Annotated in this window: 45 protein-coding genes, 3 tRNA genes and 4 pseudogenes; 34 read left to right on the forward strand and 18 right to left on the reverse strand. The window is 65.4% G+C overall.

Annotated elements, in window-relative coordinates; translation table 11 throughout:
- Nucleotides 1-719, forward strand: a 719-nt coding sequence (locus M8J71_RS19360) for an HNH endonuclease signature motif containing protein (RefSeq protein WP_256249426.1), incomplete at its 5' end; no start/stop codon positions are given.
- 44 nt (nucleotides 720-763) lie between these two features.
- On the opposite strand, the pseudogene M8J71_RS23705 reads toward M8J71_RS19360, so the two are convergent.
- Nucleotides 764-1,241, reverse strand: a pseudogene (locus M8J71_RS23705) (DinB family protein).
- Nucleotides 1,242-1,475: 234 nt separating this feature from the next.
- Between M8J71_RS23705 and M8J71_RS19370 the strand changes: the two are divergent.
- From M8J71_RS19370 to M8J71_RS19385, 4 genes are all read left to right on the forward strand, one after another.
- Entirely contained in the window at nucleotides 1,476-2,306 is an 831-nt protein-coding gene (locus tag M8J71_RS19370; protein WP_256249427.1) for an IclR family transcriptional regulator, read from the forward strand.
- A 207-nt stretch (nucleotides 2,307-2,513) separates the two neighbouring features.
- Nucleotides 2,514-4,232 carry a urocanate hydratase gene (locus M8J71_RS19375; RefSeq protein ID WP_256249428.1) on the forward strand — a complete coding sequence of 573 codons (1,719 nt, stop codon included), beginning with the start codon at nucleotides 2,514-2,516 and terminating at the stop codon, nucleotides 4,230-4,232.
- A 9-nt stretch (nucleotides 4,233-4,241) separates the two neighbouring features.
- Nucleotides 4,242-5,834, forward strand: coding sequence for a histidine ammonia-lyase (gene hutH / locus M8J71_RS19380; protein WP_256249429.1), 1,593 nt, complete (start codon nucleotides 4,242-4,244; stop codon nucleotides 5,832-5,834).
- A gap of 162 nt (nucleotides 5,835-5,996) precedes the next feature.
- Complete coding sequence (locus tag M8J71_RS19385; protein WP_102976692.1) at nucleotides 5,997-6,233, forward strand: hypothetical protein; 237 nt, start codon at nucleotides 5,997-5,999, stop codon at nucleotides 6,231-6,233.
- 89 nt (nucleotides 6,234-6,322) lie between these two features.
- Here the strand turns inward: M8J71_RS19385 and M8J71_RS19390 are convergent, their stop codons facing one another.
- On the reverse strand, nucleotides 6,323-6,583 hold the full coding sequence (locus tag M8J71_RS19390) for a hypothetical protein (RefSeq protein ID WP_256249431.1): 261 nt from the start codon (nucleotides 6,581-6,583) through the stop codon (nucleotides 6,323-6,325).
- Nucleotides 6,584-6,807: 224 nt separating this feature from the next.
- Between M8J71_RS19390 and M8J71_RS19395 the strand changes: the two genes are divergently transcribed.
- Nucleotides 6,808-7,752 (forward strand): fumarylacetoacetate hydrolase family protein, encoded by a 945-nt coding sequence (locus tag M8J71_RS19395; protein WP_256249432.1) that lies wholly within the window; start codon nucleotides 6,808-6,810, stop codon nucleotides 7,750-7,752.
- Here M8J71_RS19395 and M8J71_RS19400 read toward each other — a convergent pair.
- The 4 genes from M8J71_RS19400 to M8J71_RS19415 form a co-directional block, all read right to left on the reverse strand.
- Complete coding sequence (locus M8J71_RS19400; protein ID WP_142043255.1) at nucleotides 7,749-8,141, reverse strand: universal stress protein; 393 nt, start codon at nucleotides 8,139-8,141, stop codon at nucleotides 7,749-7,751. The two genes, M8J71_RS19395 and M8J71_RS19400, sit on opposite strands and share 4 nt — an antisense overlap.
- A 113-nt stretch (nucleotides 8,142-8,254) precedes the next feature.
- Nucleotides 8,255-9,853 (reverse strand): tripartite tricarboxylate transporter permease, encoded by a 1,599-nt coding sequence (locus M8J71_RS19405; protein ID WP_256249433.1) that lies wholly within the window; start codon nucleotides 9,851-9,853, stop codon nucleotides 8,255-8,257.
- Nucleotides 9,853-10,356: a tripartite tricarboxylate transporter TctB family protein gene (locus tag M8J71_RS19410; protein ID WP_256249434.1), complete on the reverse strand. Its 504-nt coding sequence runs from the start codon at nucleotides 10,354-10,356 to the stop codon at nucleotides 9,853-9,855. The genes M8J71_RS19405 and M8J71_RS19410 overlap by 1 nt, the downstream gene beginning before the upstream one ends.
- On the reverse strand, nucleotides 10,353-11,363 hold the full coding sequence (locus M8J71_RS19415) for a Bug family tripartite tricarboxylate transporter substrate binding protein (protein WP_256249435.1): 1,011 nt from the start codon (nucleotides 11,361-11,363) through the stop codon (nucleotides 10,353-10,355). Before M8J71_RS19415 ends, M8J71_RS19410 begins: the two co-directional genes overlap by 4 nt.
- A gap of 83 nt (nucleotides 11,364-11,446) precedes the next feature.
- Here M8J71_RS19415 and M8J71_RS19420 point away from each other — a divergent pair, with 83 nt between their 5' ends.
- Genes M8J71_RS19420 through M8J71_RS19430 form a run of 3 tightly spaced genes read left to right on the forward strand, consistent with a single transcriptional unit; the run spans nucleotide 11,447 to nucleotide 13,949 of the window.
- Nucleotides 11,447-11,680, forward strand: a complete 234-nt coding sequence (locus tag M8J71_RS19420) for a hypothetical protein (protein WP_256249438.1) — start codon at nucleotides 11,447-11,449, stop codon at nucleotides 11,678-11,680.
- Between the two features lie 14 nt (nucleotides 11,681-11,694).
- On the forward strand, nucleotides 11,695-13,272 hold the full coding sequence (locus M8J71_RS19425) for a sensor histidine kinase (RefSeq protein ID WP_256249623.1): 1,578 nt from the start codon (nucleotides 11,695-11,697) through the stop codon (nucleotides 13,270-13,272).
- Complete coding sequence (locus M8J71_RS19430) at nucleotides 13,269-13,949, forward strand: response regulator (protein WP_256249439.1); 681 nt, start codon at nucleotides 13,269-13,271, stop codon at nucleotides 13,947-13,949. The genes M8J71_RS19425 and M8J71_RS19430 overlap by 4 nt, the downstream gene beginning before the upstream one ends.
- A gap of 15 nt (nucleotides 13,950-13,964) precedes the next feature.
- On the opposite strand, the gene M8J71_RS19435 is transcribed toward M8J71_RS19430, so the two are convergent.
- The 3 genes from M8J71_RS19435 to hutG form a co-directional block, all read right to left on the reverse strand.
- Entirely contained in the window at nucleotides 13,965-14,975 is a 1,011-nt protein-coding gene (locus tag M8J71_RS19435; RefSeq protein WP_256249440.1) for a cation transporter, read from the reverse strand.
- Nucleotides 14,972-15,475 (reverse strand): transporter substrate-binding domain-containing protein, encoded by a 504-nt coding sequence (locus M8J71_RS19440; RefSeq protein WP_256249441.1) that lies wholly within the window; start codon nucleotides 15,473-15,475, stop codon nucleotides 14,972-14,974. Before M8J71_RS19440 ends, M8J71_RS19435 begins: the two co-directional genes overlap by 4 nt.
- 98 nt (nucleotides 15,476-15,573) lie before the next feature.
- The gene (hutG, locus tag M8J71_RS19445) at nucleotides 15,574-16,527 is read right to left on the reverse strand and encodes a formimidoylglutamase (protein ID WP_256249442.1); all 954 of its coding nucleotides are present in this window, start codon (nucleotides 16,525-16,527) and stop codon (nucleotides 15,574-15,576) included.
- Nucleotides 16,528-16,753: 226 nt separating this feature from the next.
- Between hutG and M8J71_RS19450 the strand changes: the two genes are divergently transcribed.
- Nucleotides 16,754-18,058: a cation:proton antiporter gene (locus M8J71_RS19450; protein WP_256249443.1), complete on the forward strand. Its 1,305-nt coding sequence runs from the start codon at nucleotides 16,754-16,756 to the stop codon at nucleotides 18,056-18,058.
- 69 nt (nucleotides 18,059-18,127) lie between these two features.
- On the opposite strand, the gene M8J71_RS19455 is transcribed toward M8J71_RS19450, so the two are convergent.
- A complete protein-coding gene (locus M8J71_RS19455) occupies nucleotides 18,128-19,570 on the reverse strand; it encodes an NCS2 family permease (protein WP_256249444.1) in 1,443 nt (480 codons plus the stop codon).
- A 113-nt stretch (nucleotides 19,571-19,683) separates the two neighbouring features.
- On the opposite strand from M8J71_RS19455, the gene M8J71_RS19460 reads away from it, so the two are divergent.
- Entirely contained in the window at nucleotides 19,684-20,298 is a 615-nt protein-coding gene (locus M8J71_RS19460; protein WP_256249446.1) for a copper resistance CopC family protein, read from the forward strand.
- A gap of 6 nt (nucleotides 20,299-20,304) precedes the next feature.
- Here the strand turns inward: M8J71_RS19460 and M8J71_RS19465 are convergent, their stop codons facing one another.
- Nucleotides 20,305-20,928, reverse strand: a complete 624-nt coding sequence (locus M8J71_RS19465; RefSeq protein ID WP_256249624.1) for an NAD(P)-binding protein — start codon at nucleotides 20,926-20,928, stop codon at nucleotides 20,305-20,307.
- A 423-nt stretch (nucleotides 20,929-21,351) separates the two neighbouring features.
- Between M8J71_RS19465 and M8J71_RS19470 the strand changes: the two genes are divergently transcribed.
- The 5 genes from M8J71_RS19470 (at nucleotide 21,352) to M8J71_RS19490 (ending at nucleotide 28,376) form a co-directional block, all read left to right on the forward strand.
- Nucleotides 21,352-22,389: a universal stress protein gene (locus tag M8J71_RS19470; protein ID WP_256249447.1), complete on the forward strand. Its 1,038-nt coding sequence runs from the start codon at nucleotides 21,352-21,354 to the stop codon at nucleotides 22,387-22,389.
- Between the two features lie 25 nt (nucleotides 22,390-22,414).
- Nucleotides 22,415-25,189 (forward strand): PEP/pyruvate-binding domain-containing protein, encoded by a 2,775-nt coding sequence (locus M8J71_RS19475; RefSeq protein WP_374114870.1) that lies wholly within the window; start codon nucleotides 22,415-22,417, stop codon nucleotides 25,187-25,189.
- A 130-nt stretch (nucleotides 25,190-25,319) separates the two neighbouring features.
- Complete coding sequence (locus M8J71_RS19480) at nucleotides 25,320-26,528, forward strand: hypothetical protein (RefSeq protein ID WP_256249626.1); 1,209 nt, start codon at nucleotides 25,320-25,322, stop codon at nucleotides 26,526-26,528.
- Entirely contained in the window at nucleotides 26,525-27,505 is a 981-nt protein-coding gene (locus M8J71_RS19485) for an ABC transporter ATP-binding protein (RefSeq protein ID WP_256249448.1), read from the forward strand. The genes M8J71_RS19480 and M8J71_RS19485 overlap by 4 nt, the downstream gene beginning before the upstream one ends.
- A complete protein-coding gene (locus tag M8J71_RS19490; RefSeq protein WP_256249449.1) occupies nucleotides 27,492-28,376 on the forward strand; it encodes an ABC transporter permease in 885 nt (294 codons plus the stop codon). The genes M8J71_RS19485 and M8J71_RS19490 overlap by 14 nt, the downstream gene beginning before the upstream one ends.
- Nucleotides 28,377-28,521: 145 nt before the next feature.
- Here M8J71_RS19490 and M8J71_RS19495 read toward each other — a convergent pair.
- The 3 genes and pseudogenes from M8J71_RS19495 to M8J71_RS19505 form a co-directional block, all read right to left on the reverse strand.
- Nucleotides 28,522-28,733, reverse strand: a pseudogene (locus M8J71_RS19495) (cation transporter); the annotation flags it as partial.
- A gap of 10 nt (nucleotides 28,734-28,743) precedes the next feature.
- The gene (locus M8J71_RS19500; protein ID WP_256249450.1) at nucleotides 28,744-29,190 is read right to left on the reverse strand and encodes a metallopeptidase family protein; all 447 of its coding nucleotides are present in this window, start codon (nucleotides 29,188-29,190) and stop codon (nucleotides 28,744-28,746) included.
- 9 nt (nucleotides 29,191-29,199) lie between these two features.
- Nucleotides 29,200-30,177 carry a DMT family transporter gene (locus tag M8J71_RS19505; protein ID WP_256249451.1) on the reverse strand — a complete coding sequence of 326 codons (978 nt, stop codon included), beginning with the start codon at nucleotides 30,175-30,177 and terminating at the stop codon, nucleotides 29,200-29,202.
- Between the two features lie 228 nt (nucleotides 30,178-30,405).
- Between M8J71_RS19505 and M8J71_RS19510 the strand changes: the two are divergent.
- Nucleotides 30,406-30,519: pseudogene (locus M8J71_RS19510) on the forward strand (IS5-like element ISMt1 family transposase); the annotation flags it as partial.
- 9 nt (nucleotides 30,520-30,528) lie between these two features.
- Here M8J71_RS19510 and M8J71_RS19515 read toward each other — a convergent pair.
- On the reverse strand, nucleotides 30,529-31,572 hold the full coding sequence (locus tag M8J71_RS19515; protein ID WP_256249452.1) for a PHP domain-containing protein: 1,044 nt from the start codon (nucleotides 31,570-31,572) through the stop codon (nucleotides 30,529-30,531).
- A 165-nt stretch (nucleotides 31,573-31,737) separates the two neighbouring features.
- Between M8J71_RS19515 and M8J71_RS19520 the strand changes: the two genes are divergently transcribed.
- The 13 genes from M8J71_RS19520 to M8J71_RS19580 all read left to right on the forward strand — a co-directional run bounded on the left by M8J71_RS19520 (nucleotide 31,738) and on the right by M8J71_RS19580 (nucleotide 41,131).
- Nucleotides 31,738-31,810, forward strand: a tRNA-Glu gene (locus tag M8J71_RS19520).
- A gap of 91 nt (nucleotides 31,811-31,901) precedes the next feature.
- Nucleotides 31,902-31,975 (forward strand) — tRNA-Asp (locus tag M8J71_RS19525).
- A 48-nt stretch (nucleotides 31,976-32,023) separates the two neighbouring features.
- Nucleotides 32,024-32,099, forward strand: a tRNA-Phe gene (locus tag M8J71_RS19530).
- Between the two features lie 255 nt (nucleotides 32,100-32,354).
- The gene (locus M8J71_RS19535; RefSeq protein ID WP_256249627.1) at nucleotides 32,355-34,124 is read left to right on the forward strand and encodes a BCCT family transporter; all 1,770 of its coding nucleotides are present in this window, start codon (nucleotides 32,355-32,357) and stop codon (nucleotides 34,122-34,124) included.
- A 95-nt stretch (nucleotides 34,125-34,219) separates the two neighbouring features.
- A complete protein-coding gene (locus M8J71_RS19540; RefSeq protein ID WP_256249453.1) occupies nucleotides 34,220-34,681 on the forward strand; it encodes an Asp23/Gls24 family envelope stress response protein in 462 nt (153 codons plus the stop codon).
- Entirely contained in the window at nucleotides 34,678-34,869 is a 192-nt protein-coding gene (locus M8J71_RS19545) for a hypothetical protein (RefSeq protein WP_163164777.1), read from the forward strand. The genes M8J71_RS19540 and M8J71_RS19545 overlap by 4 nt, the downstream gene beginning before the upstream one ends.
- Complete coding sequence (locus M8J71_RS19550; RefSeq protein ID WP_256249455.1) at nucleotides 34,866-35,246, forward strand: hypothetical protein; 381 nt, start codon at nucleotides 34,866-34,868, stop codon at nucleotides 35,244-35,246. Before M8J71_RS19545 ends, M8J71_RS19550 begins: the two co-directional genes overlap by 4 nt.
- Nucleotides 35,243-35,851, forward strand: coding sequence for a DUF6286 domain-containing protein (locus tag M8J71_RS19555; RefSeq protein WP_256249456.1), 609 nt, complete (start codon nucleotides 35,243-35,245; stop codon nucleotides 35,849-35,851). Before M8J71_RS19550 ends, M8J71_RS19555 begins: the two co-directional genes overlap by 4 nt.
- Nucleotides 35,848-36,459 carry a hypothetical protein gene (locus M8J71_RS19560; protein WP_256249457.1) on the forward strand — a complete coding sequence of 204 codons (612 nt, stop codon included), beginning with the start codon at nucleotides 35,848-35,850 and terminating at the stop codon, nucleotides 36,457-36,459. The genes M8J71_RS19555 and M8J71_RS19560 overlap by 4 nt, the downstream gene beginning before the upstream one ends.
- Nucleotides 36,460-36,593: 134 nt before the next feature.
- A complete protein-coding gene (locus M8J71_RS19565) occupies nucleotides 36,594-37,934 on the forward strand; it encodes an ABC transporter substrate-binding protein (RefSeq protein ID WP_256249458.1) in 1,341 nt (446 codons plus the stop codon).
- An 89-nt stretch (nucleotides 37,935-38,023) separates the two neighbouring features.
- Nucleotides 38,024-38,989 (forward strand): carbohydrate ABC transporter permease, encoded by a 966-nt coding sequence (locus M8J71_RS19570; protein ID WP_256249459.1) that lies wholly within the window; start codon nucleotides 38,024-38,026, stop codon nucleotides 38,987-38,989.
- Nucleotides 38,986-39,960, forward strand: coding sequence for a carbohydrate ABC transporter permease (locus tag M8J71_RS19575; RefSeq protein WP_256249460.1), 975 nt, complete (start codon nucleotides 38,986-38,988; stop codon nucleotides 39,958-39,960). Before M8J71_RS19570 ends, M8J71_RS19575 begins: the two co-directional genes overlap by 4 nt.
- 118 nt (nucleotides 39,961-40,078) lie before the next feature.
- The gene (locus tag M8J71_RS19580; protein ID WP_163164763.1) at nucleotides 40,079-41,131 is read left to right on the forward strand and encodes a LacI family DNA-binding transcriptional regulator; all 1,053 of its coding nucleotides are present in this window, start codon (nucleotides 40,079-40,081) and stop codon (nucleotides 41,129-41,131) included.
- 36 nt (nucleotides 41,132-41,167) lie between these two features.
- Here M8J71_RS19580 and M8J71_RS19585 read toward each other — a convergent pair whose 3' ends face one another.
- Both M8J71_RS19585 and M8J71_RS19590 read right to left on the reverse strand, forming a co-directional pair.
- A complete protein-coding gene (locus M8J71_RS19585; protein ID WP_256249461.1) occupies nucleotides 41,168-42,052 on the reverse strand; it encodes a hypothetical protein in 885 nt (294 codons plus the stop codon).
- Between the two features lie 34 nt (nucleotides 42,053-42,086).
- Nucleotides 42,087-42,893 (reverse strand): exodeoxyribonuclease III, encoded by an 807-nt coding sequence (locus M8J71_RS19590; RefSeq protein WP_163164759.1) that lies wholly within the window; start codon nucleotides 42,891-42,893, stop codon nucleotides 42,087-42,089.
- Between the two features lie 181 nt (nucleotides 42,894-43,074).
- Here M8J71_RS19590 and M8J71_RS19595 point away from each other — a divergent pair, with 181 nt between their 5' ends.
- From M8J71_RS19595 to M8J71_RS19610, 4 genes are read left to right on the forward strand one after another with little or no spacing between them, the layout of a single operon-like run.
- The gene (locus M8J71_RS19595) at nucleotides 43,075-44,574 is read left to right on the forward strand and encodes a CoA-acylating methylmalonate-semialdehyde dehydrogenase (protein ID WP_256249463.1); all 1,500 of its coding nucleotides are present in this window, start codon (nucleotides 43,075-43,077) and stop codon (nucleotides 44,572-44,574) included.
- Nucleotides 44,574-45,665, forward strand: coding sequence for an enoyl-CoA hydratase/isomerase family protein (locus M8J71_RS19600; protein ID WP_256249464.1), 1,092 nt, complete (start codon nucleotides 44,574-44,576; stop codon nucleotides 45,663-45,665). The genes M8J71_RS19595 and M8J71_RS19600 overlap by 1 nt, the downstream gene beginning before the upstream one ends.
- Nucleotides 45,658-46,704, forward strand: a complete 1,047-nt coding sequence (mmsB, locus tag M8J71_RS19605; RefSeq protein WP_256249465.1) for a 3-hydroxyisobutyrate dehydrogenase — start codon at nucleotides 45,658-45,660, stop codon at nucleotides 46,702-46,704. Before M8J71_RS19600 ends, mmsB begins: the two co-directional genes overlap by 8 nt.
- The gene (locus M8J71_RS19610) at nucleotides 46,701-47,477 is read left to right on the forward strand and encodes an enoyl-CoA hydratase (protein WP_256249467.1); all 777 of its coding nucleotides are present in this window, start codon (nucleotides 46,701-46,703) and stop codon (nucleotides 47,475-47,477) included. The genes mmsB and M8J71_RS19610 overlap by 4 nt, the downstream gene beginning before the upstream one ends.
- Before the next feature lie 20 nt (nucleotides 47,478-47,497).
- Here M8J71_RS19610 and M8J71_RS19615 read toward each other — a convergent pair.
- Nucleotides 47,498-47,599, reverse strand: a pseudogene (locus M8J71_RS19615) (IS982 family transposase); the annotation flags it as partial.

Genomic DNA, 47,599 nt, shown 5'->3' on the forward strand with positions numbered 1-47,599 from the left:
TGCTGGACGGGTCCGGACCTATCCCGGCGTCGATGGCACGGAACCTCGTCGGTGACGGGGCGGGCTCGTTTTACCGGGTGCTGGTGGATCCGCGGGACGGGGCTCCGCTGGAGATCGGCCGCACCAGATACCGGCTGACCAAAGCGATGCGGAACTGGCTGCGGCTGCGGGACGGCAAATGCCCGTTCCCCGGCTGCAGCAACAACGCCCTGGACAACGAAGCGGACCACCTCCTCGCCTGGCACAAAGGCGGCACCACCGGCATATCAAACCTGGGACAGCCCTGCCCCAAACACCACAAACTCCGGCACATCAGCGGCTGGAAACCAACACCAGCCACCACAACCGAACCACCCGGCTGGACCTCACCCACCGGGCGGCACTACAAAAGCGAACACCAGGACTGGGAACCACCACTCTGGCCCACTGAGGTGGGAGTATCGTTGCCACGGGCAGTTGCCGCCGCGGACCTTGCGGAACTTCAAACTGCGGCATTAATCAGTGCGGGATTTCAGGCTGCGGAACTCCGGGCAGAGGATTCGGCGCTTACATATGATCCCTGGGTCGATATAGCACCGGAAGACTTCATAACTTCCGACGACCTTTCACCTGAAGAACCCCGCTGGGAGGACCTCCATGACGTGCCCGAGGTCCTGCCGCACGACCCGTTCCCGGATTGGGAGCTGTTCCTGACGTCGGAATCAGTCCTCCACGTTTGAAGCCCCGCGTGTATTCCAGCGTGCATGTTCTGGTCCAAAGGAAGCTATTCATTGCTGGACGCAGCTCGCGCGGCAGCCTCGATCGAGGCGCGGTGGGCCGCCCATTCTTCCGCGCTCCGAACGGTCAGGTTCGGATCTCCGGGCCGCTGGCCGGCGCTGCCGTCGATGAGTTCGCGCAGGATGTCGGCGTGACCAAGGTGCTGCGCCCGCTCTGCAACCATATGGACCAAAATCTGGTGCAGGGTGACGTGGCGCCGCTCCTCCGGCCACCACGGCACTACACCCGGAGCATCCAACGGCAGTGCCTCGATGGTTGCATCACTGCGGGCAGCGGCAAACCGGTGCAGTTCCACGATGAAGTCCGTGGATTCATCGGCCGACGCCCACATGTCGGCGTCGGGGCTTGGTGCCGGTAGGCGTCAGCGGGCGGCGGATGTCGTATTCGCTCAGGCCATCCAGCTTGCCCAGGAGATTGTCCCGCCTGACGCGCAGATAGTGATGCAGTCTCTCCTTTTCGTCCATAGCGGGAGCATACCTAACGCAAGTTTTGTCAATGGCCGGGCATCCAGGAGCAGCCCCTAACAGTGGTCGACGCGCCAACACGGCCACCCGTTCGTCGAACCCCCGTCGTTGTCTGCTATTCCAGACAGGAGGCGTGCGCTGAAGGACATTAGAGAACCATAGGAGGCGCATGCTTAAGTACGGGATCCCGGATAGCAGTCGGAGCTCCCGCAAGGAACGAAGGAGAGTCCGGTGTTGGCTACAGAAGCTAGGCCGCAGGCGGTCAGCGAACCGAAGGCGGCAACAAAGGTGGCGTCGAAGGTTCCGGCTGCCGAGAACACGCTGCGCATCCTGAAACTGCTGGCTTCCCGGCGGGGGCCGATGGCAGCGTCGCAAATTGCGTCTTCCCTTGGCCTGCCCCGGTCCAGTGTTTACCACCTGCTGGGCGTCATGGAGGCAAATGGTTTTGTGCTCCATCTCCATGAGGAGCAACGGTACGGGCTCGGCATCAGCGCCTTCGAGCTCAGTTCCGCGTACTCCCGGCAGGAGCCACTGTCCCGGCTCGGCCGGCCACTGCTGGCTTCCCTCGTGGATGCCCTTGGCGAAAGTGCGCACCTGGCGGTGCTGCACGGCCGGGATGTGCTCTACATCGTGGAGGAGCGGGCCAAGAACCGCCCGTCCCTGGTGACCGACGTCGGCGTCCGGCTCCCCAGCCACCTCACCGCCAGCGGGCGGGCCATCCTCGCGGCTCTGCCAAAGTCCCAAGTGCGCGCGCTGTACCCGAACGCCGCAGCCTTTACTGCCCGCCACGAGGTGGAGGGCGCCATCATGAAGTACTCGGCATTGTCCTCGCACCTGGACCAGGTGAGGCAGCGCGGCTACGCCACCGAACACGGCGAGGTCACACCCGGCTTTGGCTCCATCGCCGCCGCCGTCACCGACCACCTGGGATGGCCGACGGCGGCAGTCGCCGTGACGTTCCTCGAGGACAAATTGCCCCCGCAGGAATGGCCGGTGCTGGCTGGCCGGGTCCAAAAGGTAGCGGACGAACTGTCCGTCCGGCTTCACGGCCGCCCCGTCAAGTAGCCGCCCCCGCTCCCCACTTTGCCCTATCACCCATGGTCCCCAACCGGGGCTTTTGGCAACCAAAAGTGATGGCGCAACCGGAGGGCTGGGATCGTCTGGAATGCCGGACAGCGCCCCGTCAAAACCCCTGTAAAGCCCGCCCGCCAAGGGCTTTAGTTGATACAGAACCTCTTTCACACCACAGACACAAGACGAAAAGGAGCCACCATGGCACCCGCCGATTTCACCACCGGTGCCCGCCCGGTCAAAGCAGCCCGCGGCACCGAGCTCACCGCCAAGTCCTGGCAGACGGAAGCCCCGCTGCGCATGCTGATGAACAACCTGGACCCCGAGGTGGCCGAGCGCCCGGATGACCTGGTGGTCTACGGGGGCACCGGCCGCGCCGTCCGCTCCTGGGCAGCGTTCGATGCCATTACCCGCACCCTGGAGACCATGGAAAAGGACGAGACCCTGCTGGTCCAGTCCGGCAAGCCGGTGGGCGTGTTCCGCACCAATGAGTGGGCGCCCCGGGTCCTGCTGGCGAACTCCAACCTGGTGGGCGACTGGGCCACCTGGCCCGAATTCCGCCGGCTCGAGGCCGAGGGCCTGATGATGTACGGCCAGATGACCGCAGGTTCCTGGATCTACATCGGCACCCAGGGGATCCTGCAGGGCACCTTCGAGACGTTCGCTGCCATCGCCCGCAAACTGACCGGCGACGAAAACGGTACCTTGGCCGGCACCCTCACCCTCACCGGTGGCTGCGGCGGCATGGGCGGCGCGCAGCCGCTGGCCGTTACCCTGAACGACGGCGCCTGCCTGATTGTCGACGTCGACGAAACCCGCCTGCGCCGCCGCGCCGGCAAGCGCTACCTCGACGAAGTGGAAACAGACCTCGACGCCGCCATCGCCAAGGTGCTCAAAGCCAAGGAAGAGCGCCGCGGCTGGTCCGTAGGCTACGTGGGCAACGCCGCCGAGGTCTTCCCCGAAATCCTGCGCCGCCACAAGGCCGGGGAGCTCACGGTGGACATCGTCACCGACCAGACCTCCGCGCACGATCCGCTGTCCTACCTGCCCGAGGGCATCTCGGTGGAGGAGTGGCACCGCGAAGCCGAAGCAGACCCCGAAGGCTTCACCAAAAAGGCCCAGGCCTCGATGGCACGCCACGTCCAGGCGATGGTCGAATTCCAGGACGCAGGCGCCGAGGTCTTCGACTACGGCAACTCCATCCGCGACGAAGCCCGCAAGGGCGGCTACACCCGGGCCTTCGAGTTCCCCGGCTTCGTTCCCGCCTATATCCGCCCGCTGTTCTGCGAAGGCCTTGGTCCCTTCCGCTGGGTCGCACTGTCCGGTGACCCCGAGGACATCCGGGTCACCGATGAGGCCATCAAGGAGCTCTTCCCGGAGAACAAGCACCTGCACCGCTGGATCGACGCCGCCCAGGAACGGGTGGAGTTCGAAGGCCTGCCTGCCCGGATTTGCTGGCTCGGCTACGGCGAACGTGCCAAGGCCGGCCTGCTGTTCAACCAGCTCGTCAAGGAAGGCAAAGTCAAGGCCCCCATCGTGATCGGCCGCGACCACCTGGACTCCGGCTCGGTGGCCTCCCCGTACCGCGAAACCGAGGCCATGGCGGACGGTTCGGACGCCATCGCCGACTGGCCCATGCTGAACGCCCTGCTCAACACGGCGTCCGGCGCCACCTGGGTATCCTTGCACCACGGCGGTGGTGTGGGCATCGGCCGATCCATCCATGCCGGCCAGGTCTCCGTCGCCGACGGCACGGACCTCGCGGCCCAGAAGCTTGAGCGCCTCCTCACCAACGACCCCGGCATGGGCGTCATCCGCCACGCCGACGCCGGCTACGATCGCGCCCTCGACGTCGCCAAGGAACGCGGCGTCCGCATCCCCATGAAGGAATCAGCAGATTCCGCAGAAGCAAAGAAGTAGGAACCACAAGTGACACTCACAACCCACGAACCGCTGACCGTCACCCTTGGGTCCAGCGGGGTCACGCCCGAGGACGTCGTCGCCGTCGCGCGCCACAACGCCAAGGTCGCCATCGCCCCGGGCGCCCTGGAAACCGTTGCCAAGGTCCGGGCACACATCGACAGCCTTGCCGCCAGCGACGTACCGGCGTACGGCATCTCCACCGGCTTCGGCGCCCTGGCCAACCGCCACATCCCCAACGAACTGCGCACGCAGTTGCAGAAGAGCCTGATCCGCAGCCACGCCGCCGGCATGGGTCCGGCCGTGGAACGTGAAGTGGTGCGCGGCATCATGTTCCTGCGCGCCAAGACCCTCGCCTCCGGCCGCACCGGTGTCCGCCCCGTGGTCCTGCAGACCATGGTGGACGTGCTCAACGCCGGCATCACGCCCCTGGTCCGCGAATTCGGTTCCCTGGGCTGCTCCGGCGACCTCGCCCCCCTGTCACACTGCGCCCTGGTCCTGATGGGGGAGGGTGAAGCAGCCGGGCCCGACGGCGAGCTCTACGGCGCTGCCGGCCGCCCCGCCGTCGCCGAACTTCTCGCCCAGCATGGCATCGAGCCCGTCATCCTCGCCGAAAAGGAAGGACTGGCACTGGTCAACGGCACGGAAGGCATGCTGGGCATGCTCCTCATGGCCATCGCGGACCTTCGCCAGCTCCTGACGACGGCGGACATCACCGCCGCGCTCAGCGTCGAGGCGCTGCTGGGCACCGACCAGGTGTTCCTGCCGGAACTTCACGCCGCGCTGCGCCCGCACCCGGGGCAGGCGGCCAGTGCCGACAACATGCTGCGCGTGCTGTCCGACTCTCCGATTGTTGCCTCCCACCGCGTGGGGGACTCGCGGGTACAGGACGCCTACTCGCTCCGCTGCGCCCCGCAGGTTGCCGGTGCCGTCCGGGACACGCTGGACCATGCAGCCCTCGTCGCTTCGCGTGAACTGGCCGCCGCCATCGACAACCCGGTGGTCCTTCCCGATGGACGGGTCAGCTCCAACGGCAACTTCCACGGCGCCCCGGTGGCCTACGTCCTGGACTTCCTGGCCATTGCCGTCGCCGACCTGAGCTCCATCGCCGAGCGGCGGACGGACAGGATGCTGGATCCGGCCCGTTCCCACGGCCTCCCCGCCTTCCTCGCAGCGGACCCCGGCGTCGATTCCGGGCTCATGATTGCCCAGTACACGCAGGCAGGCCTGGTATCGGACAACAAGCGGCTCGCTGTTCCCGCATCAGTGGACTCCATCCCGAGTTCCGCCATGCAGGAAGACCACGTGTCCATGGGCTGGCACGCGGCGCGCAAGCTGCGGAAGGCTGTGGAGAACCTGCGGCGGGTCCTGGCCATCGAACTGGTGACCTCGGCTCGTGCCCTGGACATCCGCACCCAGCTCTCCGGTGGAGTGCTGACGCCGGGGCCGGCAGGCGCCGCCGTCGTCGCTGCCCTTCGCGCTGTGGTGGAGGGGCCGGGAACGGACCGCTTCCTTTCACCGGAGCTTGAGGCGGCAGACACTCTCGTCGCAGCAGGGGAGGTGCGCCGGGCAGCCGAATCCGCCGTCGGTGCCCTGGCCTGAGCACGAACAATGTTCGGCACTACTGCACAAAACGTCCGCCTGGTGAAATTACCGGTGACACGGTCATCAGGCGGGCGGGGAGTGTAGTAGAACTGAAGGTGTAGTGAAAGTCACATCAAAGAGGCTGTGGCGCGGAACATATACAAAGGGGTAGAAGTTCAAATGAAAGCACGTGGGGCAGTCCTGTCGAGGCGCAATGCCCATTCCGCAGCGGTTACCGACTGGAGGACTCTTCAGGCCGGGGAACGCGTCGAGATCATCAAGCAGGCGCATGTGGTAGCCACCGGCGAGGTGGAAGAAGTGTCCCAGAGCGGAAACGTGCTGTGGCTTGTGCCGGCTGGCCCGACTGAGAAGCAGCTCTTTCTGAAGTCCGACGGCGTGCAGGTACGCCGCGGCTGACAGCCTTCGCATTTCCAAGCAAAAGTCCCCGCCCCTGGCTGACGCAGGGCGGGGACTTTTGTTTGATTCACGCCAGAGGCGTCAAACTGTTAGGCGGCGATGGCCTCGTAGGTTTCGCCGAACGGCACAGATTCATCCAGCGCTACCGTGTAGCGGCCGGGGTGCAGCCGGGTGACCAGGATTCCGCAGGAGGCGTCCTTCGCAGCTACCTCGATCAGCTCGGCAACGGCCTCTTCCAGGCCTGCGTGCATTTCACCTGCAGTGGCAAACTCCAGGTCGATAGACCGGTTCTGCGGCTCTTCCGTGGAGATGGATGGGGCCGGAACGCGTTCCAGAGTGGCTGTAGACATGACTGAACTTTCTGTGGTTTGTCCCCCAGGGCCTGCCTAGTCTACTGGGCGAGCGGCCTTATGTCAGATGACTGCCCTATGCGAGCAGGAAGGGCGGGCCCCGGAAGCCCCAAAAAGCCGCCGGTAGTGCGGTCACAAACGGTCCGGTGGCGGAAGCCAACCCGCCTCGGCCACCATGGTGGTAGTCCACCTGCGATCCGGCTCCAGAAAGAAGGAATTCCTGTATGAAGATCATGCGCCTGGGAGACAACGGCAAGGAACAGCCGGCCGTCCTGATGTCGTCGGAAGACGGATCCGAACGGTACTTCAGCCTCCTGCCCCTCACCCGTGATGTGGACGGCGACTTCCTGGCAGCGGGAGGGCTGGGCAAAATCCGGGAGGCGCTGGATGCAGGTACCTTGCCGGTCCTCACAGAAGCAGCCACCCTGCGCATCGGGCCACCACTGGCACGCCCGGGAGCAGTGGTTGGCATCGGCATGAACTACGCCGCCCACGCGGCCGAGTCCGGCTCGGCACCACCGGAGATTCCCGTGGTGTTCCTCAAGCCCACCAACACAGTAACGGGTCCCTACGACCCCGCCCCCGTGCCGCCGCACTCCAGTAAATATGACTGGGAGGTGGAACTGGGCATCGTGATCGGCAGGGAAGCCAGCTACCTGGCGTCCGTGGCCGAGGCACAGAAGTGCATCGCCGGCTACATCACGGCCAACGACTTCTCCGAGCGGGAGTACCAGCTTCCGGGGGCTGCCGGGCAATGGACCAAGGGCAAAACGCTGCCGGGTTCAACGCCACTGGGCCCATGGCTTGTCCCGGCCGACGACACCGACGCCGTCAACCTTCGGCTGCGCAGCTGGGTCAACGGGGAAGCGCGGCAGGACTCCAACACGTCGGAACTCATTTTTGACCCACCCACCCTGGTCCACCACTGCAGCCAGTACATGCGACTGGAGCCCGGCGATGTGATTCTCACCGGGACTCCAGAAGGGGTGGCGCTGAGCGGCCGCTTCCCCTACCTCCAACCGGGCGACGTCGTCGAGGTGGAGGTAGAGGGGTTGGGGCGCCAGCGCCAGGAACTGTACCGTGCAGGGCAGCCCCGGTCCGGGCAGCCTGCGGCGCAGGAACAGGAACAGGAACAGCAACAGCCGCAGGGGCAGCTGCAGTCCCGCTAGCCTGCCTTTACCGCCAGGACCGGGCAGTCCGCCTCCAGCAGGATGCGCTGTGACACGCTGCCCATGATGAGCTTGCCCACCGGAGTACGCCGGCGCAGACCAATCACGATCAGCTCGGCGTTGTTCTCCTCTGCGGCATCCAACACCTCGGCGGCGGCATCGTGGCCTCGGACCGGCTGCTTGATCACGTGGTCGATGCCCTGGGTGGCCAGTCGGTCCTCGATGCTCTGGATCTCCGGCTCCTGGGCGTAGCGGTTGTCCACCAGGGCGTCGCCCTTGGACGAGTTGATGACCAGCAGGGTGGTGTTGCTCTTCCGGGCTTCGTGGATGGCCTGGGTCAGGGCTGCTTCGCCCTCGGGGGTCGGGACGTATCCCACCACGATGGTCATGGTGTCTCCTTTGTTTTTCTGGGCTACATGGACAGGGTTCCCTGGCCGAGCGTGCGAGGTAGGGGGTCCGTAGGGAGGGTAATTGATGCCGGGCGGAACTGAAGGGCGGCTTCTCAGCCGTCGCCGTCGGCCGGACCGTCGGCGCGGTGGCTGCCGTGGCTTACGCTGCCGCCAGCCTCCCTGGGGACGGTTGCGCCGGAGTTGGCGGGGACCGCGGTCTTGGGCGCCGGACGCGTCCGCCGGAACAGCTTGAAGAGCAGCGGCCACAGCAGGATGAGTCCCACGATGATGTAAACAACGACGGCGATCGGCTCGCTGAAGAGACCTGCGGGGTCACCGGCGCTGAGCTGCAGGGTCTTCCGGAGCTGGCCTTCGATGCGCGGCCCAAGGATCACGCCGAGGATGAGCGGCAGGACGGGCAGCCCGAACCGCCGCATCATGAAGCCGAGTGTGCCGAGGACCAGCAGGAGCACCAGGTCGAATGCCTGCAGGTTCACCGAGTAGGCGCCCAGCGTGGCGAAGAAGAGGATGCCCGCGTACAGGTACGGCCGGGGGAGCTGCAGGAGCTTTGCCCACATTGGTGCCAGCGGCAGGTTGATCAGCAGGAGCAGCAGGTTGCCGATGAACAGGCTGGCGATCAAGGCCCACACCAGCGGCCCCTGGCTGGAGAAGAGCTGCGGGCCCGGCTGGATGCCGTAGGAAGTGAAGGCTGCGAGCATCACCGCGGCCGTGGCGTTGGTGGGCAGGCCGAGCGCCAGCATCGGGGTGAGCGTGCCGGCGGCGGCGGCGTTATTGGCAGCTTCGGGGCCGGCAACACCTTCAATGGCGCCCTTGCCGAACTCTTCAGGGTGTTTGCTGAGGCGCTTCTCGGTGACGTAGGAGAGGAACGTGGGGATCTCGGCGCCACCTGCCGGCAGCGCGCCGAAGGGGAAGCCGAAGGCGGTGCCGCGCAACCACGGCTTCCAGGACCGCTTCCAGTCGGACTTGCCCATCCAGGGCTGCCCTACGGGAATGGCGTGCAGCGGGGTGCGGCGCAGGTGGGCGGCCACCCACAGGGCTTCACCCACGGCGAAGATGGCGACTGCCACCACAACAATGTCCAAACCGTCCGCCAGCAGCGGCTGGCCGAAGGTCAGGCGGCGCTGGCCCGTGACGGAGTCGATTCCCACCAGGCCGATGGCGAGGCCGAGGGCCAGTGAGGCAAAGCCGCGGAGCCGGGACGATCCCAGGACCGCGGTGACCGCCAGCAGGGCCAGGACCATGATGGCGAAGTAGCTTGGCGCACCCAGGCTGACGGCGAACTGGACCACGATCGGTGCGCAGACGGCAAGCAGGGCGGTGCCGATGGTGCCGGCAACGAACGAGCCGATGGCCGCCGTCGCAAGCGCCTGCGCAGCCCGGCCCGCCTTGGCCATCTTGTTGCCCTCGATCGCCGTCACCACCGACGACGATTCACCGGGCGTATTCAGCAGGATGGAGGTGGTGGAGCCGCCGTACATGCCGCCGTAGTAGATGCCGGCGAACATAATGAAGGCGCTGGTGGGTTCCAGGGCGTACGTGACCGGAAGCAGCAGGGCCACGGTCATGGCGGGGCCCAGGCCCGGAAGGACGCCGACGGCGGTGCCCAGGAGTACGCCGATCACGGCGTAGAGGAAATTCATGGGGGTGAGGGCGGTGGCGAAGCCGTCCATCAGTGAGGACCAGACGTCCATCAGAGGATTCCTTCCAGGAGTCCGGCGGGCAGTGCGATGCCGAGGCCGAGGTAGAAGCCGTAGAAGGTCAGCAGGGACAGTGCCACGGAGATGAGCCCGTCACGGATGTAGTGCCGGCTGCCCAGCGCCAGGACGCTGCCCCAAAAAAGGACAGTGCCGGAAATGACCCATCCGGCCCAGTCGATGAGCAGGATGTTCAGGATGAAGGCTCCCGCCAGGGGCAGGACGGTCTTCCAGTCGGCGGGGTGGGTGAGGTCGACGTCTTCGCCGCCCTCCGCCTCGCCCTGGCCGCCGCGGATGACGTTAAGCGCCAGCAGGATGGCGCAGACTACCAGCAGGCCGGCCACGATGTACGGAACGGTTTTGGGACCGACCGGATCGGATTGGGAATACGGGGTTGCCAGGCGGTTGGCGTCCACGAAGACCAGGACGCCGGCTGCGCCGAGCAGGAGTGCAACTCCCAGCTCGGCGCGGCCTTTCAGGCCTGAAATCAGGGAGCTCACGCCAACCCAAGCTTGGTGAGGACGTCCGCCACCCGCTTGTCCTGGTCGGTGAGGAAGGTCTTGAACTCGTCGCCGGTGATGAAGGCGTCGGTCCAGCCGCGCGTCTTCAGTACTTCCTTCCAGGCCTCGGTGCCGTGCATCTTCTCAAGGGCGGCAATCAGCTTGGCTTTGTCCTCGTCGCTGATGCCCGGAGGGGCCACCATTCCGCGCCAGTTGGTGAACACCAGGTCGATGTTGGATTCCTTCAGCGTCGGCGCGTCCACGCCCTCAAGCCGCTTTTCGCCACTGGTGGCCAGGACGCGTACTTCGCCGGACTGGATCTGCTGCAGGAGCTCGCCGGGACCGGAGGCGGCAAAGCCAAGCTTGTTGCCGAGGATCGCCGGCAGGAGGTCACCACCGCCGTCGTAGGAAACGAAGTTGACCTTGGTCGCGTCGATGCCCACGGCGCCCGCAAGCTGCATGGGCAGGAGGTGGTCAGGGCCGCCCGGGGAGGAGCCGCCGCCCACGGAAATGGAAGCGGGGTCGGCCTTCCAGGCTTTCACCAGGTCGTCGATGGTCTTGTAGGGGGAGTCCTTGCTGACCATGATGGCGCTGGGCTCTTCGATCAGGCGGGCCAGCGGGGTGGTCTCGGTCAGCTTCGACTCGGACTTATTGGTGTAGCTGGCGCCCACGACACCCAGCCCCATCAGCATGGCGAGGTCGCCATTGCCCTTTTCGTTGACCACGCGGGCCAGGCCCACGGTGCCGCCGGCACCGGCGAGGTTGAAGACTTCGGTGTTGGTGGAGATCTTCTCGTCGTCGAGGACCTTTGCTGCTGCGCGGGCGGTGGTGTCATAACCGCCGCCCGGGGTGTTGGGGACCATGATCTGCAGTCCGGTGATGGGGCCTGCGGCGGCGCCGGAGCTTTCCGAACCGGTGGAGCTCTTGCCGGTGGCACCGCAACCGGTGGCCATCAGGGCGATGCCGGCGGCGACGGCGGCGACTCGCAATGCGCGGATCTGGCGCATGGTGTTCCTCTTCTCAGTGATGCATGCTCTACGGGGATGGTCAGCGAACCTGACCTTGTGCTTCGATGCTAGGTCCATCCGTGATGCCCATCACTCTTGTGTACGCAGAGAAAGTTAAGTTCATTGCGTTCACGTTTCCGGGGTCCCACATCGCCTCCGGCAACAAGGCACCGGGACGGGGGCACGACGGCGGTCCCCGCTGGTTTACGCATGCCCTGCGGTATAGTTCCGGTACGCCGGGAGGGGACGGGCGGCGCGCCCCTGCGCACCAGCGCCTGCGGGCACTTGAACCACCACTAAAGGAATCCACGCAGTGACTCGACGAAGAGGAATGTCCCTCGCCGGACAGTACCTTGTGCTGCAGTTGCTGATTGTCCTGGCGGTGCTGGTGGCGGTGGTGGCCATCTCCCTTGCCCAGTCTGCTGCCGCCTTCGAGCGCACTGAGGGCCGCAGGGCGCTGTCCGCGGCCGAAGCCCTGGGCAACAACCCCGCGGTACGGGCTCTGCTGCCGGACGCGCAACCGCGGGCGGGGGCCGCCCTGCCCGCTGTGGCCGAATCCGTCCGGACAGTCTCGGGGTCCTCGCACGTGGCGCTGGCAAGGCTGGACCAGACGGTGGTGGCCGCTTCCGATCCAAGCCTGCTGGGCAATCCCCTGGAACTTGGCCCCAGCAGGGTGATGGAAGGCCGGGCCTGGACGGGTGTGGTGGGCGGCAGTGGCGCCGCCGTCCTGTCCGCCCATGTGCCGGTGCTCGACGACGCCGGAAAGATGATCGGCATCGCCTCCGTCAGCCGCAACTACCCCTCCACCCTTGAGCGGCTGGGCGACGCGGTTCCCAACCTCCTGACCTATCTCGGCGTCGCGAGCGTCCTGGGTGTGGCCGGGTCCCTGCTGCTGGCCCGTCGCGTCAAACGGCAGACCCTGGGCATGGAGCCCAGCGAAATTACCGGGCTCGTGGAAAACCGGGAGGCCATGGTGCATGGCCTGAAGGAAGGCGTGGTGGCGCTGGATCCCCATGAGCGCATCACGGTGGCCAATGACAGCGCACGGATACTGCTGGGGCTTCCGCAGGACTGCGTGGGCAAGAAGCTCGCCTCCCTGCCCGTGGACCCCGCGCTCAAGGTGGTCCTGACCCGCGAGCAGCAGGACCCGGACCAGCTGGTGCTGGTGGGGGAGCGCCTGGTGGTGGCGAACCGGGTCCCCATCCGCTCCCGCGGCCGGGACATCGGCTCGGTCACTACCCTGCGGGACCGGACCGAGCTGTCCTCGCTGGAACGTGAGCTGGGCGCCACCCGCACCGCCACGGACACGCTGCGGGCCCAGGCCCATGAGTTCGCCAACCAGCTGCACGTCATTTCAGGCCTGATCCAGATCGGCGAATACGATTCCGTGGTGCAGTTCGTCAATGGAGCAACGGTGGACCGGACCAGGCTGAACGATGAAGTGACCAGCCGCATCCAGGACCCTGCGCTCGCCGCACTGCTGATCGCCAAGTCCAGCCTCGCCACCGAACGCGGCGTGGCCCTTCAGCTCGATCCCGAGTCCGCCCTGCGCCAGGTCAGCGATGACCTGTCCCGGGACCTCACCACCGTTGTGGGTAACCTCGTGGACAACGCCTTCGACGCCGTTACCGGCCTGCCGGGCGCAAGTGTCCGGGTGCTCGTGGAGGACAGCGCGGACCACGTCACCGTCACCGTCCGCGACACTGGCCCGGGCGTCCCGGCCGAGGCTCTGGAGGAGATCTTCCGGCAGGGGTTCTCCACCAAGGAAACAGGACCGGCAGATGGCCGCGGTTTTGGGCTGGCCCTCTCACGGGTGGTCTGCCGGCGGTCCGGCGGCGACCTCACGGTGGCCAATGACAACGGGGCAGTCTTCACAGCACGATTCAAAAGAGGTACAACGCAGCCATGATCAAGGTGCTGATCGTCGATGACGACTTTATGGTGGCCAAGGTCCACGCTGGATTTATCCAGCGGACACCCGGGTTCGCCGTGGTAGGGGTGGCCCATACGGGTGCCCAGGCAGTGCTTGAAACGGAACGGCTGCAGCCGGACCTGGTGCTGCTGGACATCCACCTCCCGGACATCAACGGACTGGACCTGATGCACCGGCTACGGGACGTTGCCCCGGAGCTGGATGTGCTGGTAATCAGCGCGGCCCGCGAGGTGGAAACCGTGCGCAAGGCCCTGCGCGGCGGGATTGTGCACTACCTGATCAAGCCGTTTTCGCAGTCGGACCTGCAGGAGCGGCTGGAGCATTACCGGAGCGCGTACCAAGGCCTGGATTCGGCCAAGGACGTGGCGGAGCAGTCGGACGTGAACCGGGTGTTCGGCCTGGACGGCGCTGGTACCCAAGGCGGGCGGCCGCTTCCGAAGGGCTGCAGCATCGAAACGCTCAAGCTTGTGGAAGCAACGCTGAATGCGGCCGACGGCGATCTGTCCGCTGCCGAGGTGGCCGAACAGTTGGGAACGTCCCGCGTCAGCGCCCGCCGGTACCTCGAATACCTGCATGATGAGGGGACCCTTGAGGTAAGGCTCAAGTACGGGGTGGGGCGTCCGGAACGGCGCTACGTCCTCAAGGGCCAGTAAACGGCGCGCCGCGCCTTAGTGCTCGCCTCCCGGCGTGGGGCCGGGAAGGAACTCGGAGGGCAGCTCTGCCACAGGGATGATCACCATGTCCTGGACTTTCCAGTCCATGGCCACGCAGGCCTCGCGCGCCGCTTCGAGCTGTTCAAGGGAGGGAGTGACCTTGCCGGCCGGGACCACGAAGGACTCCACATGGAACACGTGTCCTTCGTCGCGGATCCGCGACTTTGCATCCTCGGTCCAGTCGAGGCTGCGGAGGTACTCATCCAGTTGCCGCCCCAGCGGGTGGGGCTTGCCGTCGTCGTAGGTCATGGCTCGCTTGTCCATCAGGGCGGAAACGGCGGCGCGGGTGTTCTTGAAGCCATCGTGCAGGATGCTCGCCGAGATGATCAGCGCGGCGGCGTAGTCAGCCCACCAGAGCCCCATTCCGATTCCTGCCACGCCGGCTACGGCCGCTATCGCCGTCATCCAGTCGGCCTTGTTCATGTCCGCATCCGCATAGAGCACTTTGTCGTGCAGTTTCTCGGCGAGTTTCATCTTGGCCCTGCCCAGGAAGACCGGCGGCGCTGAGGTGATGATCATAACGGCCACCATCAGCCAGCCCAGCCAAATGGTGTTGCCGAAAAGCTCGATGCCGCCGATGGTGGGATGCTCCGCCTTCAGCAGGCCAAGCCCGGACTCCACCAGGAGGTAACCGCCCATCACCGTCAACGCGACCGCGGCCACCAGGTGCGCCACCCCGGTGGACCGGTGATAGCCATAGGGATGCTTTTCTGAAGGAGGTTTGCGGATGGCATGCGCCGCCACCAGGAAGGAGATGGGCGGCAGGAAGGAAAGCAGGTCCTCGATCCAGGCGGCCTTCATGGCCTGCGAGTTGCCCAGCACCAGGAACACCATGGTAGTGGTGACCACCAGGAAACCCATGGTGGCCCATTCCACCCTAATGGCCTTGCGCAGCGCCTCCTGCTGTTCGGGCGGCAGTTCGGTGTTCCCGAACCGGACGGCGTCATGGCTGGCGATGTTTGTCATTTCTGCTCCTTCGCCGCCATCAGGAACTTATCGAGCTCAAGCAGGAAAGCGTTCTCACCCAGCGGCACCAGCATGACGTGTTTGTGGAGGTTTCCGCGCTCGTCACGCGATTCCGCGTAGGGGCGGGTCAGGCCGGCGTGCGTCACCCACGGTGTTTTGTCATCCAGCCCGCCGATCACCAGGTCCAGCCCGCCGTGCTTGAGCTCTTCGGCCAGGACCTGCTCGGTGCCGGCCACCCACTCCACGTCGGCGCCCAGCTGCGCCGCGAAGTCCCGTACCAGATCGGCCTCTGTGCCCTGGACGTCGTTGCTGCTGACATCGCCGCTGGTGTCCGCGGAGATCCGGACCCAGTCGCCGTTCATGCTCGCCCCCACCCTGAGGGTTCCCCCCTGTGCTTTCTCCAGGGTTCCCTGGGGGTCGGCGGGGAAGCTGCCCGCGCAGCCGGTGAGTAACAGCAGGACGGCCAGCAGCAGTCCTGCCACCATTCCTCGGCGCCGCATTCCGCTTACTCCCTTCCTCCAGTAGAAAGTCCAATATTAGACAGCCTACTTACTTTTCTGGGGAATGGGGCCGCATAAAAGGAGCAGCCACAGAGGGATCAGCGCAGCAGGGTCTCAATCAGTCGCGCGGCGACCTTCGCGGTCCTGCCATCGATATCGAACCCGGGGTTCAGCTCTGCGACATCCAGGTGCAGCAGCTTGCCGGACCGGGCCACCTGGCGGCATACTTCGCTGATGACCGCAAGCGGCACACCGTAGGCGGCCGGCGCGCTGACTCCCGGGGCCACGGCTGCCGGCAGCACGTCAAGGTCGATGGTCAGGTACAGGACATCGACCTCCGCGAGGAAGCCTGCTACGAAGTCCCGTACGCGCTCCGCACCGCAGTCCTCGTCCAGCAGGTAGCGGACGCCCAGCTTCTGTGCGGTGTCGAAGAGGGCACGAGTGTTGTTGGGTTCTGATATCCCGACGACGGCGTACCGGAACTCCCGTCCGGCGGCGGCTTCTGCCCGGGCCATCTGGAGGAACGGCGTCCCGGAACTGGGCTTGTCCTCATCGCGCAGGTCGAAGTGTGCGTCGAGGTTCAGGACGCCCAGCCGCCGGCCATCCTGGACGGCTGCGGATCCGGCCACGCCCAGGTAGCTGGCAAACGCGGTTTCGTGGCCGCCGCCCAGCACCACAGTGAGGTGCCCGTCGTCGAGCATTGCCGTTACTGCTTTGCCGGTGCGCTCCTGGCCGGCTTCGAGATCGCTGCCGGAGACCACCACATCCCCGGCATCGGCAACAGACCGGTCCAGATGGAACGCCAGCGGGCCGAGGGCGGCGCGCAGTGCAGCGGGGGCGGCAGCCGCTCCCGTCCGGCCCTTGTTCCGGCGCACTCCTTCGTCGCTGCAGAAACCGATCAGGACGGCGGGCTGTGGCGCGGCCCCTGGTGCAGCGTCACCTTGGTAGGGCGTGACGGCCTGCCACCAGCGGCGGTGCTCTGGGCCGTCACCGTCAAACCTGCCGTTCCAGGGCTGCGGCGGGACGTCGACGGCGGGGATTGATGCAGGCATGCCTCAAGCTCACCGCATGCCGGCGGCCAAAACCAGCAACGCCGCCGTCGTGATGTCTGGAATCCAAGAATCAGCAAGCCTTCACGGACCCAAGCCGCCACCAACGGAAGGCACGCCAAACGGTGCGGAGCGCTGGAGGGGCTATTGTGGAGCAATCCCTTCCCGGGACGGAAACGCCACCTTGCCGCGCCAGAGGGCGCAACGATCCAGGCTGGAGAACAGCAACATGTTTGAAGCCCCCAACATCCTCTTTGCGGCCGCTGGCCTTGCGGTGTTCGTTGCCGCGGTGCTGCCCAAGCTGCTGCGCGACATGCCCTTCTCCATGCCCATGGTCTTTTTGGGTGCGGGAATGGCTGCATTCGCCCTGATTCCCACGCTTCCGGATCCCGACCCCATAGTCCATTCCGACTTTGTCCTGCACATTTCGGAAGTCTGCGTGATCATCTCCCTCATGGGGGCGGGGCTGGCCTTGGACCGGCCTGTGGGGCGCAAACGCTGGTCCACCACCTGGCGGCTGCTGGGGATCGCCATGCCCCTGTGCATTATCGCCCTGACCTTGCTGGGGCTGTGGTTCCTCGGCCTTGGCCTCGGCGCCGCCCTGCTGGTGGCCTCCAGCCTCGCGCCCACGGATCCCGTCCTGGCATCCGAGGTGCAGGTGGGCGAGCCGGCAGACCATGAGGAGGGCGCCGATAAAGAGGACGAGGTGCGGTTCGGCCTTACCTCCGAAGCCGGCCTCAACGACGGCCTGGCCTTTCCTTTTGTCTACCTTGCCATCGCCATCAGCATCGCCGGGTCATCCCCTTCAGCCTGGTTCCCCGAATGGTTTGGTGTGGACGTACTGTGGCGGCTCGCCGTCGGGTTGCTCCTGGGCTTTCTGACGGGCAAGGTGCTGGCCAGGATATTCTTTTCCGCCCGGGCCGAAAGCTTGCGGCTCTCCAACTATTCGGAAGGCTTCGTGGCGCTGGCAGCCACGTTCCTGGCCTACGGCGTCACCGAAATGGTCGAGGGCTACGGATTCATCGCGGTGTTTGTCTGTGCGGTTACCATCCGCGCCGCCGAGCACACGCACGGCTACCACCGGGTGTTGCACTCCTATGTGGAGCAGTTGGAGCGGCTCATGACAGTCGTGATCCTGGTCCTGCTGGGCGGTGCAATCGCCCGCGGGCTGCTCGAAGGCATTGGCTGGACCGAAGTGCTCGTGGCGCTTGCCTTCCTGCTGGTGGTCCGGCCGCTGGCTGGCTGGCTGGGGCTGCTGGGCGGCAAAACCGGGCCCAGGGAGCGGATCGCCCTCTCGTTCTTCGGCATCCGCGGGATCGGTTCGCTCTACTACCTCTCCTACGCGCTGGGCAAGGGCAACTTCGCTGACCAGGCGGAGTGGCTCTGGGCATTTGTGGGCCTGGTGGTGGCCCTGTCCATCGTGATCCATGGGGCCACCACCTCGCCGCTTATGAACCGGCTGGACAAGCTCCGCGCGAAGAAGGCCCGCGTGGTGTCCGGTGACGAAGGGCTGGCTCCCAACACTCCCGTGTAACAGGCCCGCGCCGCCGACAGCCTGGCCCGTGCCCGCCTGGCCCGCTCCCGCCTGGCCTGGGGCGCCAGGCTACATGCCTACGGCTGCCTCGATCGGACCGATCGCGAAGAACAGCAGGAATGCCCCGGCCACTGCCCACATCAGCGGGTGGACGTCCTTGATCCGGCCCTGGACAGTACGGATCAGGACGAACGCGATGAAGCCGGCGCCGAGGCCGTTGGCGATGGAGTACGTGAACGGCATCAGCGTGAAGGTCAGGAAGGCGGGAATTGCGATGCCCCAGTCCTGCCAGTCGATCTTGCCCACCTGGGACACCATCATGAAGCCCACCACCACCAGGGCAGGGGCAACAGCCTCGAAGGGAACCAGGTTGATCAGCGGGGTGAAGAACATGGCCACCAGGAACAGCAGGCCGGTCACGATCGAGGCGATGCCGGTGCGGGCGCCCTCGCCGATGCCGGCGCCGGCCTCGACGTAGATCTGGTTGGAGGATACCGAAGCGCCGCCGCCGGCGATCGCGCCGAGCGCGTCCACCTGGAGGACCCTGTCGACGTTGGGAATGTTGCCGTGCTCATCCACGGTCCCTGCCTCGTTCGCAAGGCCCACCATCGTGCCCATGGCATCGAAGAAGATGCTCAGCAGGATCACGAAGGCCAGCAGCGTGGCGGCCACGAAGCCCAGGTGCTCGAAGGCGCCGAACGGGTTGGCCTTGCCGATCAGGGACAGATCGGGAGCAGCCCATTCAGAGAAAGTAGGAGCCACCAGGGACCAGCCCTGCGGGTTGAAGGGTTTGCCCGGCTGGACGCTCGGACCGATCTGCAGCGTCATTTCCAGGATCACAGCGATGACGGTGGACGTAATGATGCCGATCAGGATGGCACCCTTGACCTTGCGCACCACCAGGGCGATGGTCAGGATCAGGCCAAAGACGAACACTGCGGTGGGCCAGCCCAGGAGCTTGCCCTCAAAGCCCAGCCCAACCGGAACGGTAGTGCCGGCCACGTCCGGGATGCGGCGGACAAAGCCGGCGTTAACCAGCCCGATCAAGGCAATGAACAGCCCGATGCCCACCACAATCGCCGTTTTGAGCCCCTCCGGCACCGCCTTGAAAACGGCGGTACGGAAACCGGTGAGGACCAGGATCAGCATCGTGACGCCGGACAAGACCACCAGGCCCATCATGTCCGGCCAGGTGAGGCCCGGATTGGTGGCGACGGTGACCCCCACAAACGCGTTGACGCCCAGCCCGGTGGCCAGCGCGAAGGGATGCTTGGCCCAGGCCCCCATCAGGATGGTGAGGATGCCTGCAACAAAGGCCGTGACGGCGGCAACTGCCGGGAACCCGAGTGTGTTGCCGCTGGAGTCAGGTCCGGAGAGGATCAGCGGGTTCAGCACCACGATGTAGCTCATGGCGAAGAACGTGGCGAAGCCGCCGCGGATCTCGCGCGAGAAGTTGGAGCCGCGCTCGGTGATCATGAAATACCGGTCCAGGGCAGAGCCTTGCTTAAGCATTAGTCCTCCGGGGGAGTCTTTGGGGATACCTGAATCCTATGGGGGCTCCGGCAGGGTCACCGTCAATTTCGCCTAGTCTGTTAGGAAGCCAACACCAAGGGAGCAGTCCAAGCATGCGTTCCATCCGCCACTTACTGAGCTTCGTCCTCGGGTCCTTCGTTTTTGCTGCCGCTGTCCTCGGCCTCGCCGGACCGGCGGCAGCACACGACGCCGCCGAATCCAGCACCCCTGCCGAGGGCGCAACAGTCGCGGTGCCGCCGGAGCAGGTATCGGTGACCCTCAGCAACAACCCGTTGGGCATTGGCTCATCCTTCTCCGTCAAGGATGCTTCGGGCGCAGAGTGGGCGGACGGGCCGGTGGACATCGTGGACAAGGTGGCCAGCCAGAAGCTCAAGGCGGGCGGACCGGCAGGGCAGTACACGGTCGCCTGGCGCGTAGTGAGCTCCGATTCGCATCCCATCGAGGGGACCTTTACGTTCACGGCTTCTTCGGCAGCCGAGGGAGCCGCTCCGGCAGCAAGCTCGACGGCGGGTTCGACGTCGGGCGCGGCCGTTCCCGGCATGGGAACCGCTGAGCCGGGCGTGACAGCGGCGCCGGAAAACGCCGGCTCCGGGGAACCGTTCCAGTGGAGCATCGTCATTTTCGCAGCGGCCGCCGTGGGCTTGCTTGTCACCCTCGCCATCCTGGCCCGCCGGAGGCTCGCGGCGGGCACTGATGATGAGGGCTGACCGGCACTAGCAGGGCAGGATCGCCAGGCTTCCGGTGTACGGGAGAGCCGGGTTCTCCGGGTTGACCTTCGCGGAGATGGCCTGGCCCACCGTCTTGGCCTGGCGCAGGACCTCTTTGGGCGAGGGGGTGATCAGGTCCCCGACGCCTACCAGGTAGATGCCGATGGCCCGCATGGCGGCAACGAGGTTGCGGCCCACCGAGATGCCGAAGTCGTTGATCATCCGCCGCAGCTGGCTGTGGGCGCACCGCGTGAGGACGATATGGTCCGCCACCAGGATGCCGGTGGGGGTATGAACCTCCCACTGCGGAACGGCACGTCCCGTCGACGTGGCCACCTTGGTCAGTTGAACGGCACGGGTGGTGTTGCGGACATCCACATCGTGGCTGGCGGCATAGTTGCGCAGGTGCCGCAGGATTTCGTTCCGTTCCCGCAGGTTGGCCGAGTCCGCTGCGTCGCAGCGCTGCAGTGACGCTGTGTTGGCCGGCTGTGCGGCGCCCAGGATGTCCAGTCCGTCCACCACTATCGAGTCAACCCCGCGGCGGCACAGTTCAGCGGCCACGGCCAGGCCGGACAAGCCGGTGCCAATGATCACAGTGGTGGTCTGCTCGGTCCCGGCATTCCCAGGCATGCTTGACACTACAGTTTCCTCCTTCGAAGCTTCGGCAGGTGCGGGCGTCGTCGCCCGCGCGCGTTCCGTTACCCCCAAAGTCCGGCCGCAGTGCGTTGCCGGGCAGCTCTGACTGGAAGATTGCAGCAGGCGTCCCGGACCAACAATGTCCTGAAGACTACAGAAGATTCGCGGCGCTGGATAGCCCAATCCGAAAAGATTCGCCTGCTGGTGAACACGCTTTCCAACCTGCCGGGCCCAGCCTGTGGATAACCGCCGTTTCCTGCCCTGAACAGGCTTGCTAAGCAAGGGTGGACGGAGAATAGTGAGAACTGGAAGCGGGCCTTCCTGAGCAGCGGCGGCTGCGATACGGGTGCACGGGGAACGGCCGGCTTTCTGGCAGAATAGCCGCAACATCAGGCAGTATCGCGAGGAGGCGGCCCAATGGGCGCACAAGAGTTGCATCCGGACCCGGCGCGGGACAGCGGTGGCGCTCATGCCGCTCCCGACGGGATCGTTGTGGGCGTGGACGGTTCGGACCACGGCCAGTGCGCGCTGGTGTGGGCAGCCCGGGAAGCCCGGCGCCGCCGTCGTCCACTGCATATCGTTACTGCTTATTCGGTGCCGATCTTCGCCGCGTCCGGCCTCGACGGCGGATACGCCACCGTCGATGATTCGGTCATCCGTGAAGGCGCCGAAGCGGTGGTCAAGCAGGCCCTGGAGAAGGTCTCGGCCTATGACATTGACGTGAGCGCCTCGGTGGAAAACGGGGATGCCTCCGGTGTGCTGCTGGACATGTCCCAAACAGCAGAGCTCCTGGTCTTCGGCACCCGCGGCCGTGGCGGCTTCGTTGGCAGGCTTCTTGGCTCCGTCAGCAGCGCGCTGCCGGCGCACGCGAAATGCCCTACGGTCACCGTACCGCTGGTCTGCTCGGACCGGCTGGGCGAAACTACGGAGGACCGGCGCGTGAAAGCAGAACAGGCAAAGGCCGGGCACCAGCGCGTGGAGAATGTGGTCGTCGTCGGTGTGGACGGCTCTGAACAAGCACGGGTAGCCGTGCTGGAAGCCGCGGACCAGGCTGAGCGGCTGGGGGCATCGCTCCGGGTTGTCTGCGCGGTTCCGCAATACAGCGGCTCGCTGGCCTGGGTTCCTGCTCCGATGGACCGAAAGGCGCTTTTCGCGGATATCCAGGTGACCCTTGATGCGGGGATGGCCTGGTTGAGGAGCCACTACCCCAACCTGTCCGCAGAATCCGAGCTGACGGACGGTTCCCCGGTTGACGTCCTGGTGGAAGCAAGCCGGCATGTGGAGCTGGTGGTAGTCGGGACGCGAGGCCGCGGCGGCTTCACCGGAATGCTCCTGGGATCCACATCGGACGGTGTTCTCCATCATGCCAAGGGCCCCGTAATGGTGGTTCCGGACCGCGAGGACCCGCGCCTGGCCGACCGGGCCCGCTTCGGGCCGATCCTCGGCGCAGCCTGACCAGATCCTGCGGCAGGAAGAGATCATGGCAGCCGACCCGCCAGGGAAGGCCGGGCAGGTTTCCCGTCCACAGGACGGACATACCGCCCCCGGCCTCATCCTTCGCCTCAGCCATGTTGACGGCGGCATGCTTCCCTTGGTGGGAGGCAAGGCCGCCAACCTCGGCGAACTGATAGCAGCGGGCCTGCCGGTGCCGGATGGCTTCTGCCTCACCACCCAGGCCTACCGCGAAGCCACCGGGACGGTCCGGGACGGGGTGCTGGCAGACCTGGGGAACCTGCAGGCCGCGCGGCAACCGGGAACCCCGGGCCAGGCCGCTGAACTGGCCGCCGTGGCCGGCAGGGTACGGGAGGCTATCCGCGCCATCCCGGTTCCGCCCCGGATTATTACCGCCGTGGAGCAGGCATATGCCGCGCTCGGGAAAGCGACTCCGGTGGCCGTCAGGTCTTCTGCCACGGCGGAGGACCTGCCGTTTGCGAGTTTCGCGGGCCAGCAGGACACCTACCTGAATGTCGTAGGCATCGACGCCGTCCTTGAGGCAGTGCGCAACTGTTGGGCCTCCCTCTGGACAGACCGGGCAGTAGCTTACCGGGCGGCGCTGGGGATCGCGCCGCACGAAGTAGCGCTCGCCGTCGTCATCCAGCGGATGGTTGATGCCGCAGCGGCCGGGGTGATGTTCACAGCAAATCCACTGACTGGTCGGCGGCGGGAGGCCGTTATCGATGCCGCCCCGAGGCTGGGCGAAGCGGTGGTTTCCGGAGCCGTCAATCCGGACCACTTCGTCGTGGATCCGGAAAAGGGCAGTGTCCTTGAGCGGAAGCTGGGCGACAAGCGCGTGATGGTGCGGCCGCTTCCGGGCGGCGGAACGGAGACGCAGGACCTCGCCGGCGCGGCAGAGGCGTCCAGCCTGACTGACGGGCAGGCACTGGAGCTTGCCGCGCTTGGCCTGCAGGCCGAACGGCACTTCGGGTCGCCGCAGGACACCGAATGGGCCATCGACACCAAGGGCGCCCTTTGGCTGACCCAGTCCCGGCCAATCACCACCCTCTACCCGATCCCCGAGAGCCGTTCCGCCGGAACCGGAAGCAGGGTCTACTTGTGCTTCAGCCTGGCCCAGGGCCTCACCCGGCCCCTCACGCCGATGGGACTGGCGTCGCTGCGGCTGGTTGCCTCGTCAGTAGCCAAAGCGGCGGGCTTCGCCGTCCCCGACCCGCGTGGCGGTCCGCCGCCGTTTGCCGAGGCAGCCCAGCGCATCTACTTTGACCTCACCACGCCGGTCAGGAGCAGCGTGGGCCGCCGGATTCTTCCACGGGTTTTTGACGTGATGGAAGCAAGGTCAGCCATGGTGCTGCGCCAGGTTTTTGATGATCCCCGGTTCTCGGTGACCCGCAGGACACCGCTCGGACTCGTGCGCCATGTCCTGCCGGCGGCGGTGCGGGCCCGGGTCCCGGAAGCGGTGCTCCGGGGAGTGTTCAGGCCCCAGGCAGCCCTGCGCCGCCTGGACCGCTTCACCCGGCAATTCGCCGAGGACCTCGAGCTCGAGGCAGGAGCAGGGCCAGCTGAACGGCTGGACCACGCGGAGCGGCTCCTGGGAGGCCGGCTCTTTGCGATTGTGCCCGCCATCCTGCCCCTGCCCGCACTGGGCTTCGCGATGCTGTGGCTGGCAGGAAGGCTGCTGGGCGGACCGGGCCGTGGAGAGGACCTGCAGAAGGTGCTCCGGGGCCTGCCGCACAACGTGACCACAGAGATGGACCTCGACCTGTGGCGCCTGGCCTCAGCAATGAAGGATGATCGCGAGTCACGTGCGGCCCTGGAGACGCTGGAGCCATCCGTGCTGGCAGCGGAGTTCGACGCCGGGCGCCTGCCCCCTGTCCTGCACGCGGGCCTGGCGCGGTTTCTCGAACGCTACGGGCACCGGGCCGTAGCCGAAATCGATGTGGGCCTGCCCCGGTGGTCCGACGACCCCACGCACATCCTGGGTGTGCTGGCCAACTACCTGCGCCTCACTGATCCCGCCATGGCGCCGGAGGTGCAGTTCAGCCGCGCGAATGCAGAGGCTGAGGCGGAAGTGGAGCGGCTGGTGGCCGAGGCACGCAGCCGCGGCAGGGCACTTGCGCTGCTGGTCGGCGCCGCATTGCGCCGCACCAGGCTTTTCGCCGGGCTGCGGGAACTGCCCAAGTACCAGTTGGTCCTGGGCCTTGCTGAAGTACGGAAGCAGCTAGCCCGCGTGGGAGTTGTGCTGGCAGCGGACGGCAAGCTGGAGAGCCCGGACGACATCTTCTTCCTCGACTTCGAGGAAGCCCGGCAGGCATTAAGCGGAGGCAGCGCCAAGGGGGACAGCCAGCCGCGGAGGCTGCACGGACTCGTCCTGGAGCGCCGTGCCGCCTATGCCAGTGAACTGGGCAGGCGCCACATCCCCAGGGTCCTGCTCTCGGACGGCACCGAGCCTGAGGTGCTGCACGCCGCAGGTGCTGCGGTGGCCGATGGTGCGCTGTCCGGCAGCCCCGCCTCGGCAGGTTCGGTCACGGCCCCTGCCCGGGTCATCCTGGATCCCGTCGGTGCCCATCTCGAACCCGGGGAAATCCTGGTGGCACCGTCCACCGATCCTGGATGGACTCCCTTGTTCCTGACGGCCGGCGGCCTCGTGATGGAAATGGGCGGGCCCAACTCGCACGGTGCGGTGGTGGCGCGGGAGTACGGCATACCCGCTGTGGTGGGAGTTCCGGATGCCACCGCACGGCTTGCCACCGGACAAAGAATAACGGTCGACGGCGGCGCTGGGACCGTAGTGCCCGAGTAGCACCCCCGTGGACCGGCGGGCAGGTGTAGGGAGTGGTCCCGAGGCGTACCCTTGGACTATGGGCTCCAAGGACGGAGACGGCCAGACAATGAACGACAGTTTGAACCGCCGGGGTAAGAACGGCCCGGAAATGAACCGGGTTGCAAGGCGCGGCCTGAACCGCGCCGGGTTGCGGTGGGTGCCTGCAGTGGCGGTGCCTGCGGTGATCGCCGCTGGGGTTTTGGCGGGATCCATTCCGGCGCGCGCCGGCGATCCACTGCCTGACAAGACCCCCGCCGAAGTGATCGCCCTGCTCGCCGGTCACAGGACGCACACGTTCTCGGGCACCATCGAACAAACCTCGGAGCTGGGGCTGCCGGAACTGCCGGCAACGGGTCCCACCTCCGGCCCTGCATCTGCCGGCGGTGCAGCATCCATCATGGAGTTCCTCACCGATGAGCACACGGCCAGGGTCTACATGGACGGCAAGACCAAGGCACGCATCCAGGTGGTTGACAGGCTGGCCGAGCGCGACATCATTCGCCGGGACAACGACGTCTGGTTCTACTCATCAAAGGACAACTCCGCCGCCCACCTGACCCTGCCGGCCCACGCCCGGGACCTTCCGCTGACCGACCCGGGCAACACCGGGACGCCACCGCCGGCTGAACCCGAGCCGGACATGCCGGTCCCTCCCACGCCACAGGAGCTTGCCGACAAATTCCTGGCCGCGGCTGACAGCTCCACTGCAGTGTCCGTGGGTCCTGCGGTGGAGGCCGCCGGACGCCCTGCCTACAATTTGCTCCTCGAGCCGCGCGCCGAAGGCACCCTGGTGGGCACGGTGGCCATCGCCGTCGACGCAGAGAACGGAATGCCGCTGTCCGTGGCGGTGACGGCACGCGGTGCAGCGCAGCCCGCCTTCAGCGCCGGATTCACCAGCCTGTCCCTGGAAGCTCCGGACGAGGCACTGTTCAACTTCGTCCCGCCGCCCGGCAGCACCGTGGAGGAGTTGCAGTTCCGCCATCCCGAAAGCTGGCCGCCCAGTTCAGGGTTGCCGGGCGGTCCCGGCACGCATGAGGCTCCGGATGACCCGGCAGAAAGTATCAAGGACAAAACCCGGCCATACCTGACCGGCGCCGGCTGGGAAACGGTGGTGGAAGTCCCGGCGGAGGCAGGGGCAGCCTCTGCCGCGAATGCTTTGCTTTCCGGGAACCCGCTGCTGGCCCAGGCCGCCGTCGCCGTCCCTGGCGGGCGGTTGGTCTCCACCGCGCTGTTCAACGTCCTGCTCACCGACGACGGCCGGATCTTCGCGGGCATGGTCCCGCCGGAGAGGCTGCAAGCCGCATCAACGGCTCCGTGACCGGGGCCGCAGGAGGCCCCGGCTCCCGGGCTTATGGCCTGACCATAGAGACGCAGGGGCTGACCAAGCGCTTCGGGCAGCAGTTGGCCGTGAATGACATTAATTTGGCGGTGCCTCCCGGCGCCGTCTTTGGGTTCCTGGGGCCCAACGGCTCCGGAAAAACAACCACCATCCGGATGCTGTTGGGCCTTGCCGCTGCCTCAGCGGGAAGCGTTCGCCTGCTGGGGATGGACATGCCGGGCAAGTTCCAGGACGTCCTTCCGCACGTGGGGGCGCTGGTGGAGGGCCCGGCCTTCTATCCCTTTCTCTCCGGCACCGCGAACCTCCACCGTCTTGACGCCGCCACCCGGCATGCTGCCCCCGCCACCCGCAAAGCCCGGGTGAGCGAGGCCCTCGAACGGGTGGGATTGGGTCACGCCGCGGGCAAGAGAGTCCACGCCTATTCGTTGGGTATGAAGCAGCGGCTGGGCATCGCCAACGCCCTGCTGTCACCCCGGGAACTGCTGGTGCTGGACGAGCCCACCAACGGCCTGGACCCGCAGGGCACACGCGAAGTGCGCAACCTGGTCCGATCCCTCGCGGCGGACGGGACCACCGTTTTTGTTTCGAGCCACCTGCTGGCCGAGGTCGAACAGATCTGTACGCATGCAGCGGTCATGAGTGCCGGCCGGCTCGTGGCCCAGGGTCCGCTTCCGGAATTGCGCCGCTCGGGAACCACCGGCATACGGTTGGTGACGCCGGACGCCGCGGCTGCCATGGACGTCCTGGCGCGCCTTGGGCTATTTCCGGAGCCTGCAGCCGCGCAGTCGGATGGCGGGGTGGTGACGGCGGCGCTTGCTGGAAACCCCGCCCCTGAAGAAATTGTGGCGCACCTGGTGGCGGCCGGCGTCCGGGTCCGTGGCTTCGCGGTGGAACGCGAAAGCCTTGAGGACCGCTTTGTTGCCTTGACGGGGGAGGGGTTCGATGTTGCCCAGTAGCGCACGGCTTGGGGCCAGCGGAACACCTGGCACACAGGCTGAGGCAGCGCCGCGCGGATCCGGACTTTCCCTCCTCTGGTCTGAACTTCGGGTGCTGTTCGGACGGCGGCGCACCTGGGCCTTGCTGCTCGCGCTGGCCGCAATTCCGGTGCTGGTCGCGGTGGCCGTGAGGATCTCCTCAACGGTTCCCCCCGGGCGGGGCCCTGCTTTCCTTGACCGCATCACGCAGAACGGGCTGTTCGTGGCCTTCACCGCGATGCTGGTGTCTGTCCCACTGTTCCTGCCGCTGACCGTGGGCGTGGTGGCCGGGGACACCATCGCAGGCGAGGCCAACATGGGAACGCTGCGGTACCTGCTGGTTGCTCCCACGGGCCGGGTGCGGCTGCTTTTGGTGAAGTACGCGGGGGCGCTGGCCTTCTGCCTGGTTGCTCCCGTCACGGTGGGCCTGGCCGGCGCCGCCATTGGGGCCGCGCTGTTTCCGGTGGGCCCGGTGACACTGTTGTCCGGGGACGTGATCGAACCGCCCGAGGCCGCGCTGCGCATCCTCCTGATCGCGGCCTACCTGGCGGTTTCCCTGGCCGGGCTCTCCGCGATAGGTCTCTTCCTGTCCACCCTCACCGTGGTTCCGGTGGGGGCCATGGCCGCCACGGTGGTGGTCTCCGTGGTGTCCCAGGTCCTTGACCAGTTGCCGCAGCTGGAGTGGCTGCACCCGTGGCTGTTCAGCCATTACTGGCTGGGGTTCGGTGACCTGCTCCGCCAACCAGTGCTGTGGGATTCCTTCGCCAGCAATGCCCTGCTGCAGGCGGGGTACGTGGCCGTGTTCGGCGCGCTCGCCTACGGACGCTTCGTCACCAAGGACGTGCTGAGCTGAGAGGTGCCGAGCTGGATAGCTCAGCTGGGCAGGCCGGTCCCTGCCCTTAGTAGCGCGCAGCGTACGGGTAGAGCTGCATGCCGGCCATCGCGCTGAGCTGCGTGACGCCGATGTCCTCTTGCGGGTTGAGCGCCTGCACCAGGCCTGCAATCCAGGGGGCCAGCAATGCGGTGGTCACGCCGGCGGCGTCGACAGCATGTGGCCGGCGTCGGCAAGCAGGGACAGTGAACCAGAGAGGGCCGCCCCCGCCGCTTGGACGAGGACCACAACAAGCGTGATGACCAGGACGGCCACAAGCCGGTTGCGGTGCCGGCCTGTTGCGGTGACGCCGTGCGTATGGCTGTGGCCGTGTCCCATGCCTACAAGGCTAGCCCCAGCCAAGCTCGTGCAGCCGGTCATCGTCGATGCCGAAGTGGTGGGCGATCTCGTGGACCACTGTCACCGCCACTTCGTGGATGACGTCCTCGCGTGACGAGCAGATATCAAGAATCGGTTCGCGGAAGATGGTGATGCGGTCAGGCAGGGACCCGGCGTCCCACCATGAGTCCCGTTCGGTCAGCGGCACGCCCTCATAGAGTCCCAGCAGGACAGTGTCCGCGTCCTCCCCGGGCCGCGGAACGTAGTCGTCCTCGATGAACACCGCCACGTTGTCCATGGCGCTGGCCAGTTTGCCCGGAATACTGTCCAGGGCATCCTGGACTGCCGCCTCGAATTCGTCTGCGGACATGGTGAAGCCGTGGGGCCCGGTGAAGGGAAGGGGCTCGCTGGGACCCTCAGGAACGATGGGCAGGCCCGGCGGGAGGGTGGCTGGCATACTCCGACTTTAGCGAAGAACCTTTCGCTTGGCTCCGCGTCCCGGCCGGGTCCTGCGCCGGGTGAGCCCCACCCCCACGAGGCAGAGCAAGCCGCCCACCAGGCCCAGTACGGTGGGGATTTCGCCCAGCAGGAGCCACGAGATCAGGATGGTGGTGCCGGGCACCAGGTACGTGGTGGCTGCAAGCTTGCCGGCCTCGATCAGCGAGAGCGCATACGCCCAGGTGGTGAAGGCAATCGCAGTGGGAAAGATCCCAAGGTAGACCAGGCCCATTGTCGCTTCGGGTGGCGCTGCCTGCACTTCGGAAACCAGCTGTCCGGTAAACGGCAGGCAGCACAGGGCGCCCACCATGATCCCGAACCACGTCGCCTGGGCGGCGGGAAACTTCCGCAGCACCGGCTTTTGGATGATGACGCTGACTGCGGCGAGCACGGCGGCAAGGAGGCACAGCAGCACGCCGGCCACATCCGCCGTCGGGCTTTCCCCTGGCGCAGAGGGCTGCGCCGAACCGACGGCGATCAGGGCAACCCCGGCGAAGGCAACCAGGCTCCCGATGATCAGCCACCGCGGGAAGCCCTCCTTGAGGAAGATGCCGGCCATGATCGCCACGAGGATGGGATTGACGTTGATGAGCAGGGCGCTGGTGCCTGCATCGAGCACGTGCTCCGCCGCGTTCAAGGCCACGTTGTACCCGCCGAACCACATCACGCCGTAAGCGAGGATCGGCCACCACTCCCGCCCCCGGGGAAGGAGCCGGCTCTTCATCAGTTGGGGGAGGACCAGCAGGGCCAGGACGACGGCGGCGATCGCCAGCCTGCCGAGCGTCAGGGAGCCGGGGGAGAAATGGGGGCCGATCGCCCGGATTCCCACAAAAGCCGATGCCCAGAGGACCACAGTGATGGCCATTGCGGTTACGCCGAGGGCCTTGACCCGGGACGCGGGTGCGGGCGGGGGAGCCGTTGTGCTGATGGGGGTGCTTGATGCCATGGAGCCAATCTAGCCGTGGGCAGGGATCCGGGGCTGGCGGAAATCGGCCACGTCTAGCCAAGTTCCTGCCAAAGATGAGACCCCCGGACGTGGCCGAGTAAGGGCTAGGGTGTGTTGCTAAACCCTTTGAGGGCTGATTTCCGTCAGGCTTGATTTATGGCAGCGAGGCAAGAAATTTCTGACAAGGCTTGGGCCGTGATGGCGCCGCATTTCCCGGTGTGGAAGGGGAACCGCCTCAAACAATGGCGTGGCATCGCAACCAGAAGCGACAAAACAGCACGCAGCTACCTCGCAGGCGTGACCCTGGCGTCGACCCTGATCTGGATCAAATCAGGGCTTTAGCAACACGTCCTAGTTCGCCCCGGCCCACTCCAGCAGCCGCTCCACCGGCCACGTGGTGACGATACGGTCGGCCGGAACACCATTCCGGTCCGCGCGCTCGGCGCCGTACTGCAGGAAGTCCAGCTGTCCGGGCGCGTGTGCGTCGCTGTCGATCGAGAAGAGGCAGCCGGCGTCCAGTGCCAGCTGAATCAGTGCGTCCGGTGGGTCCTGGCGCTCAGGCCGTGAATTGATCTCCACTGCCACGTTGTGTTCGGCGCAGGCCGCGAACACCTCCTTGGCATCGAATTCCGACGGCGGCCGCGTCCCCCGCGATCCCTCCACCAGGCGCCCCGTGCAGTGTCCCAGCACATTGGTGTGCGGATCTTCGATGCCCTTGAGCATCCGCCGGGTCATGGTTTTCCGGTCAGACCTCAGCTTGGAATGAACGCTGGCCACCACGATGTCGAGGCGGTCCAGCAGTTCCGGATCCTGGTCCAGCTCACCCGACTCCAGGATGTCCACCTCGATGCCGGCCAGCAGCCGCACCGGCTGGTCCTGCTGCCCGTCGGACCCGGGATGGGTGCCGTTGTTGATAGCCGCCACGACGTCCAGCTGCTGCAGGAGGCGTTCCGCCGAGAGCCCGTTCGCGATCGTGAGGTTGGGGGAGTGGTCGGTCAGCGCGAGGTAATCCCTGCCCAGGACCCCGGCGGCGGCGACCATCAGCTCGATGGGGGACCCGCCGTCGGACCATTCGCTGTGGCTGTGCAGGTCTCCGCGGAGTGCTTCACGGATGGCCGTGCCGCCGGAAGCCAAGGGCTGCGCACCCTTCTCCCGCAGGTCGGCGAGGTAGTCCGGGACCTGCCCCTCCACCGCATCCCGGATCACCTGGTAGGTCCGGTCGCCGATTCCCTTCATGGATTTCAGCCGGCCGCTCCGGACCCGGTCTGCCACTTCTTCCGGCGGCAGCGGCGCGATCACCCCGGCGGCTTTCCGGAAGGCCTGGACCTTGAAGGTGGCAGCGCGTCCGCGCTCCAGCCAGAAGGCAATCTCGTTCAGTGCTGCAACGGCGTCCATCAGTCCATCTTCACCTGTTCTTCCCTGCCGTTGGCCGGGAAATTGGCCGATTTTGGATAATTCCTACCTAGGCCCTATAGTTTTAGAGTCCAGTTCGGAGAAACGCAAAGGACAAAGACGGAAAGCCTCGCTTGACGCCTTTTATTTTGTTCCGAACGGGTTCTGGCCCCCATCGTCTAGCGGCCTAGGACACCGCCCTTTCACGGCGGCGGCACGGGTTCGAATCCCGTTGGGGGTACGCAAGGAACTGGTCAAACAGACAAAAAATGTCTGGTAGGCTGGAAGCCTTGAAAAAAGCGGTAGAGATACTGCTGAAGCAAGAAACGCAAGGCCCTGTAGCGCAGTTGGTTAGCGCGCCGCCCTGTCACGGCGGAGGTCGCGGGTTCAAGTCCCGTCAGGGTCGCTCTGATTGCTGGAAGAGATTCCGGCTCTCATGGTGACTAGTCACCTAGGCTCTGTAGCTCAGTTGGTAGAGCGTTCGACTGAAAATCGAAAGGTCACCGGATCGACGCCGGTCGGAGCCACCACTGGGAAGCATCAGTTCTTCGGAACTGGTGCTTTTCTTGTTTGGCGTACTTAAGCTTGCCTTCACACCGCGCATATCAATCCAGCATCGTTGCCGCTGGACCGGGCCTGTTTCGCCCCTCCAGCCGAGCCCGTTTCATAAACTTGCAAGCTGCACATTGCACGTACAAGAGCATCTGAGCGCTACGGCGTATAAGGAGAAACCGGGAATGTCCGCCACACCAGGCGCAAGGACCATCAGCCAACCACAAGGGAAAATGCCACCGGACGCCGCGAAGGGGGGTGGCCGGCTGACTCGAGGCCCGAAGGTGGCAAAATGGGTCTTCTGGCCCGCCGCGGCCGTCATAATCGTTTTTGTCCTCTTCGCCACCATCTTCCCTGCGGCCGCCACCGACCTCTTTGGCGCGATTCAAAGCAACGTCATCAAGTGGTTTGGCTGGTATTACGTAGCAGCCGTTGCACTTTTTGTCGTGTTCGCACTGTGGATAGGACTCAGCCGCTACGGCGACATCAAACTTGGCCTGGACGACGACGAGCCCGAGTTCTCCGTGATGTCCTGGTTTGCCCTGCTCTTCGCGGCAGGCATGGGGATCGGCCTTGTCTTTTTCGGTGTGGCTGAGCCCCTCAACCACTTTGCCACCCCTCGGCCGGGCGTCGAAGGCCCGCCCCTCGAGCTGGCCCAGCATGCCATGACGCAGACGTACCTCCACTGGGGACTTCATGCCTGGGCCATCTACGTGGTGGTGGGCGTGTCCATTGCTTACGCAGTGCATCGCAGGAACCGCCCGATTTCCATCCGCTGGACCCTCGAACCACTCCTGGGCCACAAGCGCGTCGCCGGCGCCTGGGGCAACGTCATCGATGTGGTGGCGCTGGTGGGTACGCTGTTCGGTGTCGCTACATCATTGGGTCTCGGCGTCCTGCAGATCTCCGCCGGGCTGGAGCAGGCGAACATCCTCCAAGCCACCACTATGACGCAGATCGGCCTGATCCTGTGCATTATCACCTTGACTATCGTTTCCGTGGTTTCGGGCGTGGGCAAGGGCATGAAGTGGCTCTCCAACACCAACCTGGTCCTGGCCGCGCTGTTGATGCTGGTGGTGCTGTTCACAGGCCCCACGCTATTTCTGCTGCGGGAGTTCGTGCAGTCCATCGGCAACTACCTGCAGAACGTTGTAGGCCTCACCTTCAACACCCTGGCTTTCTCGGGCGCAGAGGGCGAGGCCTGGCAGGCCGCCTGGACCACCTTCTACTGGGGTTGGTGGATCTCGTGGGCCCCCTTCGTAGGCATCTTCATCGCCAGGATCTCCAAGGGCCGCACAGTCAGGCAGTTCGTTGCCGGTGTGCTGCTGGTCCCCACCACCGTGGGATTCCTGTGGTTCTCCGTCCTGGGCGGCGCCGCCATCCACCGGGAGTTGTTCGGAGCCCGCGGGCTGATCGGCGACGACGGAAGCGTGGACACCGAGGGTGCTTTGTTCAACCTGCTGGGCAACCTGCCTGGCGGAACCATCCTCACGGTGGGCGCGATCCTCCTGATCGCCATCTTCTTTATTACGTCGGCCGATTCCGGCGCGCTGGTCATGGGCATGATCTCCACCGGTGGCGACGTGGAGCCCAAAAACTGGCTGCGCATCTTCTGGGCCCTGGCGGCTGCGGCAGTCGCCATCGCCCTGCTCCTGGCAAATGGGCTGCAGGCAATCCAGACCGCAGCAATCCTCACCGCCGTCCCTTTCAGCGTGGTGATCATCCTGATGTGCGTGGCCACGGCGGGGGCGTTCCATAAGGAACACGAGACGCTGATGCGCGCACAGCGCAAGCTTGCCCGGGACCAGATGGCCGCCCATGTGACGGAGCAGGTACAGGACTCCATGCACGACTCCGTCCAGGAGCACTACCAGGAGCACGTTGCGGAACAAATTCACGACACCGTCCACGAGCACTACCAGGAACACTTGGCGGACCAGGTCCAGGGCCAGGTCACTGAGGCCGTGGAAGCGCAACTGAGCGGAAGCGCCTGTTCTTCATGACAGGTGCTTCCCTTCTCTCTGTCCGGCATTCCTGCCTCCTGCCGTTAAACCGCAGGCGGGGATAGGGTTGGGATCAACAGAAGGGGGAGTGCCTGATGGAATACCAGAACCCACAACCCGGCCAGGGCATCCAGAGCCGTGCCGTGCCGGTTCCTGTGCCGGCACCCGGCCACGGCCGCACCGTGATTTCCGAGACCGCCGTCGCCAAGGTGGCGGGAATTGCCGCCCGTTCCGTCCCCGGGGTCTACTCCCTCGGCTCAGGACCTTCACGTGCGCTGGGCGCCATCCGCGACGCCGTCGGCAGTTCTGACCATGCCGCCGGCGTGCGTGCCGAAGTGGGTGAAACGCAGGTTGCCGTGGACATCAGCCTCGTGGCGAGCTACGGAACACCGCTCCATTCACTGGCCAATGAAGTCCGCGCGGCCGTTTACCGGGCTGTCGAGGAGCTCGTGGGGCTGCAGGTGATCGAGGTCAACGTGGAAGTCACGGACGTCTACGTGCCGCCTCCGGTCAAACCCACCATTGCCGGCTCGACAGAGAGGGAGGCGCTGCTGTGAACCTCACCGTGGCCGGCACAGCGATGGGCGCGTTCGTGGCCTTTATGTCCCTGCAGTTCGGTTTGTGGGGTTTCCTGATTTCCCTGCTCTTTATGGCCATCGGGGCACTCCTGGGCCGGGCCGCGGAAGGGAAACTGGACCTTCGCGGCGTCCTGGACGCCATCACCGGCCGGCGCTCGTCCTCATGAGCTCCGCCGTCCCGACTGTCCGGGGCCAGGAGCTTAGCGGCCACAACCGCATCAGCACGCAGGCCCTGACAAGCCTCGCCAAGGCCGCAGCTGCCCAGTTCCTGGGCGTGGACGCGGAGGATGTCCGCGCTGACTGGACGGACGACGACGGCATGCTGGCGCTGTCCCTCGTCACGCCGATCAGCATCCCGCCTTTGATTGCCGTGGTCCTTGACCCCTCGCGCTTGGAGGGCATCGGGGGCTCCATTTGGGACCGTACTGTCAAGGCGAAGGCCCGCATCCTGGCGACAGTGACGGAGCTTAGCGGTGCACGGCTGAGCCGGGTGGACATCAGGATCAGTGGAGCAAAGATCAGCGAAGGGGGACGCGTGCGATGAGCCGGCAGGTCGAGAGCCAAGGCCCGGATATGGACCGCATCCTGCACCGGGAGACGCATTCCTCACGTGCAGTAATGGCCACAGCGGCCGCGGTCCTGGTTATTGGGCTCGCTGCCTACGGGCTCCTTGAGGCAGCCGTCCGTGCCATCGGGCAGCCTGCCTGGCTGATTGAGCCGCAGGTTGCAGCTGAACGCCTCGTGGCCTTGCCCGCAGGAATTTCGCCGCTGCTGCTGGGTGCCATCGGAGGCGTCCTGGCAATGTTCGGGCTGGTCTTTTTCCTCACTGGCGTTCTGCCCGGCCGCCGGGCTCGTCACCTTCTGCGTGGCGGCCGGAACACCGCCGGTCCTGCTGTGGTGGTGGATGATGAAGTGATCGCTTCCTCCCTGGCGCGCCGTGCCAGGCTCGCCGCGAACGTCACGCCGGAACAGGTCATGGTGGTCGTCTCCCAACGGCAGGCAGAGGTGAATGTGCGGCCCACTTCCGGAGTCCCTGTTGACGAGGCTGCTGTGCTCGCGGCAGTTCAAAGCGAGCTCGATTCCATGGCACTGGATCCTGCACCTGAAGTGCGTGTCAAGGTGGCACATTCGGGAGTGATCGGCGCATGAACAACACCCCCACCCTTCTCAACCGGATACTGATAGCGGTCCTGGGTTTGATGCTGCTTGCAGTTGGCGGCCTGCTGATGTTGCTGGCCGCAGTGCCGGGCGTAGCTTCGTGGTGGCATGTCTGGTCCGCGGGCGCCTGGAGCCGGGTCAACGAGGCCTTCAACGCCACCAGGTTTCCCGGGCGAACCGAAAGCTGGTTGTGGATCCTGGTAGCGCTGGCCCTGCTGGTGCTTATCGGACTCATGGTGGCCTGGGTTGCCCAGCAGGGAAAGGGCCGGGCCAACCTCCTGGCCATGGAGTACGATCCCGGCGATGTCCCCGGCGACGTGAGGATCGGCGGGGGAGTGGCCGAGCAGGCGCTCAAGCATGCCCTCGCCAACCGTCCCGATTTAGCCGGCGCCACCGTAGCCACCTACGACGTCAAAGGCACGCCCGCCTTGAAGGTGCGCCTCCTGCCGCGCCAGGGGGTGGCCCCGCACCTGCTCGCAGACGAGGTGTACGCCCTCGTGGCGGCGCTGGAAACGGTGGTGGGAAAGAACATCCCCGTACTGATTCACATTGGCGCCGGTGCACGGACGCGCTTCAGCAGGGCTGAGCGCGTGCGCTAACGCAACCTTTAAGTTACTGTTCAGAAACAAAAGCGTGTAAACGCTTGCACTATCGCACCCGGAATGACTACCGTGATGGTCATCACAACGTTCCTGGCGGATGTAATTTTGCAACTCATAGAGGAGTTCTCTGCATGAAAAATCGCAAGTACCTGCTACCCGTAGCGGTGACCGGAATCCTGGCGCTTTCCCTCAGCGCATGCAGCTCGGAAGAAAGCGCGACTGACCCGGCCGCCACCGCCGATTGCTCCAAGTACGAAAGCTACGGCAAGCACGACGGCAAGACCGTCTCCGTCTACTCGACCATCGTGGACACCGAGGCCACCAACCTCGAGAAGACCTGGGCTGCATTCGAAAAGTGCACCGGCGCCACCGTCAAGTACGAGGGCAGCAAAGAGTTCGAGACCCAGATTGGTGTTCGGGCCAAGGCCGGCAACGCCCCCGACATCGCCATCTTCCCCCAGCCCGGCCTGATGGCCGACCAGGCCCGTGCCGGGAACCTGAAGCCTGCACCGCAGGCCGTATCGGACGCTGTTGACAAGAACTGGTCGGCGGACTGGAAGAAGTACGGCACTGTAGACGGCGTTTTCTACACCGCCCCCATGCTGGCCAACGTCAAGGGATATGTCTGGTACGCACCCAAGACCTTCGAAGACAAGGGCTGGGAAGTTCCCAAGACCTGGGACGAGATGTTGGAGCTTTCCAAGAAGATTGCCGACGACGGCAGCATGAAGCCCTGGTGTGCCGGCTTCGAGTCCGGTGAGGCCACCGGCTGGCCGGGCACGGACTGGGTGGAAGATGTGGTGCTTCGCTCGCAGGGACCTGAGGTTTACGACCAGTGGGTCAACCACGAAATTCCCTTCAACGACCCCCGCATCGTTGACGCGCTGGATAAGACCGGCGAAATCCTGCTTGACGACAAGATGGTCAACGGCGGCTTCGGCGACGTTCGCTCCATTCTCACCACCGGCTTCGCCCAGGCTGGCCAGCCGGTGCTTGACGGGCAGTGCGCCATGCACCACCAGGCGAACTTCCAGGCCGCAAACTGGCCTGAAGGAACCGTCGTGGCCGAGGATGGCGACGTTTGGGCCTTCATGACCCCGCCGATTGACGCGTCCCAGGGCCTGGCCATTACGGGTGGCGGCGAAATGGTTGGCGCCTACAAGGACACTCCCGAGGCCCAGGCCTTCCAGGCCTACCTGGCCAGTGCTGAATTCGCCAATGACCGCGTCAAGCTGGGCGGTGTGGTCAGTGCAAACAAGGGCCTTGACCCGGCAAATGCCCAGACTGAGCTGGACAAGCTGAGCATCGAGTTGCTTCAGGATGAGGAAACAACGTTCCGCTTCGACGGTTCGGACCTGATGCCGGGCGCTGTTGGTTCCAACTCGTTCTGGAAGGGCATCGTTGCATGGATCAACGGCACGCCGTCCAAGGAAGTTGCGGACAGCATCGAAAGCAGCTGGCCTAAGAGCTAACTCTCCCTGGTTCTGCGCCTCCGGCTTCAACCCCGGAGGCGCAGTGTCATCCTGCACATTCGATCTACCCACAACCATGGAGATGGGCAATGGAATTCATCGGAGGAAAATTCCTTCAAGTCGTGATCGCATTGGCGGTTTTCGCCGCGATTATTGGACTCATCATGCTGTTGGTGGACAGGGCCCCAAAGTCCGCCAAAGATAAAATCACCGTGGCCGGCTTCCTGGCTCCTGCAGCAATCCTTTTGCTTGTAGGGCTGGTCTACCCCGCCGCGCAGACCTCATTCCTCGCATTCACCGACTCCAGCGGCAGGCTAAACGGAGTTGATAACTTCGTCTGGATGTTTACGCAGCCGGAAGCCCTGGTGACGCTCCGAAACACCATTATCTGGACTGTTCTGGTACCGCTGCTTTCTACCGTTTTCGGTTTGGCCTATGCAGTCTTTATCGACAAAGCCAAGGGCGAGCGGATATTGAAGGCCCTCGTGTTTATGCCCATGGCCATTTCCTTTGTGGGCGCCGGTATCATCTGGAAACTTGTCTACGACTACCGCGGACCCGAGATTGAGCAAACCGGCGTGCTGAATGCGCTGCGTGTCGCTTTCGGGATGGAGCCAAAGCAATTCCTGCTTGATGCTCCCGAGAACACCATTTTCCTGATTATTGTGATGGTCTGGATCCAGACCGGGTTTGCCATGGTGATTCTTTCGGCGGCCATCAAGGGCGTCCCGGCAGAACTGGTGGAAGCTTCCCGCCTGGATGGCGCCAATCCATGGCAGCAGTTCCGCAACGTCACCATTCCGGGAATTCGCGGGTCACTCGTCGTCGTGCTCACCACGATTACCATCGCTACTTTGAAGGTCTTCGACATCGTCCGCACCATGACCGCGGGCAACTACGAAACTTCCGTGGTTGCCAATGAAATGTATACCCAGGCGTTCCGTGCCGGCGAACCGGGCAGGGGTGCCGCCCTGGCGCTGATCCTCTTCCTTCTGGTCCTGCCAATCGTCGTTTACAACGCCCGCGTACTTCGTCAGCAAAAGGAAATCCGATGACCGTCATGCCAGCGCCGGATGAGGCGGCAAATACACGAACTGCGGCCACGCGTGGGGGCGGTACGGCTTCACCTGTTGAAAGTTCCCCGCCGATCATGCGCCGGGTCAAAAGCAAGCTGACATCCCGTTGGGCGACAGCTGCTGCCCTGGTCATTGCAGTGGTCTGGACTATTCCGACTTTCGGCCTGCTGGTGTCTTCCTTCCGTCCAGCCGCGAAGCAGGTGGGGCCCCGTTCAGACGGATGGTGGAACTTCTTCGGCGACTGGCAGTTCACCTTCAAGAACTACGCGGACGTCACTGCGGCTGGAGGATCACAGTCGGCCAACCTGACGCAGTACTTCGCCAACTCCCTGGCAATTGTCATTCCGGTCACTGTCTTCGTCCTGGTTCTCGCCTCCATGGCCGCGTATATTTTTGCCTGGGGAAAGTTCAGGGGCCGGGAAGCCGCCTTTATTTTCGTTTTTGCCCTGCAGATTATCCCCCTGCAAATGGCCCTGATTCCACTCCTCCAGCTGTTCACCCAAGTCCTGCAAATTCCGCCAGGTTCCTACACACAGCTATGGATTGCCCATACAATCTTCGGGCTGCCACTCGGTATCTTCCTCTTGCATAACTTCATCTCCGAGATTCCAGGAGAGGTCATTGAAGCCGCAAAGATGGACGGCGCCGGCCACACGACCATCTTCTGGCGGGTCATCCTGCCACTGTCAGTCCCCGCCCTTGCGTCGCTGGCAATCTTCCAGTTCCTCTGGGTCTGGAATGACCTTCTTGTAGCGCTGGTGTTCTCCGGCGGAACTGCGGACGTTGCCCCCATCACCCAGCGCCTGGCGGAAATCTCAGGAACCCGTGGCGCAAGGGACTACCTGAATCCCGCCGCTGCCTTCGTTTCCATCATCGTTCCGCTGGCCGTCTTCTTCAGCCTGCAGCGGTACTTCGTCCGGGGACTCCTTGCGGGAGGCCTTAAGGGCTAATAACTGACAGGGCCCTGGCGGCCGGCCGGTACGCCGGCCGCGGGCGGCTCTGCTAACCCCGGAAGGGCCATCATTTAGTGGCGGCCGGAAACGCTCAAGGGACAAATGAGGGGGCACCGTGGCACGCGCAGGCGAAAGGTCACAACGAGGCGGCCATAGTGGTGTCAGCATCGAAGACGTGGCGGCAGCGGCGGGAGTATCCACGGCCACGGTCTCGCGGGCAGTCCGGGGCCTGCCCCGGGTATCACCGGCCACAAGGGAGAAAATCCTCGAGGTAGCCGGAAACCTGGGCTACGTCGCCTCCAGTTCCGCCTCGGGACTGGCAACCGGCCGCACCAGAACTATCGGGGTGCTGGCACCCTTCGTGAGCAGGTGGTTCTTCTCCAAGGCCATCGAAGGCGCCGACCGGGAACTGCACGCCCGGAACTACAATCTTTCGCTGTTCAACCTGGGCGGCCATGGCAGCAACCGTGAGCGGCTGTTCAGCAAAACCATGGTCTATAAGCAGATCGACGCCCTGCTGGTCCTGTGTATGGCACTGTCGCATGAGGAACTCGACCACCTGCAGAAGATCGATATCCCGCTGGTTGTGGTTGGCGGCCATGTTGAGGAATGCGCCTACATCGGCATCGACGACTACGCCGCCGCTTCCACGGCTGTCAGGCACCTCATCGACCAGGGCCACCGGGACATTGCCCTGCTGCACGGAGACGACGAGACAGACCTTAACTTTGATGTCCCCCGTGTCCGGATCCTGGCGTTCAAGGACGTTATGACGGCGGCCGGCCTGCCCACCCGGCCGGAATGGGACGAGTGGGGGGACTTCACAGTCCGCAGCGGGCAGGAGGCGTTCCGCCGGCTCTGGTCCAAGCCCGGCGGCAGGCCGACAGCAATTTTCTGTGCGTCGGATGAGATGGCGATGGGCGTCATTTTCGAAGCTTCCCGGATGGGCGTCCGGGTCCCCGAGGACCTATCCGTCGTGGGTATCGACAACCACGATTTCGCAGAGGCGATGGGCCTCACGACGGTGGGCCAGCGGCCTGACGAGCAGGCCGAGCAAGCCACCAAGATGCTGCTCGACGAACTTGACGGCGACGCAGGAGCGGTGCAGTCCGCCGTCGCGCCCCATGAACTGATCGTCAGAAGGACCACCGCGCCGCCCCAGTCCTAGCGCCGTGAGTCCTTAGGCACAGGCACAGGCACAAGCTCAGGAGGCGCGGGCCAGCTGGCGGATGGGAATCCACCGGGAGGCCAGGCGGCGGTACGCCGCGGCTGCGCCCGTCATGTCACCCTCGGCCAGGCATTCGATGCCAAGCCTGATGTCCATGGGCGAATCGTCCGGGTACACCTTGTCGGCAACAGCTCCGTAGTCCAGCTCCACCATTGAGTTCACATGGAAGAGTTCGAGCCACTCCGTGAGCTGGGCAAGATCGTCCAGCATGTCAAGGTCCGGTGCCGCCAGTGCCAGATTGGCCACGGCATAACGGGCACGCTCCAGGGCTTCCGTGATGGGTGCCCACACCCGGACCGTGAGGATCCGCCCGGAAGCCTCCACCACGTCTTTATGGTCTGAATCCATAAACAGGGAAAACCAGCTGAAGGGGATCCCCCAGGTGGATGCCCTGGTGTGCACGCGGATGGACCCGTCACGCGCCTTCACCTGGTCGATCCGCTCTTGGTGCTTGTCCCGCTGCTCTTCAGGAATCAGCAGCTCAGCCAGCGGGCCGTGGATTCCCTCCATCAGCGCGTTCGCCGCCAAGCCGGCCCGCAGTACCAGCTGGCTGGGACAGTACAGCAGCTCAGGCTCTGCGTCAGCACCGTCGTCGGACGTGCCTCCCCCGGCAGCCGGGGCAGTGGTGACCCGCACCAGGTCGGTTCGCCCAGTGGGGAACGGGTCGCCGCCGGACCGGGTGATCCGCCCCAGCGAGGCCAGCAGTTCCGCGTTTTCGACGGCGGCGCGCGAGGCGGTCTGCGCCCCCGCGGCGGCGATCGCTTTCCGCTGCTCCTCGGGGAAAGCGTCCAGGGGTTCGTAGACGCGGAGCGTCGAGGAGAATGGCAGGCCTGCCTGGCCCCGGTAGAGGTTTCCCGTCATGACGGCCTCCTTGAATGGGTCCAGGACAATGTCATTAGTCTGCCAGTTCCACCAGCACGGGGGCATGGTCCGACGCGCCCTTGCCCTTGCGCTCCTCGCGGTCGATCGACGCGCCGGTCACCCGTGCAGCCAGGGCGGGGGAGGCCAGCACGAAGTCGATCCGCATGCCCTCCTTCTTGGGAAAGCGCAGCTGGGTGTAATCCCAGTAGGTGTAGACGCCGGGTCCGGGCGTGTACGGGCGCACCACATCCGTGAAGCCTGCGGATTCGAAGGCATGGAACGCCTCACGCTCCGGCGGGCTGACGTGGGTGTACCTGTTGTTAACGAACAAATCGATGTCCCACACGTCGTCGTCGAACGGTGCGATGTTCCAGTCACCCATCAGTGCCACCTGTGCCTGGGGGTTCTGCGTGACGAGTCCCTGCGCATGCGTTTTGAGGCTCTCCAGCCACTTGAGTTTGTACGGCATGTGCTCGTCGTCCAGGGAGCGGCCGTTGGGGACGTAAAGGCTCCAGATCCGGACGCCGGCGCAGGTGGCAGCCATGGCACGGGCTTCCTGGACGGGCTCCGTGCCGGTCTTGCCAAACGCGGGCTGGTCAAGGAACGTCCGCTCAACATCTTCGAGCCCCACCCGGGACGCGATGGCTACGCCGTTCCACTGGTTCACGCCGAAGTGGGCCACTTCGTAGCCCATCCGCTCAAACAGTTCCCACGGGAAGTTTTCATCCTTGCACTTGGTTTCCTGGATGGCCAGGACGTCACAGTCGCTGCGCTGCAGCCAGGCCTCCACGCGGTCGGCACGGGCTCTGAGCGAATTCACATTCCAGGTAGCAATCTTCACAGTTCCTAACTTACCGTGGCCGCGCCACCGCGGGTAAAGCCCAGGTGAAGCTCAGGCAGGGCGCCGGCAAGCTCCCGGCAGGCGCATCCGCGATGATCCCGGCCCGGTGGAGTTTAGTAGGAAGTCCGAGTATATTCGCAACCAGAAATGACCTGGGTCACACGCGAAGGAGCTTCCGGCCATGGTGCGCGAGCTTTCCCACTACGTCGGCGGCAAGCATGCAGCCGGCGGCTCCGGCCGCTTCGGCGACGTCTTTGACCCCTGCACCGGAACTGTCCAGGCCCATGTTCCGTTGGCCGGCCGGGGCGAGGTATCCAATGCCGTTGCTGTCGCCGCAAAGGCCCAGGAGGAATGGGCGGCCATGAACGCCCAGCGCCGCGGCCGGATCCTGCTCCGGTTCGTGGACCTGGTCAACCGGGACATGGACGCACTGGCGCGGCTGCTGTCCTCGGAACACGGAAAAACCCTCGCCGATTCCAGGGGAGACATCCAGCGTGGCCTGGAAGTGGTGGAGTTCGCCGCCGGCGCGCCCCACCTGCTCAAGGGTGAGTTCTCCACCGAGGCCGGCCCCGGGATAGACATCCATTCACTGCGCCAGCCCCTTGGTGTGGTGGCGGGGATCACGCCGTTCAACTTTCCCGCCATGATTCCGCTCTGGAAGTCGGGGCCGGCCCTTGCCTCGGGGAACGCGTTCATCCTGAAGCCTTCCGAGCGGGATCCTTCCGTGCCGCTGCGCCTGGCCGAGCTGTACTCCGAAGCTGGCGTGCCGGACGGCGTGTTCAATGTGGTCAACGGCGACAAGGAGGCGGTGGACGCCCTCCTGGAAGATCCCCGGATCAAGGCCATCGGGTTTGTGGGCTCCACCCCTGTTGCCCAGTACATCTATGCCACGGCGGCCGCCCACGGCAAGCGCGCCCAGTGCTTCGGCGGAGCCAAGAACCACATGGTGGTGATGCCGGACGCAGACCTGGACCAGGCTGCCGACGCCCTCGTCGGTGCAGGGTATGGCTCCGCGGGGGAGCGCTGCATGGCCGTTTCGGTGGCTGTTCCGGTGGGGCAGGAAACCGCTGACCGGCTTGTTGCCAAACTCCAGGACCGGGTGAAGGGCCTGAAAGTGGGCCACAGCCTCGACCTGGACTCGGACTTCGGCCCGGTGGTGGCCGCCTCTGCCAAGGAGCGGATCGAAGGCCTGATCCAGGCGGGACTGGACGAGGGCGCCACGCTCCTGGCGGACGGCCGGGGAATCACGGTGGAAGGCTACGAGAACGGTTTCTGGGTGGGGCCAACGCTTTTTGACCACGTGACGCCAAACATGGGCATTTACCGGCAAGAGATCTTCGGTCCCGTCCTCAGCGTGGTGCGGGCGTCCGACTACGACGAGGCCCTGCAGTTGTGCAGCAGGAATGAGTTCGGCAACGGCGTGGCCATCTTCACGCGCGACGGCGACGCAGCCCGGGATTTCGCCGCCCGGGTGGACGTGGGGATGGTGGGCATCAACGTGCCCATCCCGGTGCCGATCGCGTACTACACGTTCGGCGGCTGGAAGGCGTCGGGCTTCGGCGACCTGAACCAGCACGGGGCAGACGCCTTCCGTTTCTACACCAAGACCAAGACAGTCACCACACGGTGGCCCTCAGGAATACGGCACGGGGCCAGCTTCGTGATGCCGGAAGGAAGCTAATGACGGACAGCGCGAAACCGGCTGCGGACAACCAGGCCGAGGTGCTGTTCGAGCGCCGCGGCCGGCTGGGAGTCATGACCCTCAACCGGCCCCAAGCCGTCAACGCGTTGACCGCGGGAATGGTGGATGCGCTGCTCGAGCAGCTCACCGCGTGGGCGGACGACGACGGCGTTGCCACGGTCCTGGTGCGGGGGGCCGGTGACCGCGGGCTGTGCGCCGGGGGCGACATTGTGGCCATCTACCAGGACATGCTGGCCGGCGACGGGCTAACGGCGGACTTTTGGCAGGTGGAGTACCGGCTCAATTCCCTGATCTCCCGCTACCCCAAGCCATATGTGGCCTTGATGGATGGCCTGGTGCTGGGCGGCGGCGTGGGGATTTCCGCGCACGGTTCGGTCCGGGTGGTGACTGACCGGACCAGGATGGGCATGCCGGAGACCACCATCGGTTTTGCGCCCGACGTCGGCGGGACCCTTCTGCTGTCCCGGGCACCGGGGGAGGCGGGAACCCATGCGGCGCTGACCGGCGCCCACCTCAGCGGGGCGGATGCCCTGCACCTTGGACTCGCCGACCACTTCGTGTCGTCGGACCGGCTCGAGGACCTGCTGGTGGCGCTGGAAACCGAAACTGCGGAAGCCGCCGTCGCGCATTACAGCGAGGCGCCGCGGCCCTCGGCCCTTGAGCAGCAGCGTGACTGGATTGACAACTGCTACGCCTCCGATGACGCCGAGGAAATTATCCGGCGCCTCCGGAGCTTTGACGGCGAAGGCGGCGAAGCGGCCCGGATTGCCGCCGACACCATCGAGGCGAAGTCGCCCACGGCCGTGAAGGTCACGCTGGCCTCCCTCCGCCGCGTGAAGTGCCTCACCCTCGATGAGGCCCTGGCGCAGGAGTACCGGGTAGGTTTGCGGTTCCTGGAAGCACCGGACTTCCGGGAGGGCATTAGGGCGCAGGTGGTGGACAAGGACCGCACGCCCCGCTGGCGGCCGCCCACCCTGGCGGAGGTGCTGCCCCAGCAGGTGGAACGCTTCTTTGAGCCCCTGGGCAGCAAGGAACTTGACCTGCAGCTAAAGGAGACGGACCATGCCTGAGAAGTACACCGTTGCATTCCTGGGCCTCGGCCACATGGGCGGACCCATGGCGGTGAACCTGGTCAGAGCGGGGTACACGGTAGCCGGCTTCGACGTCGTGCCCGCAGCCCTTGAAGCAGCCCGTACAAATGGTGTTCCGGTCGCGGCCAGTGCTGGTGAGGCAGTATCCGGTGCCGACGTGGTCCTCACCATGTTCCCGAGCGGCCGGCATGTGCTGGATGCCTATCTGGGCACAGCTGGTGGCCCTGGCCTGCTGGCGGTGGCTGCCCCCGGAACGATGTTCCTGGACTGTTCCACCATTAACGTGGACGAAGCCCGGGAAGCAGCGAAGCTGGCTATTGATGCCGGCCACCGCTCGGTGGATGCCCCGGTATCCGGCGGAGTTGTGGGCGCCGAAGCGGGCACCCTCACGTTTATGGTCGGCGGTGATAAAGCGGACTTCGAGGCAGTCATGCCGCTGCTGGACGTGATGGGCAAACGCGTGGTCCACTGCGGTGCCCACGGCGCAGGACAGGCAGCCAAAATCTGCAACAACCTGATCCTGGGCGCCTCCATGATTGCCGTCAGCGAGGCTTTTGTGCTGGGGGAGAAGCTGGGCCTGAGCCACCAGGCGCTGTTCGATGTGGCGTCGGCGGCGTCGGGGCAATGCTGGGCGCTCACCACGAACTGCCCCGTGCCCGGTCCGGTCCCCACGAGCCCGGCCAACCGCGATTACCAGCCCGGTTTCGCCGGTGCCCTGATGGCCAAGGACCTCAACCTTGCCGTCAACGCACTGCGCAGCACAGGAGTGGCGGCCAGGGTTGGACCGCTGGCTGCCGAAATCTACGATACGTTTGCCGCGGAAGGCGGTGCGGGCCGGGATTTCTCCGGAATTATCACGGACATTCGGGACAGGTCGAACGCCCAGGACAATCCGGCGGGCGTAGCGGCCTCCGGATCGCCAGCGGCCGGCGTCCCGGCGGCCAGCGTTCCAGCCCCGGAATCACCGGCACCACCAGCATCACACCAGGCAGCGCAGGACGACGGGAGCCCCGAATGACGGAATACACAAACATCCTCGTGGAACAGCGGGGCCGGGTGGGCCTGGTGACGTTGAACCGGCCGCAGGCGTTGAATGCGCTGAATAAAGCCACCTCGGAGGAGCTCGTGTCCGCCGTCCGTGCCATGGATGCCGATCCCGGCGTGGGGGCCGTGGTCATCACCGGCTCGGGCAAGGCCTTCGCAGCCGGGGCTGATATCAAGGAAATGGCGGCCCAGGGTTACATGGACATGTACGCCGCGGACTGGTTCCGTGGCTGGGAGGACTTCACCCGGCTCCGCGTACCCACGATTGCCGCAGTCTCGGGATTCGCCCTGGGCGGGGGCTGCGAGCTGGCGATGATGTGTGATCTCATCATCGCCGGGGACAACGCGAAGTTCGGCCAGCCGGAAATCAACCTGGGCGTACTGCCCGGCATGGGCGGATCCCAGCGCCTCACCCGCGCCGTGGGCAAGGCCAAAGCAATGGACCTGATCCTCACCGGAAGGTTCATCGGGGCGGAGGAAGCTGACCGGTGCGGCCTGGTGTCCCGGGTGGTGCCCGCTGAGGATGTTGTGGACGAGGCAATGAAGGCCGCCGAGGTGATCGCCGCCAAGTCCAAGCCGGCGGCCATGGTGGCGAAAGAAGCCGTGAACGCCGCCTTCGAAACCGGGCTGGCCCAAGGCGTCCTGTTCGAGCGCAGGCTGTTCCACTCCCTTTTCGCCACCGAGGACCAGAAGGAAGGCATGGCGGCGTTCACGGAAAAACGCCAGCCCGAATTCAAGCACCGCTAGATGATTAAGTCCTATTGGATTTAGTGGTCGTAGGCAATGAGTGAGCGCTTGCGGGGCGCGTTGATGCGCCAGTTGTGCCAGATGCCTGCGGCGAGGGCGAGGAGTCTGGCTGCCACCCGGGC

It is taken from the genome of Pseudarthrobacter sp. R1 (genome assembly GCF_024494415.1).
GTDB lineage: Bacteria > Actinomycetota > Actinomycetes > Actinomycetales > Micrococcaceae > Arthrobacter.

Bases quoted from the DNA above. Each gene is read 5' to 3' on its own strand.
- M8J71_RS19425 (WP_256249623.1), top strand. From the start codon at position 11,695: ATGTCCCTCGCCGGACAGTACCTTGTGCTGCAGTTGCTGATTGTCCTG.
- M8J71_RS19390 (WP_256249431.1), bottom strand. From the start codon at position 6,583: ATGTCTACAGCCACTCTGGAACGCGTTCCGGCCCCATCCATCTCCACG.
- M8J71_RS19420 (WP_256249438.1), top strand. From the start codon at position 11,447: ATGCCCATCACTCTTGTGTACGCAGAGAAAGTTAAGTTCATTGCGTTC.
- M8J71_RS19450 (WP_256249443.1), top strand. From the start codon at position 16,754: ATGTTTGAAGCCCCCAACATCCTCTTTGCGGCCGCTGGCCTTGCGGTG.
- hutG (WP_256249442.1), bottom strand. From the start codon at position 16,527: ATGCCTGCATCAATCCCCGCCGTCGACGTCCCGCCGCAGCCCTGGAAC.
- M8J71_RS19430 (WP_256249439.1), top strand. From the start codon at position 13,269: ATGATCAAGGTGCTGATCGTCGATGACGACTTTATGGTGGCCAAGGTC.
- M8J71_RS19375 (WP_256249428.1), top strand. From the start codon at position 2,514: ATGGCACCCGCCGATTTCACCACCGGTGCCCGCCCGGTCAAAGCAGCC.
- M8J71_RS19500 (WP_256249450.1), bottom strand. From the start codon at position 29,190: ATGCCAGCCACCCTCCCGCCGGGCCTGCCCATCGTTCCTGAGGGTCCC.
- M8J71_RS19405 (WP_256249433.1), bottom strand. From the start codon at position 9,853: ATGGACGTCTGGTCCTCACTGATGGACGGCTTCGCCACCGCCCTCACC.
- M8J71_RS19415 (WP_256249435.1), bottom strand. From the start codon at position 11,363: ATGCGCCAGATCCGCGCATTGCGAGTCGCCGCCGTCGCCGCCGGCATC.
- M8J71_RS19565 (WP_256249458.1), top strand. From the start codon at position 36,594: ATGAAAAATCGCAAGTACCTGCTACCCGTAGCGGTGACCGGAATCCTG.
- mmsB (WP_256249465.1), top strand. From the start codon at position 45,658: ATGCCTGAGAAGTACACCGTTGCATTCCTGGGCCTCGGCCACATGGGC.
- M8J71_RS19460 (WP_256249446.1), top strand. From the start codon at position 19,684: ATGCGTTCCATCCGCCACTTACTGAGCTTCGTCCTCGGGTCCTTCGTT.
- M8J71_RS19535 (WP_256249627.1), top strand. From the start codon at position 32,355: ATGCCACCGGACGCCGCGAAGGGGGGTGGCCGGCTGACTCGAGGCCCG.
- M8J71_RS19540 (WP_256249453.1), top strand. From the start codon at position 34,220: ATGGAATACCAGAACCCACAACCCGGCCAGGGCATCCAGAGCCGTGCC.
- M8J71_RS19440 (WP_256249441.1), bottom strand. From the start codon at position 15,475: ATGCGGCGCCGAGGAATGGTGGCAGGACTGCTGCTGGCCGTCCTGCTG.
- M8J71_RS19490 (WP_256249449.1), top strand. From the start codon at position 27,492: ATGTTGCCCAGTAGCGCACGGCTTGGGGCCAGCGGAACACCTGGCACA.
- M8J71_RS19470 (WP_256249447.1), top strand. From the start codon at position 21,352: ATGGGCGCACAAGAGTTGCATCCGGACCCGGCGCGGGACAGCGGTGGC.
- M8J71_RS19570 (WP_256249459.1), top strand. From the start codon at position 38,024: ATGGAATTCATCGGAGGAAAATTCCTTCAAGTCGTGATCGCATTGGCG.
- M8J71_RS19435 (WP_256249440.1), bottom strand. From the start codon at position 14,975: ATGACAAACATCGCCAGCCATGACGCCGTCCGGTTCGGGAACACCGAA.
- M8J71_RS19475 (WP_374114870.1), top strand. From the start codon at position 22,415: ATGGCAGCCGACCCGCCAGGGAAGGCCGGGCAGGTTTCCCGTCCACAG.
- M8J71_RS19550 (WP_256249455.1), top strand. From the start codon at position 34,866: ATGAGCTCCGCCGTCCCGACTGTCCGGGGCCAGGAGCTTAGCGGCCAC.
- M8J71_RS19385 (WP_102976692.1), top strand. From the start codon at position 5,997: ATGAAAGCACGTGGGGCAGTCCTGTCGAGGCGCAATGCCCATTCCGCA.
- M8J71_RS19515 (WP_256249452.1), bottom strand. From the start codon at position 31,572: ATGGACGCCGTTGCAGCACTGAACGAGATTGCCTTCTGGCTGGAGCGC.
- M8J71_RS19400 (WP_142043255.1), bottom strand. From the start codon at position 8,141: ATGACCATCGTGGTGGGATACGTCCCGACCCCCGAGGGCGAAGCAGCC.
- M8J71_RS19480 (WP_256249626.1), top strand. From the start codon at position 25,320: ATGAACCGGGTTGCAAGGCGCGGCCTGAACCGCGCCGGGTTGCGGTGG.
- M8J71_RS19555 (WP_256249456.1), top strand. From the start codon at position 35,243: ATGAGCCGGCAGGTCGAGAGCCAAGGCCCGGATATGGACCGCATCCTG.
- M8J71_RS19585 (WP_256249461.1), bottom strand. From the start codon at position 42,052: ATGACGGGAAACCTCTACCGGGGCCAGGCAGGCCTGCCATTCTCCTCG.
- M8J71_RS19575 (WP_256249460.1), top strand. From the start codon at position 38,986: ATGACCGTCATGCCAGCGCCGGATGAGGCGGCAAATACACGAACTGCG.
- M8J71_RS19465 (WP_256249624.1), bottom strand. From the start codon at position 20,928: ATGCCTGGGAATGCCGGGACCGAGCAGACCACCACTGTGATCATTGGC.
- M8J71_RS19595 (WP_256249463.1), top strand. From the start codon at position 43,075: ATGGTGCGCGAGCTTTCCCACTACGTCGGCGGCAAGCATGCAGCCGGC.
- M8J71_RS19455 (WP_256249444.1), bottom strand. From the start codon at position 19,570: ATGCTTAAGCAAGGCTCTGCCCTGGACCGGTATTTCATGATCACCGAG.
- M8J71_RS19610 (WP_256249467.1), top strand. From the start codon at position 46,701: ATGACGGAATACACAAACATCCTCGTGGAACAGCGGGGCCGGGTGGGC.
- M8J71_RS19395 (WP_256249432.1), top strand. From the start codon at position 6,808: ATGAAGATCATGCGCCTGGGAGACAACGGCAAGGAACAGCCGGCCGTC.
- M8J71_RS19560 (WP_256249457.1), top strand. From the start codon at position 35,848: ATGAACAACACCCCCACCCTTCTCAACCGGATACTGATAGCGGTCCTG.
- M8J71_RS19600 (WP_256249464.1), top strand. From the start codon at position 44,574: ATGACGGACAGCGCGAAACCGGCTGCGGACAACCAGGCCGAGGTGCTG.
- M8J71_RS19505 (WP_256249451.1), bottom strand. From the start codon at position 30,177: ATGGCATCAAGCACCCCCATCAGCACAACGGCTCCCCCGCCCGCACCC.